Consider the following 57671-nt stretch of genomic DNA (forward strand, 5'->3'; position numbering starts at 1 on the left):
GTTCCTGTCTCTTGATTCATCGCCCATGGCTCATTTTCTTCCCGTAAACGTTGATGTGGACGTAATGGCTGCTTTTCCTCGCCAAGTGTATATTTACGTTGGTAGCCACGTGGCGTAATCATTTTATTATCATAGAAAAACGTAGATGAGTTTCCGATAATGACGGTTGTCAGCATACCGATATCATGTTCCAACATGTCTGCCAATGTGGTCATCGTCACTTCTTGACGTTCTCGATAGGCACTTTTCACAAGCCCTACTGGAGTGTCAGGTGAACGATATTCTAAAAGAATTCGCTGTGCTTCGACAATTTGTCTTGTACGGCGACCGCTTTTAGGATTGTATAGAGCAATGACAAAATCGGCCATTGCTGCAGCTTCCACACGCTTCGCAATTAAATTCCACGGAGTGAGGTGGTCACTTAAACTAATGGTACAAGCATCATGCATAATCGGTGCACCAAGTAAACTAGCACATGAATTGATAGCTGAAATACCCGGGACAATCTCGACTTCAATACCAGTTGCCTCTGTCCAGCCTAGCTCAATTAAAACTTCATACACTAATCCCGCCATACCATAAACGCCCGCATCTCCACTCGAAATGACCGAAACTATACTTCCTGCCTCTGCTTGACGAACTGCCTCCTGAGCACGGGACACTTCTTCTGTCATGCCTGTACTGACAATAGATTTTGCACTCACTAAATCTTGAATCAGCTCAACATAGGTTTTATAGCCTATGATCATATCACTTTGTTGTAAAGCCTCTACTGCACGTGTCGTAATATGCTTAAAGTCTCCAGGTCCAAAGCCTACTACGAAAATTTTCCCTTTTTGCGCCATGTTTTTACCCCTCTTTCACCTTTTCAATCCCTTTAATGGCTGTCGTTTGCGCTGTTCGCTGCAATGTCCCTTCCCGAAGTGTATAAACATGATCGTTATGTAAGGATTCATGATGCAAATCCTGTACAAGTGTTCTAGCATGCTCCGTTGATGGTACACGGTACCAATTCCCCTGGGGGTAAGCAATAACCACACAAGCATCCTTACATCGTCCATTACAGCGTGTTCTTGTCGTATGTATTTCTTTATCTAGTGCGTTTCGCTGTATTTCGTCCCGTATAGCTTGGGTAATTTCTTCTCCATCCTTGTTCATACAGCTACTGCCATTGCAAATAAAGAGATGTGTTTTCATCCCCTCTAAATTCCACGTTGTCATTTTATGTCTCCCCTCTTTTGCTTTTGGAAAAAGAAAAACCTTTACTCTCCCGAAGAGTAAAGGTTTGTAGAAGCCAAATAAAAACGAATAGACTGAAAGACAGATCCTCGCTTTTGCTTCAACTTCTCCCTCCGAAAAGTTTGCATGCACAATCTGATAAGCAGGTTTCCTGACTTAAGCTTCATTTTACTGTCGCACCTTCCCTAGTTTGCACAGGTGGCATTGCGATTTCATCAGCTATTACAGTAGCGGGGGCTGTATTGGACTTTCACCAATTTCCCTATTATCTCGAGTTTTTCGAGCACTTATCGACGTTTTATATGAAATTTTTAATTGTATATTTAATAGAAAACTGTCTTAATCATATCTTATTATTTTAAAATTTCAATATTTCTTTAAAAATTCATGACAAATTTATCAATTTTATCAGAGAGTTTTTGGTTATTTAAAATTGGTGTTGTTCCCTTTTATTCTCAAAATCCTTAGTAATCAGAATTTTCGACATTGATAGTCTATTTCAAAATTTTTATAAAAAAGTATAGCATATTTATGGAAATTCGTGGTACACTTTGTCGTGAAATCTCACAACTTACTATTTTTGGTGTAAAATGCTCGTCATTTTACTTAAAAGGGAAGCCGGTTCAAGTCCGGCGCGGTCCCGCCACTGTAATAGGGAGCTTTATAGAAAATGTCACTGTCCAATGGATGGGAAGACCTATAAAGTGTTGAACTAGAGCCAGGAGACCTGCCGAAAATATGTGATCGTTTCATCCTACGAGGATAGGTGTGCGGCTTAGCAGATGAGAATGTTATTTGCTTTTTTAGCTATGCACTTTTCCAACAACGGAAAAGTGCTTTTTTTATTACGCACGCTACATTCTAAAAATCTATTTATAGTTTGGAGGAAGAAAATTGAAGCTGTCTTGGTGGAAACTTAGTTATTTTGTATTGGCTTTTTTAATGGTGCCAAAACGTGCCTTCGCCATGCATATCATGGAAGGTTTTTTACCAATCGAATGGGCTATTTTTTGGTGGGTAATCTCCGTCCCATTTATTATTTTAGGATTGCGCTCTATTCGTAAAACAATCGAAGAAAACCCAGAAACAAAAATGATTCTGGGACTGTCTGGTGCGTTTGCCTTTGTTCTATCAGCCTTAAAAATCCCTTCAGTTACAGGGAGCTGTTCACATCCAACAGGGGTAGGTCTCGGAACAGTCTTATTTGGACCGTTAGCGATGAGTGTCATCGGGACAATTGTTTTATTATTTCAATCTTTACTTTTAGCACATGGTGGAATCACAACATTAGGGGCTAATGCATTTTCGATGGCTATCGTAGGTCCGTTTATCGTCTACTTTGTATTTAAAGGGGCGCAAAAAATGGGGTTATCGTTTTCATTAGCTATTTTCTTTGCGGCTATGCTTGGGGATTTAGGTACATATGTGGTGACTTCTATTCAATTAGCACTTGCTTTCCCATCTGAAGTCGGTGGCTTTATGGCTTCATTTACAAAGTTCGCAAGTATTTTTGCCTTAACACAAATCCCGTTAGCTGTGAGTGAAGGGATATTAACAGTTATTGTCATGAACTTCTTGAAAAAATATAATATTAGCGAATTAAAGTCTTTACGTGTTTTCTCTACAAAGGAGGCGCACTAATATGAAACGAAATTTATTACTATTAGCGATTGTAGTGCTATTGGCCATTATCCCGCTCTTCGTCCAAAAGGGAGCAGAATTTGGCGGAGCTGATGGTGAAGCCGAAGCTGCCATTGGAGAGATTAATGCAGAGTATGAGCCATGGTTTGATAGTTTATGGGAACCGCCTAGTGGTGAAATTGAAAGCTTATTATTCGTGCTACAAGCAGCTATTGGTGCTGGTTTTATCGGCTACTTTATCGGCTATATGCGTGGCAAGCATAAAGAAGGTTAAGAATGATGTTACTCATTGATAAGTATGCGTATCTCAATAAGCTAGCGTACGTTCATCCTCTAGAAAAAATGATATTTTCATTAGGACTACTTTTATTCACGCTTATTATGAGAGAGGAACGACTTTCACTCATTACATTTTTTGTAATGAGTGCTTTTATCATTTGGGGTGCGAAAATCCCACTAAAATACTATGCGAAGCTATTATTACTACCAGGATTTTTCTTATTCACAAGTCTCATCTCCATCCTAATTTCGATAGCGCCAGCAACGCATGTATTACCAGCCCATATGGGATCATTTACGTATACGAGCTGGACAATTTTTATTGGGAGAGCCAGTATCGCTACCGCACAGCAGCTATTCTTTATCGTACTCGGCAGTATAAGCTGCTTATATTTTTTAATTTTAACAACATCTGTACAAGAGATTTGTTATGTGCTTCGCCAATGGAGGCTCCCTCCTTTATTAGTTGAGTTAGTAGAACTCACCTATCGTTTTATTTTTATTTTTTTCGAAAGCATGCAAAAAATTCATTTAGCCCAGCAAGCCCGCCTTGGCCATCATTCACCCATGCAATGGTTACGTTCGATGTCTATGCTGATTGCAGCGTTGTTTATTGAAATGTTTCAGCGTAGTCGAGAGCTTAACAATGCCATGCAGGCACGTGGCGGTGAAACGGTTTATTGGCACGAAACGGCCGTCTATAATAAAAAAAACTGGCTCGGCATGATGGCTATTTTTTTATTCCTTATCGTATATGGAGGATACTTCTCATGACAGCATATTATTTTCAACTGACTAATTTGTCTTATGCCTATGCAGATGGAACAAAGGCTTTGACAGATATTTCACTAGACATTCCAAAAGGGAAAAAAATCGCTATACTCGGTCATAATGGAGCAGGAAAATCCACTTTATTTCAACATCTTAATGGCATTTTGAAACCGACAGCCGGAACCATTTCATTTAATGGGAACGAACTTCAATATAGTAGAAAAGCATTAAAAGCACTTCGCCAACAGGTGGGAATTGTCTTTCAAGATGCTGATAATCAGCTTTTTTCAGGAACCGTTAAGCAAGATATAGCCTATGGTCCATTGAATTTAGGATGGTCTACGGAAAAAATTGAAGAAAAAATAGCCTGGGCTGTGGCACAAACTGAAGTAACAGAGCTACTTGATAAACCGATTCACTTCTTAAGTGTAGGACAGAAAAAACGTGTGGCAATGGCAGGTGTATTAGCGATGGAACCGGCTGTCCTTTTATTAGATGAACCAACGGCTGGTCTTGATAGCTATTATGCTTCTCAGGTTTTTCAGTACTTAGCCAAATTAGAAGACTGTGAACGAACGATTATCGCAGCTACTCACGACATTTCCCTTGCCTATGAATGGGCGGATCACATCATCGTCATGGAGGCAGGAAACATTATTTATCATGGTGATCCTATCGCCCTGTTCTATGAAGAAGAATTGCTAAAACGGGCACATCTTGAGCGACCATGGGTCTTTGAAATGACCATGGCTCTACAAAAAAAGAAATTATGGCAAGAAAATATTTCAGTTCCTCGCTCTAAGCATGACTTATTACAATTGATCGAACAGCTACCCGTTCAGGTTTAATAAGCATTATTAATAATAAAATAACGGACAGCTCATCCCTTTACTGTTCGATTTTTCAAATTGCGAAGAAAAATTTTCCTCATTTACGAAACTTTTCTATCGCTTATCCGTATTAGTATAGTCGAGACCTATTATAGAACATCAAGGAGAGATACAATTGAAAAGTTGGTTTAAAAAATCAGTCGCTGTCGCAGCATCCGCTGCGCTAATGGTTCCTGTGGCTTCAGCTTTTGCAGAGGAGGCACCACATCAAACAGCGAAGAACGTATTAGCAAGCAATTCACAACATGCAGGTAAGAATCTTAAAACTGAAGACAAATGGATGAGTAAAGATACGATTATTATCAAGCATTCCGGCCTTGATAAAAGCGTACATAAAAAAATTGGCTCCAAGGTCATCCGCTCTATTCCTTCATTAGGCTATGATGTGATTCAACTTAACAAAGGTGTATCCATTGAAAAAGCCGTCTCTTACTATTTAAAGCAGCAAGGGATTACAAGTGTATCCCCTAGTTATGTCTATCATTCTTTCAACAAAGAGGCTGACCCAAAGATAAAAGATATGTATCATCTAAGCCTTTTGCAAATGGATCAGGCATTAGCATTAGCTGGGGAAAATGACGTAACAGTAGCTGTCATCGATTCGGGTGTTGATTTTAAACATCCCGACCTAAAATCTCAAGTACTCACACCTTATAATGCAGCTGCTCCGGCAAATACATCTTATCCAGGTGACCATGGGACACATGTTGCTGGGATTATTGCCGCAGCCAAAGACAATGGTATTGGTGGACATGGAATTAATCCACAAGCGAAGCTACTACCTATTGATGTCTTTAACGGAAAAGAAGGAGCAAATGATTTTATCATTGCACAAGGTATTCTGTACGCCATTGAGCAAGGTGTGGACGTCATTAATATGAGTCTTGGAGGCTATGGTGAATCCCCACTTATGCAGGATGCTGTTCAAAAAGCTATTGATAGTGGAATTACGATTGTTGCAGCCGCTGGAAATGAGTCGACGGATGACTATTCCTTCCCTGCTTCCTATGAAGGCGTTATAAGTGTTGGTTCCACGAATGATCGAAATAAACTATCCAGCTATTCCAATTACGGTCCTTCTGTTGATGTCGTGGCTCCTGGCGAAGACATCTACAGTACCGTACACGATGAGAAAAAAGGATCATCTTTTGTCAAGTTTAGTGGTACTTCCATGGCATCTCCTGTAGTGGCAGGCATCGTCTCCCTACTTAAATCAAAGCATCCGAATTTAAAGCCACATGAGATTGAAGCAATTCTTGAAATGACAGCACAAGATTTAGGTAAAAAAGGTTATGACCTTACTTATGGTCATGGGCTTGTCGATCCTGTGAAAGCCTTACAGTTCGATTTAAATAAATTACCTAAACATTATTCTGAATCCAAAGAAGAGCGTATCAAAAATGCCAAAGTTCTTGCCAAAAATACATTAAATATCGAACAAGGTGTTTTCGAGCAGCAAGATGAAAAAAAATGGTATAAGGTTGATTTAGAGGCAAATGAATATGCACAGCTAACTTTAAAAGGTGCTGAACAATACGACTATGCCTTTGATTTATACTTCTACCCTACTAACAAGCAGGGTGAAGTAGAGCCAATTAAAGTTAATGATGTTCGTGTAGGAAAAAAAGAAGGTCACCTCTTTAAAGCAGACCAAAAAGGAACATTGTTAATTGGTGTGAAAGATCATAATGGTAGTTATAGCTTAAAAGGCAAATCTACTTATATCTTTACAGCACAAACTACGAAAAACTCAGATTTACCAATCGATGCATTAAATAAGTCTTCAATGGAGTCTATTAAAAAGTTCCCATACAATACGGCAGGAAAAAACTATACCCTACTGTCTAAAGATCAACAAAAGGATCAAGATTATTTTACGTTTTCTGTAAAAAAACCGACAACATTGAAGTTTGATCTATCTGGTATACCAGGTGTTACTGCCTCTATGGATTTATACTTAAAAGAGGATTTCAATCTGATTCCACCAGAAGAGGTAAAGCAAGCTAAAAAAGAGGAAAGCGAAGAAGAAGAAGCCTTCCCAATTCAAAGCTCCTACGGTGCAGCTAAAGGTGAAGCAGTGAGCATGATCATCGATGCTGTACCCGATCAAGAGTACATTTTAAGTGTATCTAATGAGAGTAATAGCGAGTTTTCAATGGAGATGTTTTTCAGTGGTGGCATTGAAAAAGAGGAAACAGTCAGTGAGTCAATGATCCCATACACATTAAAAGGTGAGGTTGTTACGCTCCCACCAGATGAGGATGGACTACCATTAGAGGATGCCATGTATGACGAAAATGTCTCGGTCGACCAGTTACCAATAACACCAAGTACAACAAAAAAACGGAATGAAATTGAAGGCATGATGAATATGCTCATGAATTCCTTTACGACGGACAATTTAGAAAATGTTGATCCGATTATTAAGCAAGCTATTCGCTTCAACATTGGTGAGGATCAAAAAGCTTATTTCCAAACAGAATATGATGAGGACTACTTCTTATTTAAAACAAAAGAAGACGCTCTTTATAGCTTTAGCTTTAACAAAGATGCAAGCCAAATGCCTGCCGGTACTGTGTTTGAATATGATGAAAAAGCCAAGGAACTAATTCCTGTGTCGTCCTTAACCAATGACCTAGGCTTACTTTCGTTACTTCTTGGCTCTGCCGGTAATGAAAACGATGCAAAAGTAATGGCATTGAAGAAGGATAAAACCTATGTAGTAGCTGTTGTAAATGCTGGTGAACGTTCAACTGAGCCTTATACGTTGAAAACAAGTAAAATAGGTGATATTCCGAAAGATTATAATCCAGAGAATTATGAAGAAGCAAAGGCGTTAAAAATTCAACCTGGCACAACTTATAAGGATCATCTAATTTATCAAGACGATGAGGATTACTATTATTATAAGCAAGAGGGCAATGATGAAATTATGAGTTTATTGCTTTCCTCTGTTCCATTTACCAATGAACAATTAAATCAACTGCCAAAAGAGCTACAAAAGGACTTAAAATTTGCAGGTTCGATTATTGAGGATACAAACGGCAATATGAAAATTGATCCGAAGGAAATGGAAACAGCCATTCCATTTGGACTGAGCGATAATATTCTTGAGATACTCCTTGGCATGGTAGGAACGACAGACGTAAATACATCCTTTAAGGCTAAAAAGGATCGAGGTTACTTTATTCAAGTCAATAGCACGGGTCTTGGCCAAATGTCCATTCAGCCCTATACATTAACTTTGTTCGACCATAAACGAGCAGACGAAGATGCAGATTCCAAATTAGTGAATGGTGTACCAAGTAAAACGTCTGCCCTAACGAAAGAAGACGACAAATGGGTTGCCACACAATATTTAAATGCGGGTATTCCATTTGGAGATAAGGATTACTTTGAATTTAACAACGTCCAAAAACGTAATATCTTCTTCTCACTTCAAACAGAAAAAGCACTGGATGGTGTGATTCGAGTGATAGATGCCAACGGAAAAACAGTTAAAACTTTGGATCTTTACGGAGCTGGAGATGCTGAGGTAGGTACTGTGGAGCTGGACGCAGGCAAATACTATATTGAAGTTAGTGAATATTATGGCCAAGCAAGTACACAGCCATATACGTTAGAAATTAAATAATATCAATAAACTCCCCTAGATAACGAAATATCTAGGGGAGTTTTGTACAAAAAGCATATTCATCCTAAAATAAAATGCTGATTACATAAAATATTTGACATAATTACAGTATTCATCTTGCTTCATATGAAGCCTTTCATACAGCTTACGCGCATTCACATTATCAGCTGCTGTTTGCAGTGTCACATAGCGCGCATTCTGTTGCTCACAATAGTGAAAAACCTTTTCCATCAATGCCTTGCCCACCCCTAGGCCTCTAGCATCTTCCGTGACATAAATATCATTCAAAATATAGGCTCGCTGTAAAGCTATAGAAGAAAACGTTGGATATAATTGTGTAAATCCAACCATCTTGCCGTCTACTAACGCCATAAAAATGACTGACTCTTTGAGGGCCAATCGTAATTGTAAAAATGCTTTTGCGCTACTTTCGTCCGATTCTATACCATAAAACTGACGATATTCATCAAATAGCTTCGTTAACTCTTCTAGTTCGTTCATCGATGCTTGTAGTATTTCCATTCTTGTCTCCCCTTGTGTCTTCCCCTGATTGTTTCTAACATTATAAATCTAGTTTTATTATATAGGAAAAAATGGCACAAAGAAAAGAATACTCCTCTTCATCGAGAGAAGTTCTACTTAATTTCATTTAAATATGCTGCGACATCTTTCACGATATGCTGCCAGTTCAAATCCCTCCGCGCATCGGCTTGTAGCTGTAGACAAGTATTTGCCAACATTTCTTCCTGCTGAGTGACTTGCTGTAACGTCCGAGCTATACTTTCCCAATCATGTGTTGGATGAATACAGCCAAAACGTTGTTGCTGGGTAATATCTGCAGCCCCATCCACATCAGTTGTCACAATATAACAACCGTTTTTAGCCGCCTCTGCAAAAACATGTGCAAAGCATTCAACTGTGGATGTTAAGCAAAAGATTTTTGCCTTGCGATACTCCTCCTCTAGCTGCATCTTGTCTGAGATTGGCCCTACCATTGTGACTTGCGCAGGATAAGGATGACTGTCCAGTAATTGTTTTATTTCCTGCTGAAACGATTCAGACATAGGTCCTACCAAACGAAGCTCCCAGTCTGTCAGCTGTGCTGCTAGAAAGGCTTTTATTGTAAAAGTGGTCTGCTTCTCTGGTGCATCTAATCGGCCCACTGATAGAATTCTATTTTCTTTCTCATGAAATTGCACGGGCTCTGTGTGAAAATACTCATAAAAGCCATTTGGGATATGTTGAACATCTAATTGTGAAAACTCTCGAATGTCAGTTTGAATCGATACACATTCGGAGGTCAGAAGATCACAAAGCTGTAGCAATTCTAGAAAGTATGGATAGGTTTTTAATCGACTTAACCAAAATCGATTAACATCTAACTTCATATAAACTTTGCCATTAGGATTAAACTGCTTATACGTTTGAAGAATGGAAAGATAGGATGGGTAAGGTCCTATAGCAAAAACTAGATCAATGTCCTTGGCATGCTTGACTAAATAAGCATTCATATTGGCAACATAATCAATCCCTATTGGAATTCGCTCGAATTTAACAGTCGGAAAAGATTGTTGCAGCAGAGCTTCATTCATCTCTGCCGTCACTATACTAACTTCATAGCCTAAATACTCCCCTAGTAAAATAGGCACTAAACATAGATCTTTGAAGATGTGTGCATCGGAAAGTTTAGCTGATTCCACGCTACAAATAAATGCGATTCTTTTTGTCATTGAATCCCTCTTTCTTAAAAAGCGCTCTTTCCTAGTTTATGCCCACACCTGTCAAACGTGTATAACTTAGTAAAATGTCACCCCCTTCTCCATAGTTCTCTAGCAAAAATAAATGCAATCCATAAAATTACTCTCTTAAAAAACTTATGTTAACAAGCAATTGCCTACAATAGACCTCTATCCCCGCATATTGTAATAAAGAATCTGTTCAGTGAACCTGACAAACTAAACTACCTAATCAGGATGGAGGGATAAAATGAAAATAAGCTTTTTATCACCTGCGTTTAATAGTGAAGAATGGATCTTAACAATGCTTGACAGTATTCCTAAAGAATATGCCTATGAAATTATCGTTGTAGATGACGGCTCCACAGACAATACGTTAGCCATTTTACAGGACTATCAAAAAGTCTGCCCAGCTTTAAAAATCATCGTTCATCCAACGAATCTAGGTGCAAGTGTTGCCTATAACCGATGCATTGCTGAAGCAACAGGTGATTATATTGCCATCATCGATAGTGATGACCATTATTTGCCTGCCATCCGCAATGTATTAGCACAGGTGGATGGTGAATTTGATATTTACTACTACAACATGATTATTAAGAATGGCTATGCGTTTATTAAAGATGAATCAAATCGTTACTCATTGCCAGGACAATTTAAAATTATTCGAAGAAGCTTCATCGGGGATGCGAAGTTTACGATACGTAAGGATATTGCAGGAGATTGGGATTTTAATTGTGCGCTTATGGACAAAAATCCAACCAGCAAGTATACCCATGAATACGCTTATTGGTACAACTATCCACGAGAAAACTCAGAATGTGATTTGCATGAAAGAGGATTGAAATAATATCATGAACGGACGTAAGCATGTGGGAGGTGTCACAAACCATACAATGTTTAAAGATAAAACTTTACTGATTACTGGAGGAACAGGGTCTTTTGGTAATGCGGTATTAAATCGATTTTTAAATACGGATATTAAGGAAATACGCATTTTTTCAAGGGATGAGAAAAAGCAAGATGATATGCGAAAGCTTTATCAGAATTCTAAAATTAAATTCTATATCGGGGATGTACGTGATTTACAAAGCCTCCACCCTGCTATGTATAACGTAGATTATGTGTTTCATGCTGCTGCGCTTAAGCAAGTGCCCTCTTGTGAATTCTTCCCTTTAGAGGCAGTGAAAACAAATATTATAGGAACAGACAATGTTTTAACTGTGGCTATTCAAGCTGGCGTTAAAAAAATTATTTGTCTATCAACAGATAAGGCAGCATACCCTGTCAATGCAATGGGGATATCCAAGGCGATGATGGAGAAAACATTTATTGCTAAATCGCGGATGGTCGACCCTAAGCAAACATTGATTTGCGGCACTCGATACGGTAATGTGATGGCTTCAAGAGGTTCGGTCATTCCACTTTTCATCGAACAAATAAAAGCCGGCAAACCTTTAACCATTACCGATCCTCACATGACTCGTTTTATGATGAGCCTTGAGGAAGCAGTCGAATTAGTATTATATGCCTTCTTACATGCCCAAAATGGCGATATTATGGTGCAAAAATCACCCGCTGCTACGATCGAGAATTTAGCACAAGCTCTCCTTGAAATTTTCCAAGTGAACAATGCCATTCACATTATCGGCACAAGGCATGGGGAGAAACGATATGAGGTATTATGTACTAAGGAAGAAGCAGCAAAGGCCATAGATTTAGGTCATTTTTATCGAATTCCAGCAGATAATCGGGATTTGAATTATGGAAAATACCTGGATGAAGGCTCTCCTAAGATTACGTTATCGGATGAATATAATTCCAATAATACACAAATGTTAAACGTGGTGGCCATTAAAGAAAAGTTACTAACCTTATCTCTAATTCAGGAAGAGCTGCTCCATTGGACTGGAGGAACACCATGAAATTTTTAGTGCTAGGTGCTTCTGGCATGGCTGGTCATACCATTTCCATCTATTTGCGAGAGCAAGGACATGATGTGACCACGTATACGAGAACTGCTTTCCCATTTGGACAGAATATTACTGGTGATATTACGGACCTAAACTTTTTATGTTCACTTCTTCAAGACCATCATTATGATATCGTCGTTAATTGTATCGGTATATTAAATAAAGCCTGTGAGGAAAATTCTGAAAAGAGTATTTTCTTAAATAGCTATTTACCACATGCGATCGTATCTCTCTTTGAAAACCGCCAGACGAAGCTTATTCATATGAGTACAGATTGTGTATTTTCAGGAGAAAACGCACCCTATTATGAAAAAAGTGTACAGGACGGAACTACATTTTATGACCGCACAAAGGGTTTAGGCGAAATTAATCATAAGAAGCATTTAACTTTCCGTAATTCAATTATTGGTCCTGATTTGAAGAAGGATGGAATTGGGCTTTTCAATTGGTTTATGCATCAAAAAGGCCCTATTAACGGCTATACTGGTGCTATTTGGACCGGGGTTACAACGCTCACCTTAGCAAAAGCCATCGAGCAAGCGGCCCAAGAAGGAATATCTGGACTCTATCATCTTGTAAATACATTACCTATATCTAAATACGATCTTCTTCAGTTATTGAATAAGCACTTTATGGACCATACAATAAAGATTACTCCTCATCCGCTTGTTAATGTTAATAAAACATTAATAAATACTAGAAATGATTTTTCCTTTACAGTCCCTAGCTACGAAGAAATGATCATCGACATGAAAGAATGGATATTGCAGCACAAGGATTTATATCCTCACTATATTTCTTAAAAACTTCAACTCTATTATGAGTATCGTTATTCATAATGGAGTTTTACTATTGAATGACTGTGCCCACTGGCAATTGTCCTTCTTTTATCCAATTAGCTACAAAACAATTGAAAAATGCAGGCTGAGCAAATGTTACTCCATGTCCTATGTTGTTTAAAATGACCCCTTTCGCATTTGGATGGCTTTGTACAAGCGCTTGTGCGGACTTTTTCATTATTTTTTTCTCTTGATTGCCAACAGTAATTAAAATATTCCCCCGTGCATTGTGGAAATTGTGCGGGATTGAAAACGTCATGTTCTCTTGTAAAACCTGAATTAATGTATCGTATGTCATTTTAGAGCTATCATGATAATAGTCGTTAAAATAGCGATCATCGATGTATAACGTTTTCGCTTGAAGCTTTGCGAAGGCTTTATTTTTAATAAGCGGGAATGAGAATCGCAGAAGCGGCCGAATCATCCATGCTGTAGTAGGAGAAGGGATAACAAGAGCACTATTAATTATCGAAAAGTGGATTAAACTAGGCTTTATACTTAACATTTGTATGGCAATTTGAGCACCTAATGAAAAACCAATCACAATGATCTGCTTGCCATTCCCCTTTTCCTCTAAAAGCTGTACGAGATGTTGTGCACACTGCTCAATGGAAAATGGATGATTGGACATAAGCTCAGGTACCACACAGTGATAATTGAAGAAGTACTGAATTTGTTGTTCCCACATCCATCCCCCGACACCACCCCCATGAAGAAACATCATTACCGGACCGCTGATATCACCATACTCTTTATACTGCATAATGGAAGTACACACCTACTTTCGTTGATTTTCATCTGGTTAAAAAGCTATCTTGTATTTCCTGGGAAATTGTCATGCATGCCTGATTAGCTCTATCATCTCCATATAGCTCTCATCAACCGTTGCAGTATACCCCTAAATCCTTTAATCCCGTGAAAATTGACCATCTTTTAAATGTGATCATCCCAAAAGTCCTTACTAAAACTGGTGTTTGCCTGATGTTTCCCTCCTGGCTTTACAATATCGGACCCTCTCAAAATAACACCTTTTCCAAATTTCTGTTCAATTTGATCTACCAATTTAATAATCGGTTCATCTTTAATATGTTCTTCAAAATCAAAAAAAGTTAACTGCTGTGTCATCTCTTTAATGTCACTAACATTTGAAATAGTCACACCAAGTAATCGGACAGGTTCCTCATTCCAATTTTTATTAAATAGATTCCATGCCTGTTCAACTATATCCTCTTTTAAAAATATCGCGTTATTGACTGATTTACTCCGAGTATAGGTTTCCCAAGAAGCTGTACGAATTATAATACTCACAGTCACACCAGCAAGTTTTTTAGCTTTTAACCTCTCTGCTACCTTTTCAGAAAGTGTTGTCAATATTTTATATAATTCATCTCGGTCAGTCGTATCATGTGAGAGTGTTGTTGAATTTCCTACACTCTTCGTATCATATATTGCTTCTGGATCAACAGGTCGATCATCCTCGCCATTGGCCTTCTGTTTCAAACGAAGTCCGTTGATGCCAAATTTCTGTTTTAATGTGTATTCATCAGCCGCAGCTAACTCTCCAATTGTTTGTATACCTAATTCTTTTAATTTTTCTGCAGTGCTCTTCCCAATTCCATGCATTTCTTTAACATGCAATGGCCATAAAACTGATGGGACATCACGTTTACGTAATATTGTGATGCCCATCGGCTTTCTCATATCACTGGCCATTTTTGCTAAAAACTTATTGGGCGCAATGCCTATTGAACAAGGCAATTGTAGCTCGTTCCAAATTCGATTTTGTATACCATGTACATGCTCTAACACATTTTGTCCTTCGATTATAGGCAATTGTATATAACCTTCATCTATAGAAACTGGTTGAAGTATGTCACTATACTCTTTCAGTAATCCAAAAAAGGATTTTGAGGCAGCTCTATATCGATCAAAATTTGGAGGTAATACAATTAACTCTGGGCATTTTCTTCTTGCTTCACCGACATTCATGGTAGTATAAACACCACTTTTTCTAGCCTCATAGCTACATGTAATAACGATACCCCTACGTTCTTTTGGATTACCTGCAATGGCTATAGGTTTTCCTTTTAATGATGGATCATAAATTTGTTCTACTGAGGCATAAAAGCAATTAAGGTCAATATGTAAAATGATTCTTCCTTTATGCAATTTCTTTCACCTCATTTTAACTTTAATGTTAGCTATATTTTATCACATGCGAGTCCTTTTACACTTAATCTACTGACTTAGCAAAGCATGTTTTTTGTATACCTCTTTGTTATATTGGCATCTCATTCACATTAAAACATATATGAATCATAGCCAAAAAATTATATACATTCTGCGGGATTACATTGATACCTGCCATAGCTATAGGCTTGCTCATAAAATAAATAGGACGGTTAATCAACAAATGCATAGTCACCATTACTTTCGAGAATATCCTTTAAGATAATTAATGCTTGCTCCAGCTGATATTCGGGAGCTGCTATAGCCATACGCACAGCATTTACTGGCTTTGCATTGCCGACTGCAAATCGTTCTGCTGCATATACCTGTACACCGGCTTTCGAAGCCAGCAATTCAAATTGTACACCTGTGAATTTGTCTGGCAAGAGGAGCCATCTAAAAATACATTCCTCATCACCTAGAATGTGATACTCTGCTAAATAATGATTAACTAGTGCATTTTGCTGTTTTGCATATGCTCGATGTTTTTCCAATATCGTTTGTGCGACCCCCTCATGTATCAATCTTGCTGCAAGCTCTAGCATAATTGGAGAGACTGATATATTGATATTATAGAGAGTCTCCATTATTTTTTTACGAAGAGCAGGAGGTGTGACAATAAAGGAGAGTCGTAACCCTGGTGAGATGGTTTTCGATAGGCTTGCAATATAGATTACTTTATCAGGTGCATAGGAAGCAATCGGTGCATATGGTTTTTCCTTTAGAAAACTATAAATTGCATCCTCAATGACCACCAAATTTTTCTGTCTAGCTACTTCCGCAATCATTTTTCTTGTTTCCACCGACATCGTATGTGTTGTTGGATTATGAAAATCAGGGATGACATAGATACCTTTAATATGTTCATTTTTACAAGCATACAACAGTCCTTCTTTTGTCATTTCGCCCCGGCATTGTTGAATAGCAACAAGCTGTATGCCTAGCATATTCGCGGCCGTTTTCATCCCAGCGTAAGTAATGGGATCTGTCCCAATTCGATCCCCTGGCTGGAATAATGCCGCAAGTGTTCCGACAATGGCATTTTGTCCGCCCGCGCCAAGCAAAATGGGCTGATCTGTTTGAAAGTTCACCCATTCGAAGAGCTTTAGCACGGCCTCATTTTGCCATGCATTGCCCTCAGGTCGTCCATATTGAAATAGTTTATTGAAGCTAGGTTCACCTACCATTTTTTTCATATAGCGAGTAATATCCTCATTGACAAAGTTGTCTGGTAATACGGAGCCCATTTCAATCATGGGGGTCGTACGGTTTGTTGGTAATAAAATTTTATTGCTAGCTGCATCCGTTGAAACAAATGTACCACTACCAATCGAGGCATATATTAATCCCTTTTGTCCACAGAGCTTAAATGCACGTGTAATCGTGCTTAAATTCACATCTAAAAAATCGGCTAATTCGCGTTGTGGTGGTAATTTTGTTCCTGGCGTTAGCTTTCCTTCTTTAATGTCTTCCTCTAGCTGTTGTGCAATGGCTATATATAATGGAGCCGTGCTATTACTAATATCTGGCTTCCAACTCATAGGATACGCATCAAATGAATTAATAGGCATTCGCAAAGCGCCTTCTTTCTATTAATTTGCATACAATAGTTTAATTGTCTTGCATACAATGATAATATTGTATGCAATCGATGACAATGATATAATTTTTAAAAAATCAGAAAAAAAGGACCGATCATTATGCAATATTCTGAAAGAATCTTAAATACTCCATCCTCATTTATTCGAAATATTTTAAAAGTGACAGATGCAGAGGATGTCATTTCCTTTGCAGGCGGGCTTCCAAATCCTATCTCTTTCCCAATTGATGCGTTAAGAGCATCAGTAGATCACGCTATTACAAAAAACGGTAGCCGCCTATTTCAGTATTCTTCAACACAAGGTTATGCACCATTACGAGAGTACATTGCTGCTAAATATCAACGTGTTCACGGACTTGATATACATGCTGACGACGTCTTTATTACAACAGGTTCACAGCAAGCACTTGAATTAATTGGAAAGGTGCTTATTAATAAGGGCGATGGCATTATTATTGAAGAGCCTGGTTACTTAGGAGCTATTCAAGCCTTTACATTAGCTGAACCAACCTTCCATGGGGTAACACTAGAAAACGATGGTCTTAATCTAGAAGAATTAGAGCAAGCCCTACAACAACCAAATGTAAAATTTATTTACACCGTTCCAAACTTCCAAAATCCAACTGGTCTCACATACTCGAAAGAAAAGCGTGAGCAAATTTACGAATTGGTTGCCAAATACGATGTTGCTTTAATTGAGGATGATCCGTATGGGGAGCTTCGTTTCCAAGGCGAGCCACTTCCATATATCGGTGCTGGTAAATTAGAAAATAGTATTTTACTAGGTTCTTTCTCTAAAACAGTCACACCTGGCATGCGCCTTGGGTTTATCATTACAAAAAACAAAGAGCTTTTACAGCATATAGAAACTGCTAAGCAAGCCTCTGATCTTCATACTAATATTTTCTCGCAATATGTTATCTATGATTATTTAGCAAGTAATGATTACACGGAACATGTTAATAAAATAATTAGTTTGTATAAAAATCAATCAGAAGCGATGCTTGCTGCGATGCAAGAATTTTTCCCTCCTCATGTTGAATATACACGACCAGAGGGAGGCATGTTCATTTGGGCGACAATGAAGGATGGTACACCAGCTCTTGATGTATTCCATAAAGCGATGGAACAAAAGGTGGCCTTCGTGCCTGGGGATCCATTCTATACATCTAAAACGAACGTGAATACTATGCGATTAAACTATACAAATGCAACACCTGAAGTAATCCGCGAGGGTATCAAACGTTTAGCAAGTATACTGTAAAAAAATGAAACCGTATAAACGCTCTGAAAGGCGTTTATACGGTTCTATTAATGTGGATAGTATATGGTCATGCTGAGACGTGTTAAAGTCTTCCCTGGGTTGATATATGTGTGGGGACAATCAGCTTTAAAACGGATTGCATCACCGCTTGCTAATCGATAGTCCTTTTCCTGTATTCGAATCGTTAACTCACCATCAAAAACGGTTAAATATTCCACTGTTCCTTCTCTATGCGCCTCAGCGTGTAATGTTCCCTTCTCCTTTATCTCGATACTATAAATTTCAAAGCGACTATCCTTTTGAAAAGGAAAATGAGGGTAGACGACATATTTCCCATTATCTCCCTGTATTGCATGAATGTCCTTGCCTAAGATGAGCTCTGTCTCTGCCTGCGGTTGATGAATGAGCTCTGTAAATGAAACCTTTAACCCATTAGCTATTTTCCAAATGGTCGTTAATGTCGGGCTCGATTCCCCTCTTTCAATTTGCCCGATCATAGCTTTACTTACACCGCTAAGTTGTGATACTTTCTCTAAACTTAATTTCTCTCTCTCTCGAATAGTCTTTAAATTTCGAGCAAAAATCAGTTGAATATCCTCCATCATCTAACCTCCGTTTATATACAATATAACGTACGTTATGTATAATAAAACAAACAACATTATAATGTCCATTTCGGACATTATAACATACAACATAAATGAGGTGATGGTATTTGCCTGTATTTTCCTTTTTAGTATTTATTACGATTACAAGCTTCACCCCTGGTCCTAATAACTTTATGGCTATGGTATTTGCCAAACAGCACGGCTTATCAAAAACTTTGCCCTTCTGTTTAGGTGTAGGGATTGGTTTTTTTATGATTATTACTTTGAGTAGCTTTTTCAACATAATCATGCAGAATATTATACCGATTATTAAATTACCCTTAACCATTTTTGGTGTCGGCTATATGCTATACTTAGCCTTTAAAATTGTGACAAGCAAAGAGCAGGACGCAAACAACGAGGTCGAAGAAAAGCGGAACTTATTTTTTGTAGGAACCTTCTTACAATTTATCAATCCAAAAGGAATACTATTTGGGATTACCGTTGTTGCCACTTACATCCTTCCTTACTATTCTTCCTACATAAGCTATCTGCTTTTCTCACTCCTTTTAGGTTTCGTAGGAATTATTAGTACGTTCAGTTGGGCATTATGTGGGTCCGTTTTCCAAAAACTATTGCAACAGCATCGACAAATATTTAATATCATCATGGCTTTATTACTTGTGTATAGTGCCATTTCAATTGTTGTTCATTAAAAAAACAGCCCTCAACTGTCGAGGGCTGTAAGTAAAAAAGAACTGAACTTTTATTTTGTATATGTTAAAACTGCATTTTTTTTGAATTTCGCCAAAGCTTCCGTTGCCTCATTTTTATTTGCATACTCAAAAATACGAACATCCTTTTTATCAAATACTGTAATAACCCACATGTAAAAAGCTCCCTTCTCTTATTTTTTGTACTATAACAATCACCAAAATTTATGCGACTTCTCGTCAACTGTTTTACAACAATCCCTTACTTAATACTTATTTTACGCTGAATTTTAGAAAAAGAAAGCTTTATGTGAAGGTCTTCACAAACTGTTCAATTTCAAACCGCTTACATTGAACAATTTGTGAATTTCTTTATTTTTTAGGTATATAAAGGATATGGGATGTTAGGTTTATCCGTCACTTTTTGCTTTCTATCCTCTACATTTCGCTCTTTATCCATCGCCATTATAGCTCTATCCATCTCCTAAAAAAAAACCGTACAAGCGTACGGTTTTAACTGTAGTAGTAGATTTTATTTCTATAGCCCCTAGCAAAATGCTGCTTCTTGCTTTTGTGTTAATTCAATCTCAAAGCCTAAATCCTCCAACATACGATAATCACTATTTGCTTCCTGACCAGCAGTTGTTAAATAATCCCCAACAAATATACTATTCGCTGCATAGAGGCCCAGCGGCTGTAGACAGCCGAGATTGATTTCACGTCCACCCGAAATTCGGATTTCCTTTGTTGGATTGATGTAACGGAATAACGCTAAGACCTTTAAACAATAGCGTGGATTTAAGTCCTTAGTCCCTTCTAGCTTTGTCCCATCAATCGCATTTAAAAAATTAACAGGAATAGAATCGGCATCTAATTGATGGAGAGCACGCGCAATATTGACGACATCCTCCTTTGTTTCCTTCATCCCAATAATGGCACCCGAACAAGGAGAGATACCATGTTTTTTAACAATCTCTACTGTATTAACACGATCCTCATACGTATGTGAAGTTGTAATGAAGGAATGGTGACGCTCAGAGGTATTCAAATTATGGTTGTAACGATCCACCCCTGCCTCCTTTAATTGCTGTGCCTGTTCTTCTTTTAGCAAGCCAAGGCAGGCACAAACTTTCAAGCCATACTTTTCTTTAATTTCTACAACTGCCTCGCTTACGACATTGACATCCTTCCGTGTGGGCCCTCGACCACTTGCCACAATACAATACGTTCCAATCTTGTTGTCAAATGCTCTTTTTGCACCAGCCAAGATTTCCTCTTTCGTAATAAAAGGATATTTTTCAATAGGTGCAGTTGATTTAGAGGATTGAGAACAATAGCCACAATCCTCTGGGCAATAGCCGCTTTTAGCATTCATAATCATATTGAGCTTTACTTTTTTACCATAATAATGCCGACGAATAGCAAAGGCACCGTCCATGAGTTGTAATAGCTCATCATCCTTACTATTTAAAATAGCAAGTGCCTCCTCATTGCTAATGATTTTGCCATCAATTACTTCCTGTGCTACCTGTAAAAAATTCATATCATAGTTTCCCCTTCCCCTTGAGAAATACTTACTCTTCTAGCTGACTGAAATACTTTATACAATTTCTCAGCTAATAAGCCGGCTGAAATAGCTAAGCCAAAATCAGCAACGATACTGCTTAAGAAGCCAACAACTAAAACATGTGACCAGCTTGTTTTCATATCTAACCAGAAGTTTAAAGCTATATATAAATATGGAACAGCTACGGCATATACAATGAAAAGCCCTAAGATTGTCGCTCCAATAAAATGTTTCTTCGTTGGCTTCTCTATTCTTTCAACGATTATTCCAATTACATAAGCGGCAAGAGCAAAGCCAATAAGATAGCCAAATGTCGGCTGTAAAACATACGTGATGCCCCCGCCCTGCGTAAAAACAGGTAGCCCTACTAAGCCAACGCCGATATAAACAAGCTGACTATAAAACCCATTGCGGCTACCTAGTAAACAACCTGCTAAAAAGACGAAAACAATTTGTAAGGTAAACGGTACAATGGGTAAAGGGATTTTAATAAAAGCTCCTATAGCCGTTAAAGCAGCAAACATGGCAATCATGACTAATGCTAATGTGGAGTGCCGTCTAACCAACTTTATTCCCCCCTGTCTTTGAAAAATTGTTCAATCGTTTCTTTCGTTGTATTAATCATGAAAGTCATTTCTTCATTTGTAATGATGTAAGGTGGCATAAAATATAAAATATTGCCAAGAGGTCGTATGAGTAGACCTTTTTCTAATGCTTGCTGATAAATTTGGTAACCAATTCTCTCTTCACTTGCAAATGGCGTTTTCGTCTGACGGTCTGCAACAAGTTCAATAGCCCCCACTAAACCAACTTGTCGGTATTCACCCACATAAGGCATATGACCAAATGCTTCCATTGCTAGCTGACGCATTTGTTGCCCCTTGCGTTGAATCATGTCCATTATTTGTTCTTCTTCAAATATTGTTAATACTTCAAGCGCCACACGACATGCCAACGTATTGCCAGAGTAGCTATGAGAATGTAAAAATGCTTTCATCGTTCCATATTCATCATAAAATGCGTTGTAAACTTGATCACTTGTTAGAACAGCGGATAATGGTAAATAACCTCCTGTTATGCCTTTTGATAAGCACATAAAATCTGGTGTGATACTGGCCTGCTCACAGGCAAACATTGTCCCTGTACGGCCGAACCCAACAGCAATTTCATCTGCAATTAAATGAACATCATATTGTGAGCATAATGCTCGTAGCCGTTGTAAATAAATGGGTGGATACATTTTCATCCCCGCTGCTGCTTGAATAAGTGGTTCTATAATAACAGCCGTGATTTCCTCATGATGCATCTTAAGCTGTTCTTCTACAAAATGACTACATGGTGCATCACAGCTTTCTGGTAGTTTTTGGAACGGGCAACGAAAACAATCCGGCCCCTGGGCACGTACAGTATCCAATAAAAGTGGCTCAAATACTTCATTGTAAAGCCCTACCCCTCCTACAGATAAAGCACCAACGGTTTCACCATGATACGCATCTGTAAACGCTAGAAACCGAGTTTTTGTTTGTTTTCCAGTCTGCATATGGTATTGAAAGCTCATCTTCAATGCCACTTCGACGGCAGAAGAGCCGTTATCCGCAAAAAATACTTTATGTAAACCAGGTGGTGATAAAGCGACTAATTTTTCAGCTAATTGGATAGCCGGTTCATGTGTAAAATTAGCAAAAATCGTATGCTCCAATGTAAAGGCTTGATGACTTAAGGCCTGACTAATACGCGGATTGGCATGTCCAAATAAATTTACCCACCAGGAGGAAACAGCGTCCAAATAGCGTTTGTCATGCTCATCATAAAGCCACACACCTTGTCCCTTTTTTATAACGATAGGTGGAAATGCTTCATAATCTTTCATTTGTGAGCACGGATGCCAAATATGCCGTAAATCTCTAGCCTGTAAGTCAGTTATTTCTCGGATCATTTCCATAAAGCCTTTCAAATAAGGTTGTGTGTGTAATGTTGATATTCGCTAGTTCTGAAATATCCTGAAGACGTGGGATAATCGCATAGGGCAATGGATGGTACTGTAAAATCGTATGAATATTATCCTGTTCCATCATACTGCCCGTGTCACCGTTAAAAACAATACCAAGAACGTCAATCTGGCGTGATTGCAATGCCTCCATTGTTAACAAGGTATGATTGATTGTCCCTAAGGTTGTCCTTGTAACAAGCACTACTGGCAATTTGCTGCTCACAATGACATCAAGCAGTGTGATGCTTTGTTGAACATCTAAAGGCACAAACAATCCCCCTGCTCCCTCAGCTATAACAACATCATAGGATTCTTGTAAGAATTGAATACGCTGTAAAAGATTTTCTACATCAATTTGCTGTCCCTCCAGTTGAGCAGCAAAATGTGGCGATGCGGCCTCCTTAAACGAATAGCCATTCATATGCTCTTTATTTAACACTTGCAAGGAATACTTTTCATACATAGCTGTATCTGCATAATAGCTATGCAAATTGTCGTATATCTCGCCTGTTTGCACTGGCTTGAAAGGTATAATTTCCAACCCCAACCTTTGCAATTGACACATCAACAGTGTCGTGACAATCGTTTTACCAACATCTGTATCAGTACCGACTACCCAAAAATGTTGCATCGTTAACCTCCCCCTCTTCTTAAGTTAACCTAAGACACTTTAAAAGTTAACACATTTATTTTCTTTTTGTAAATGCCTATTCTTTAATTTCTCAGAAACTTGTACAAAAATAGCAAAATCTTGTCATAGCTTCTTGAAAATTTAACCCTTTCAAGGAATGCGCTAACTGAATTTGCTTTCTCATAAAATAAAGCAGGAGATACTTCTTAAATGAAAGGAATTTTATCTAGTTGTGTAGTATTACACTATATGGGGGTGGTTGTATGTTTGGGATTTTTAAAGACGCAGAAAAAAGCATTGATACATATGAACAAGTGCATTCAATTTTAAAATCATTGCTTACCTATGAACTAAAAGAATTACCAACTCGCTATGAATTTTGGTATCGTGTAGCTATTCGTCAGGAGGAGTGTCGTAGTCTTCAAGCGGAACATCGTGCAAAAATTTCGATGACCTCTGCAGTAGGACGCTTTCATCAAAAACAATATGAAGCGATGACAAAAAAACTAGCTAAACTTGAGCGCCTAGCTGATATTTATAAATTATTTTGTCTGGAGGAAGAACGAGCGAACCTAAATCATCGACTGTCCTTCCATCAAGAAGACATTGCCGCTCTATACGATCACATTCAGCATAAAGAGCTTTATACGTATTGTGACTCGGTTCAGCTGCAATTTTGGGAAGCCATCCGCGATGACATTTTACATGCAATCGCAGACCTTGATTAAATAAAAAAAGCCAACGTTTTTATTCAAAACGTTGGCTATCTATTTAGGCAAAATACTTTGACATTCTTAGTTGAAGCATTTGTTTAAACTCTTGTGACTGGTCAACTTTAATCGCTACTTGATTATAATGTTTTTTAATGCCTAACATAAAAGTCACTTCCACTGGCTCTTTCATTTTTAAAATGACGTGCGGATAAGCCTCACCAAAATCACGTGCCACGAAATCTATCGTATCCTTCGATAATTTTCCTTCTAACTGACCCTTATCCTCTATAACCTCTTCTATTTTATTAAAATCGATTTCTGTACGCTTCATTAAACCTAGCGAAATATATATTGTTTCGTCTGTTACGTATATAGGATTTAATCGAATCGCCTGCATATCTGCGATCAAAAAGATCACTGAATATATATTAAGAATGAGCAAAACAATGGAAAGAATCATGGACTTCTCATGTAACCACCAGTGAATGCCAATCGTTTCAATCGCAATACCGTGGATAATCATAAGTTGAAAGGCGATATAGCTTGAATTTTTATGCAAAGTAAAACCGAGGCGTTCTTGTCGCTTCCAGCTAGCAACCCCATAATAAAGGACAAGTAAATCCGAACAAATCATTTGAATGACAGGATGCTGCGGAAATTGTTTTTCTACAGCTTTTGAAAATGAAAATATATCTGGTAATGAACTGGCACGTACATCAGCAAGAACTCTTGGCAGATAGCGGACAAGTGTAGCAATGAGTAAAATTTCTAACACGATCATAATACCTTCAAGAGCAAAGCCTGCCCACGTGACTGCCACAAATGGCTGAAGATGCTCAATTGGAATGATAAAACGTGCGGCAATACAGCCAATTGCGACTAACAATATGGACTGCTTTAATGAGAACTTCCCTTTATAAAGCATCCATAATATAGGTATGACAACTACTAAATCAATGAGGGAACCTAAAACAACTCCATTTGTTTCGATAGGCAAGATGACCGAACCAAGACCCGAATTATAAAGCGTATAATTGCTGACTAGCACGATGAATAACAGAGCTAGCCATATATTTTGCTTTTTCCTTAAAACCATCATTCTAACGCCCCCTACACACTATTAATTACACTTTATTGTAAATGGTGAATTATGTATATATTACAGGCATAAATGATTATATTTTTTCCATTGATGTTCAATAATTTTTCACATTTTAAAACTTTACAGAAATTTCTTGCGATAAACATGTGGTGAATAGCCTGTATATTCTTTAAACTTCTCAATATAGTAACTGACAGTACTAAAGCCTGTATTGGCAGCAATAATAGTGACGTTTTGCTCGTCATCCCTCAATAATTCAATACTTTTGCGAAGTCGATATTGTAATAAATAAGTAAATGGAGTCAGTCCAATTACTTTCTTAAAATACCGACTGCATTCAGCCCTACTTAAATACACGTGCTTCGCTAAATCCTCTAGCGTTATTTTTTGCTGATAGTGTGTATGTAAAAAATTCAGCATCGCTTTAGCCCGTTCTTGTTGCACAATAATTGAGGGGTCCACAATTTCCTCCGTCAGCAAGGATTGGGTTAACATCACTTCCCAAATGTATAGTAGCTCTCTCCATACTTTAAGTTGATAAAAGGCCTCTTGCTTTTGTAATATATCAGCCATACATGCCACTTTTTGAGTTAACTCCTTCGTAAGTTTAAGGTAGGGCTGTCGATGAGTAGTTAAATAAGGTTGAACATAATTAGTCATAAAAATACTGCCATCATGCCCTCCAATGATTATTGGGTCCACGTTTATACAGTAAACAATCGCATGCTCCATTTGAAAGGGCTTCGCCTCATGTAATTCTGAGGTATTGATGAATAGCCCCTCCCCCTCCTCTAAGACTAAAACATTCGCTCCTACCCGATACTTAGCACATCCGCTTTTGAGATAAACAAATTGAATTTCTTTATGCCAATGGAGTGGTAGAAAATCCATACTATCCATGTTCATGGTCGTTTCATACAAGGCAACTGGAAATTCTTTTGATCCGTGCAATGTTAGCTCTTGCAAATCTTTCGCAATTTTTATATGGGTTAAAGGCAACCTCATCACCTCAATATTTTGATATTTTTAATGTGTTAACACGATATTTATTCTGTTCCGGACATCTTATAATCACCTTATATTGATAGTTTAGGAGATGTTCGTCAATGAATCAAATCATCAAAAAAAATCGTACCCTCGGTTTTTTACTAGTAATCCTTGGGGCAAGTTTTTGGGGAATCGGTGGAACCGTAGCCCAAAAACTATTTCAGGAGGAACAAATAGCTGTAGAATGGCTAGTTTCTAGTCGTCTACTTTTGTCTGGTCTATTACTCATAGGAATATATAAAATTACCCATCGACATGAGTCAATCTTTATCATGTGGCGGACAAAACAAAATGCCATGAGACAATTATTATTTAGTTTATTAGGCATGCTTGCTGTCCAATATACGTATATGATGTCTATTTCCATTGGAAATTCAGCGGTAGCCACGCTTCTACAGTATTTAGCACCTTTGTTCATCATGGCATATTACTTTTTATCTAAGCAAAGCCCTTTGACAAAACAGGATAGTATTGCCGTTACACTTACACTTGTTGGAACTTTTTTATTATTAACAAATGGGTCCTTTTCAACTTTGTCAGTACCTTTTATGGCCGTATTCTGGGGTGTAGTATCAGGACTTTCAGTTGCCTTTTATACACTATATGCTGTTCCCCTTTTACAGCAATTCCATTCCTTACTTGTTGTAGGGTGGTCCATGGTCATCGGTGGGATTGTTATGAGTTTCTTCCATCAACCATGGTCTATTGATGTATCGAACTGGACATTTTCTACGATTGCCTATTTTCTTTTTATTATTATATTCGGCACAATGCTAGCGTTTTGGTTTTATATTGCTAGCTTGCATTATTTATCCCCAAAGGAGTCAAGCTTATTAGGAAGCTTAGAACCACTAATGGCTGTCATCACAAGTGTATGGTGGTTAAAAATAAGCTTTGGAGGTTACCAATTTATTGGTACTTTACTAATTCTTCTAATGATTCTATATCTCACAGTGTTTATATCTGATTTTTCTGACTGTCAGTAGTCAATACCTCCTATATTAAATATTGGTTTATATGAATTAATACATAAAATTTACATATTTCATATATCTTTTCTCCTTGTTTGTCTACTATACTGAAAATAAATGACAAATAAAAAGGGAGGTATTAGTTATGAATAAAAAAGTTATTTTTTTTGAGGTTGAAGGTGGCACAGACAAAGGATCAGATGGCTATCGTCCAGATACAATGCCAATGGTGGAAGCTTTAAAGCAACGTGGGCAAGATGCAGAGGTGTTATTTTTTGATATTGCAAAAAAACAGCAAATTTTTGACTACGTAAAGAAACATGGTGCTGCCTATGTATCCCGTATAAACCCCGGCAACTTGCAGCATGAGGAAGAATATTTCGCGATGCTTCGAGAACTTTGCCAAGTAGGCGTCATCGGCATGCCACATCCCGATGCGATGATTAGCTATGGCTCTAAAGATGTATTATCAAAGCTTACTGCTACCAATTTAGTACCTGATGATACATTTGCCTACTATACAATCGAAACATTTAAAGCACAATTTCCTACTTCTCTAGCGTTAACAGAACGTGTTCTGAAGCAAAATCGTGGTTCTACGGGTGAAGGTATTTGGCGTGTAAAATTAGTAGAGCCTCTAGCCGAAGGAATTACCGAAGTTCCATTAGATGCACAAATTAAATGTACCGAAGCAAAAGATAATCATGTTGAATATTGGTCTCTCGGAGACTTCATGACATTTTGTGAGCCATATATTACTGGATTGAATGGTATGTTAATCGATATGCGATTTCTTCCACGTATTACAGAAGGTGAAGTTCGCTTATTGATGTTGCGCAATCACCCCGTTCACGTGGTACATAAAAAACCTGCTAATACTGAGGATGCCTTTAGTGCAACATTATTCTCAGGTGCACAATATCGCTATGATCAACCAGAGGATTGGCCTGAGCTTGTCGAAAGCTTTTTATCACAGCTACCTCAAGTAACGAACCTGTTAGGAGGATATGACTTACCTCTTATCTGGACAGCTGATTTTATGTTAGACACAGATGAAGCTGGCAAGGATTGCTATATTTTAGGTGAAATGAATTGTTCATGTGTGGGCTTTACTTCAGAGCTCTCCTTAGCACATCAAGTAGCAGAAGAAATTTTGGCTTGTCTCCAAGAGCAGACAATTGTAGTTACTCCATCATAAAAAAAAGTGCGATCTGAGAGATCGCACTTTTCATATATAAATTTTAATTGCTTGTATAAATTCATATATAAAATAACCAGCAAAGCCAAATAACAAGAATCCTGCGACAATCGTAAATGTTTTAATCATCTTCCGATTCATCGCTTTACGCGTAACTGAGACAATAGTTAGTAAACCGATATCGTGGAGTAAAATTCCACTCAGGACACCAGCAGCAATAATTAAAAAGCTTGTTTGCTCCCCTTGTCCGTAAGATTTAGCTAGAACAACGCCGAATACATTGACCCAAAAAACAAGGTTACCAGGGGATATAGCTACCAATAATCCATTCAAGTAAGAAGCAAAAAAGGACTTGGTTACTTTTTCTCCTGCCAATGTAATATCATGATCGGCATTCTTAATAGAGTCATACCCTAACAAGAATAAAAAGCCCGCTCCAATGATCCACATCGGAAGCTGTACCATAGGCATAGCCAAAATGGAGGCTAATCCCATATACAAGGCAAAAACTAATACGATGTCAATGGTCATGCCACCAAGCCCTACAGCCCAGCCGTGCAGAAAACCATTTTTAAGTCCTTGCTTTGTCATTTCGACTGTAATTGCACCTACAGGCATGGCAATGGCAAGTCCCACCAATACATACGCTACATATAAACTCAAAAAAACACTTCTTTCATGTCATCGATAAGCTTCATACGTCCGTTTATACTTCTACATTAGCATAAATATACTTAAAAGGAAATAATTATTAATAGTTTAACGTCTCTTTTCTAGATTTATAGCATTTGTTTTTTCCATTGTCTTAACACATCATTCGATTTCACAAGATCCATTTTCAAGGTGATTTGCTTTGTAGAACAGCGTTTTTCAGCTCTCTTCCAAGCCTCCTCTAAAGCAGGTAAATAGCTTAAATTTTTTGTAGTAGCTACAAGCTGTAAAAAAATATTACCTTGAATATAGTGCCAGCGAGGATTCATACCATCTAGCTTTATAGCCTCCTCAATTAGTCTAAGTGCTAAATAAGGGCTTCCCTCATGACGATTTAAAAATTGAGCAAAAGCACCCCAATACAGACCTTTGTTAGGCTGTAATTTAATAGCCTCTGCAAATTGAACCATCGCTTTGTCTTGTTCTTTAGTAAGGACGTAATATTCAGCCATCGTATAATAAGCGTTTGCCTGTGCTTCAATGGGTCCTGCTAATAATTCTTCTATTACTTTCCCAAACTGTTCATCATCTTGAGTACCGATATAGGCTGTAAGAACATCTCGCTCTGGGTACGAACCATCTGTACGTTCTTTACTTTGCATTATTTTTTCATCAGTCGTTTCAGGCATATCGGCATATCCATTTGCCTCTAGTAATGCAACATGTTGCTGAATAAGTTGATGGGTCTCGTCAGTTAAATTTATTTGGCTGGCAAGTATCTCCTTTGCTAGCTGGTAGCTCTCTTTTACTTGACCACTTAAAAATAAGTCATTTATTTGCTGTACTTGCTCATCCATTTGTTTTACCACCATTAAATCCTCACCTTCACTAAAAGAAAAATCTTATGGATAGTGTACCATCTTAGACAGGCAAGCAAAAGATAACTTATCCTAATTTTTCTACAATTCTTTTAATTTAAATGCTTTTACGTGTTGCTCTAGTGTATGTGCCATATGGGTCGTTTCATTCGAACTTTGTGCAACCTCATCAATACTTGCTGTTGTTTGCTGGGCTGCTAAGGTAATTCTATTCATGGCTTCCTCAATGTCTCTAATGGATTCTGTTAGTTGTTGTATCATCTGGACAATTTGAGCTGACTTTTCATTTTCAGCAGTCACTGCATGAGAAATACTTATGATTTCCTCAACTGTCTTCGCTACAGCGCTTGAAATATTTCCTAAGGATTGTGCTGTCAAACCAACTGTCTCTGTTCCTTTTTCAATATATTGCGTATTATCATTCGTTGATGACATCACTTGCTGAACATGTTTCAGCATATCCTGAATAAGCTGTTCAACCTGTAATACTTCTGCATTGGACTGCTCTGCTAGCTTTCGCACCTCCTCAGCAACAATCGCAAAGCCTTTTCCATGCTCTCCTGCCCTAGCCGCCTCGATAGAAGCATTCAGGGCTAGTAAATTCGTTTGTGATGCAATACTAGCAATCGATGTTGTAATTGCCTGTATTTTAGCAGCAGACGTAACTAAGTTTTCAACAGTATGCTTTACTTCATCTGAACCACTTTGAATCGATACCATATCATTGTTTATATCTTTGGCTAGCCTTTCTCCATCTGTTGCTAGTTTCATAGTTTCTCGTGCATTATGAGCACTATCAGTAGCATTGTTCTGGATTACCTGCAAGTCCTTAGCTAAGGAGGTTAACACTTCGGTAGCATTTTCAGCGTGATGCATACCTGCCGTCACAGTGCTTGTTACTTCTTCGATATTATGAGCGACCTCTTGAATTGTGTTCGTCATATCGTTTAAGGTGCAAGCGGTTTCATCTGCATTATTAGCAAGTGTATTAGAGGTAGAACGCATGGTCATGATCATACTTTGCAGGCTAGCTGCCATACGATTTAATGTCTTCGCTAAATCCTCAACCTCATCCTTGCTGTTTATTTTTGTTTCCGCTACCGCTAAATTGCCATTTGCAATTTCTTTGGCTTGTTGAATAAGGACACTAATTGGCTTCACTTTTCGCCGGATTAAAAACCCTGTAATAATTGAAGCAATTAGCATAGGGAAAATACTAATTAATATGCCGCTCCGAACAACATCCCATGTACGTTCCTTAACAATATTGGCATCAAAATCGATGACACTGATGGCAATAATCTCTTTACTCGAATCGTGGTCTTTGAAAATGGGGGCATAGCCTGATAAGCGATCCATGCCAGCAAATGTATAGGGCTGAGAATAAGTTGGATGCTTATCTTGTAACAGCCTATCAATCGCTTCTTTATCAAGATAGAAAGAATCCCCAGGTGCAAAACCTTTCTCGGCTAAATGGTCATCCAGCGCTAACAATGTTCCATCAAGGGACAGAATATATTGAGTTTGAAAAATATCTTTGTGTCCAGTTGTCCAGTTTAAATCATTCCCAATACGTTCCCGAGCAGCCTGGTCCCCACGCATGGCCTTGTCCATCTGCTCAGGAGATAATAAACCGGTTGTAATATTGGCACATCCATATGCCTCCACACCAGCAGCATCATACAGTTTATTGTAAGCAGTTATGTATGTAGCGAACGATGTAATCCCTAGCATGACCACTAAAATACCAGCAATAATCGTTCCAAGTTGAAAAGTTAATGAATTTCGTAATTTCACGATTCATCTTCTCCCCCTTTCTTGTAATAATCTAAAAATTTTCCCCTTATTTTTTCATCATACTATAAAAAGATGTATTTAAAAAGCATCTTTATTTTTCCTAAAGAAACAAAAACATTGGATAAAAGTTCTGAATTATGCAATAATTGGGGTTCACTAACTTAATTATGAGTCATTCAATAAATCATCTACTAGGGGGGCTTACAATGAATAAACGTTTTCATTTTGTATCGCTTATTACTGGAAATTTGCTAACAATAGGAGCTATCTTCATTTATGCTATGCAAAGCCAAGTACATGTAGCCCTCAGTACGTATGGACTAGTAATGGGATTTCTAAGTACTTTACTTGTGATTTTCTTTTATGTATGGGGAGATGAAAAGCAACAAATATCAAGTCGATTTTTAAAATAAAAAGAGTGATGCGCAGTTCTGATGTTTCAAGCAATGATGTCCCTTGCTACCTTTGTAGAACAGGGATTTTTCCATGTTTTCCAGGCTATTTCATTATGATTACGTCTAATTGATGTAGAAAAATTAAATTTTTTGTAGAAAATTTTAAAACAATGATTGAGTACTATATCAAATTTCTGTATAATCAGCTTGTTTGACAATACTTTTATGAACTTGGGGGTAGACAATTGGGTAAAGCATTGATTATCGGAGCTGGCGGAGTTGCCAGTGTTGTGGTACACAAGTGTGTTCAAAATTCGGACGTATTTGAGGAAATTTGTATCGCAAGTAGAACTGTTTCAAAATGTGACGCTCTAAAAGAAAAACTAGACGGCGGAAAAACAAAAATTCATACTGCACAGGTAGACGCAGATAATACAGAAGAGGTTATTGAGCTTATTAAAGCTTTTGGACCAGATGTAGTGATTAACGTTGCCCTACCTTATCAGGACTTAACGATTATGGATGCTTGCTTAGCGACAGGTGTGCACTATGTGGATACTGCAAACTACGAGCCACCTGAGGCGGCAAAATTTGAATATAAATGGCAATGGGCTTATAAAGAAAAGTTTGAAAAAGCTGGCTTAACTGCATTACTTGGTAGCGGTTTTGACCCAGGTGTAACAGGGGTTTTCACAGCTCATGCGCAAAAACATGAATTTGATGAAATCCACTATATTGATATTGTGGATGCAAATGCAGGAGATCATGGTTATCATTTCGCAACAAACTTCAACCCAGAAATTAACATTCGTGAAATTACTGCGAATGGTCGTTACTGGAAAGAAGGCGAGTGGGTTGAAACAGCACCACTTGAGAAAAAAGAAGTTTATAACTTACCAGAAATCGGACCAAAAGATATTTACCTTCTATACCATGAAGAGCTTGAATCACTTGCAAAAAATATTAAAGGTTTAAAACAAATCCGCTTCTGGATGACGTTCTCTGAAAAATACTTAACACACTTAAAAGTATTAGAAAACGTTGGTATGACATCTATCGAGCCAATCGAATTTGAAGGTCAAATGATTCAACCAATCCACTTCCTAAAAGCGGTGTTACCAGACCCAGCTTCTCTAGGACCTCGCACAAAAGGTAAAACAAATATCGGTTGTATCATTCGCGGTCTAAAAGACGGTCAAGAAAAAACGTATTATGTGTACAACGTATGTGACCACGAAGAATGCTATAACGAAGTGGGGTCACAAGCGATTTCTTACACAACTGGCGTACCTGCTATGATTGGTGCAATGCTTGTAATGAACGGGGAATGGCGTAAACCAGGTGTTTGGAATGTAGAAGATTTCAATCCAGATCCATTCATGGATGCATTAAATAAATGGGGTCTACCATGGCAAGAAAGCCATAACCCAGAGTTACTTGACCTTGATTTAGATGCAAAGGAATTAAGCCGATGAAACCAATTGATTTTTCAAAAGTTCCATCCCCTTCTTATGTAGTGGATGAGCGATTATTAACAAAAAATCTTGAGCTTTTAAAATCAATTCAAGATCGTACAGGCTGCCGTATATTACTAGCCCTGAAAGGATTCTCTATGCATTCAACATTCCCACTAGTAGGGGAATATTTAGCAGGCATTACAGCTAGCTCCCTGCATGAGGCCCGTCTAGGCTACGAAAAAATGGGCAAAGAAGTTCATGTTTATGCACCTGCTTATATTGAGCATGAAATGGACGAGCTTCTAGGCTATGTGGATCACATTGTATTTAACTCATTTAACCAATGGGCTCAGTTCAAGGATAAAGTGAAATCTGCTGGTAAAACAATTGAATGTGGTATTCGTGTGAATCCTGAGTACTCTGAAATTGAAACAGCTCTTTACGATCCTTGCTATACGAATTCCCGTCTTGGAACGACTTTGGCTAACTTCGATAAATCTCAACTTGACGGCATTGATGGCTTACACTTCCATGCAATGTGTGAACAAAACTCGGATACGTTAGAGCGTATTATTGAAGTAGTTGAAGAAAAATTTGGTGATGTCTTACATCAAATGAAATGGTTGAATTTCGGTGGTGGTCACCATATTACACGTGAAGATTATGATGTAGAGAAGCTTGTGAACATCATTAATTATATCCAAGAAAAATATAACCTGCTTGTGTATTTAGAGCCAGGTGAAGCAGTGGCCCTTAATACTGGCTATTTAGTAGCTACAGTGTTAGATATTCAAGAAAATGGGATGGATCTTGCTATTTTAGATACGTCGGCAACATGTCATATGCCTGATGTACTTGAAATGCCATACCGTCCAATGATTATTGGTTCTGGTCAAGCTAATGAATTTGCCCACACGTACCGCTTGGGTGGACTAACATGTCTTGCTGGTGATGTTATAGGCGACTATTCATTTGAACAGCCATTAAAACCAGGAGATCGTCTGGTATTTACGGATATGGCGCATTATTCCATGGTCAAAAACCATATGTTTAACGGTGTTAACCTACCTTCTATCGTTTCATACAATGATGAAGAAGGTATTAAAATTATTCGCGAATTCAAATTTGAAGACTACAGTGGTCGTCTTTCTTAAGAACATGAAAAAGCCCTTCCGTTTTTTTTGCAGGAAGGGCTTTTTTAGCTGTATAGTCTTCTAACTTTCAACGTTGTGATAGCCATATTGGGGTGTGTTCACAATTACATTTTAAAGGAAAACGTAGAAGCCTAAGCCTCTACGTTTTCCTTTTCATTCTCGAGCATTTTGTGTAAATAATTAATAATTTCACGTATTCCTTCTAATGAATTGACGAGTATTTTTGGGTCAACATACGTAATCATTCGGTTTTCAAGATTAGCCACAGCTGTAAAGTAGCGAGTTTTACTATAATTCACAAGTCCTAACTGTTGAAGTATTGACTCATCTAAATCAAGAATTTCACGAGCTTCCGTAACAAGTAACCCATAGTTAACAACATCAGTATTCAATACAATTACCCGAGCAGTTGCTGTATTGGAAGAGCGATTATATAATATTCGTTCAAAGTCTAGAACAGGCACAAGTTCCCCACGAATTCTTGTAAAACCTAAAAGATAGTTAGGTAAGTGAGGAATAGGTGTTACCTGCTCTAATTTTTCAATTGAAATCGCTTGCTCTACTGGCACTGCATATTCTTCTGTACCACAAGCAAAAACTACTGCTTTTACACTTTCCATATGGTCACACCCTTCAAATTCAACTCATTATTTTTTGGCAGATTCTTTAACAATCTCAACTAGTAAATCTGCTAATTTCTCTAATTCTTCAACGGGAATTTTTTCATTTGTCGTATGAATATCCTCATACCCTACAGATAGATTAACGGTTGGGATACCAAAGCCTGCAATTACATTTGCGTCGGACCCTCCACCTGAAATTCCTAATGTAGGTGTACGATCTATTTGACGTGCAGCAGCCATTGCCACTTGAACGACTTTGTCTGACTCGGTTACACGGAAACCTGGATACATAAGCTTCACTTCAACTTCAGCTCGTGCCCCTAATGATGCAGATACTTGTTCAAATGTTTCTTGCATATGCTTTGTTTGAGCATCTAATTTAGTTTTATCAATCGAACGCGCTTCAGCTAGAATCGTAACTTCATCGCAAACAATGTTTGTCGCCTGTCCACCCTCAAATCGTCCAATATTGGCTGTTGTTTCTTCATCTAATCGACCTAGCTTCATTTGTGCAATACATTTTGACGCGACTGTAATAGCTGAAATTCCTTTTTCTGGCGCAACCCCAGCATGCGCAGTTTTACCGATAATCTTTGCGAAAATTTTAGCTTGGAACGGAGCTGCTGTGACGATACCTCCAACTTTACCATCACTATCCACAGCAAAGCCATATTTTGCTTTAATCATAGATGGGTCTAATTCTTTGGCACCAACAAGACCGCTTTCTTCACCAGCTGTAATAATAAACTCAATATCCCCGTGCTCAATATTTTGCTCTTTTAAGCGTTTGACCATTTCTAGTAATGCTGCTAGTCCAGCCTTATCGTCCGCACCTAAAATCGTTGTACCATCAGATACAATATAACCATCTTCACGTAATGATGGCTTTATGCCTTTACCAGGAACAACCGTATCCATATGAGAGGTAAAATAGATTGGCTCAACATCTAATGTGCCTTTTAAAGTGGCAATAATATTGCCTGCACCATGTCCGTTACGTGTATGTGCGTCATCTTGGACTACTGTAAATCCAAGTGCTGATAACTTATCGACTAATATTGGTGCAATTTCTTGTTCATATTTTGTTTCTGAATCAATCTGAACGAGCTCAAAAAACTCTTCCACTAAACGACTTGTCATGTTGTAAAACTCCCTTAGTTTACGTGTTTTTCCACGTTATAGTATAGGTATTATTTTAGCACAACGTCAGAAGAGTTGAAATCATTCCACAACACTACCCACATAAAAAAGTCTGAGACATTCATCTCAGACTCAGCTTAAGCATTCAAAATCGCTCCTTGCTCTTGTTCAATTGTTTGTAGATAGTTCGATGCTTTATGATGTTTATCCTGTAAACGCCAAATTGTATTATGTACATCATCTTGGATACGTGACACCTGTTCTCTTGCGGTTGAAATTTTGGAATGGACCGACCAAGCTGAAAAAAGATCATCGAAGAAGTAATCAGCAAATTTAACAAAACCATCTGTTTCGATCTGTAGTGTCTTGGTAGACATCACATGAACATCTAATAACTCATTATGAAAACGCTGTAACGCTATTTGGGCACTATGTATATAATTTTCTGAGTGATTAAGCGCATCATGTTTTAAGTGTGTTGCAATAATTCCACCGCCAAAAAATGTATCCCACGTCGAATATCCGTTAGCCGAATGGAGGGAAGCAGCTGCTTGCCCCAACTTTGTCAGAGCCACCTCCCCCGCCTCCTCTGCTTCTTGAATTTCAGCAATCAGTTGCTTTGTGAGTAATTTTTCCTCAGCTAAATGCTCCAATCTCTGTGCTTGTATAGAATCATGCCTTTGTAAATAGCCCTTCTTTTTAGCGTGTATCTTCTGAAGCTCATCCTGTAATGCTATTTCATCAATCTGAGCTAATTTCTGGGTTACATGAAACTTATCTTCGCTTAAATCCATCTGCATTTTCTTCGCTTCTTTAATTTTTAATTCAAGCACGGCCGCTTTATCAATTTTCTCAGCCCGTAATTCATCTTGTTGCCCCGTCCAAGTCCGAATCATATTCATAAATGAGAAACCCTCTAATTTATGGAGCTTTGACCGAATTTGATCGAGTGCCCTAGAATGTTTATTGATTTCCTGTTGTGTATAGTCAATCTGCTTGTCAATTAACAGTCCTTGCTCGTTTAGCCTTGCCGATTTTCTTAGTTGTGTATGAATCTTTTCCTGCTCTTTTTGTAATTGCTTCCATTCCATTCATATCAACTCCTTATATATCAGTACGGTTGAAAAAGAAAAATGTTTCAACTTTCATTGATTATCTGGCATACCAATTTTTGAAAAGTAAAAGCCTAGTAACTATATAGCTACTAGGCTTGGACATTTTATAATGGAATATTACCATGTTTTTTCTCAGGACGCGTTTCCTGTTTAGTAGATAACATATCAAGTCCTTGAATCAGTTTGATACGTGTATCTCTTGGATCAATAACATCGTCTACCATACCGCGAGATGCTGCAACATATGGATTGGCAAATTTTTCTTTATATTCTTCAATTTTTGCGGCACGTGTTGCTTCTGGATCATCTGATTTCGCAATTTCACGGGCAAAAATGATGTTTGCAGCTCCGGCAGCTCCCATAACTGCAATTTCAGCATTTGGCCAAGCAAATACAAGGTCCGCACCGATTGATTTAGAATTCAGGGCCACGTAAGCGCCTCCATAAGCTTTACGTAAAATCACTGTAATCTTTGGTACAGTTGCTTCTGAATAAGCATAAAGAATTTTCGCACCATGACGAATGATTCCGCCATGTTCTTGTTTAACACCTGGGAAGAAACCAGATACGTCTTCAAATGTAATGATTGGAATATTGTAAGCATCGCAAGTACGGATAAAACGAGCCGCTTTATCGGAAGAATCAATATCTAATCCTCCAGCAAGTACTTTTGGTTGGTTACAAACAAGGCCAACTGACTCACCAGCAATACGTGCAAAGCCAACGACAACGTTTTTCGCAAATTCTGCATGAACTTCCATGAATGAACCTTCATCCACTACTTGCTCAACGACTTTACGTACATCGTAAGGACGTGTTGTTTCAATTGGCACTGTATCCACGATTTCTGGACGGTAGTCATCTCCCTCTGGTCGAGCTTGACGAGGTGCTTTTTCTTTATTGTTTTGTGGTAAATAGCTTAATAGTTTTTTTATTTCTTGAATTGCCTCTTCTTCAGATGGTGCACGGAAATGGGCATTTCCACTTACTGCATTATTTACTTTCGAACCACCTAAATCTTCAGCAGAGATTTTTTCGCCTGTCACTGTTTCTATTACTTTAGGTCCTGTTATAAACATTTGAGATGTTTTGTCTACCATTAAGATAAAGTCTGTAATTGCAGGAGAGTATACTGCTCCTCCAGCACATGGCCCCATAATCACTGAGATTTGCGGAATAACGCCTGAGTAAATCGCATTACGGTAGAAAATATGACCATAGCCATCTAGTGAAAGAACACCCTCTTGGATACGGGCGCCACCTGAATCGTTAATACCGATAAATGGTGTGCCATTTTTTGCAGCGAGATCCATAACTGTTGCCATTTTTTTTGCATGCATTTCACCTAGTGCTCCACCAAACACTGTAAAGTCTTGAGAGAATAAGTATACTGGACGCCCGTTAATTTTACCGAACCCAGTTACAACACCATCCCCAGGGCCTTCCATTTTCTCCATTCCGAAGTCTACTGTACGGTGAGTAATAAATGGGTTAATTTCAAAAAATGTACCTTCGTCTAGTAATAAATCAATACGTTCACGAGCTGTTAATTTCCCTTTTTCATGCTGTTTTTCGATGCGCTCATAGCCACCACCAAGTTCAATTACCGTCTTACGATCATACAAGTCATTGATTTTGTCGAACATATCCATATTAATCACTTATCCCCTTTTCCACTTTTATCACATAATTCATATAACACCCCGAAAGAAGATTTAGGATGCATGAACGCAACCTCTGCACCTCCAGCACCAGGTCCTGGCTCTTCCGATAAAAGACGTACACCTTTTTCACGAAGCTCAACCATACGCTCACGAATTCCTGTCACACCAAAAGCAATATGGTGAATACCTTCTCCACGTTTTTCAATAAATCCATGAATGGCACTTTTTTCACTCATTGGTTCTAATAGCTCCAATTTCACGTTGCCTGCGTCGATAAAGGCAACTCGAACTTGTTGTGAGTCTACTTCTTCCACTTTTAACAACTTTAAACCTAAAGTTTCTGTATAATATGTAATGCGTTCATCAAGATCGCGCACCGCAATCCCAATATGGTCTACTTTCTCCATGGTGACATCTCCTTCTGTTATGGTACATACTCTATTTTACAGACTTTTTTGTCAAAACTCTACTACTTGAGAAATTTTTCAGATTTGATAAACTATTTATAAGAAAAGAAGGAGCGAACGAGCATATGAGTAATAAAAAGTTTCAAAAAATCGTTGTTTATACTATGGTCGCAATCATGCTAATTTCATCTCTAGCATTTGGCTTATCGATGCTAGTTTAAGGCAAGACCATAGCGTCCACACTACTGTGGGCGCTCTTTTTTTACCTTTAAACCCTTAAATGATTGCTTTATTTCTAAATACCTGTCCATTTCCTCGATAAACTGATAGAGTGCGGCTTGTGCGATGAATTGCTCATGATTTTGCGGTAATGGTAGCTGCGAGAAATCATGTTTCACCTGCTCTAGCTTTTCACGATAGTGACTTGCTGTATTTCCAGAATGAATATGTCCTCCGAGGTCTTGTAAAAAATCTGCCACAATTTCAGCCTCTTGTACTATAACAGGTAATGTTGTAATTTTTGGCAACACTCTTTCGATTATTTCTAGTTGCCTTTCTCGCATATCGAAATACATATAGTAATCATTTTTACGTCTCGTAAAATGGTTTTCAACATCTTTAAATGCTAAGGACTTTGCATCATTTAAAGTTCGAATAGCTTCAATGATCTCATGCCCATCCCATAACGTATCCCCTTGCCGTAAATAGCTAGCAATTTCTAAAAATATCTTGCTGTATAGTTCCTCAATTTTAACTCTATAGTAATTTAATTCCTTTTGAATATCTGGCATATACATATTAATGGCTATACCGGTTCCATAGCCAATAGCCATTAACGCCAATTCATTATAAACAAGCGCCATCGAAAAACTTTTAGCGGCGTAAATGTGCATAATAATAACGACACTAGAAATAAATCCGTCTGCAACTCTCAAGGACACAATCGTTGGAATAAAAAGTAGTAACATACCCGCAAGTGTAAGTGGCTGATAGGAAAAAAGCTCAAAGCTCATAAAGGCAAACACCATGGCCACTATACTAGCAACCAATCGAGTGTAGGCTGCGTGAATGGATTTTTTCTTTGTTGGCTGTACACATAATATCGTTAGAATACCAGCAGAGGCATACGAGGCTAAATGAAAATATTGAGCAATGGCAATAGCAAGTGCTGCACCAATTGCTGTTTTTAAAGTTCGATAGCCGATTGAAAACTTCTTCAGGTCGACTGCCTCCTATCTTTTAGTACTCTTCAGTAAATACCACTAATTATTTAGCCAATATTACAAAAATTTTAATGGTAGTGCTGAACTATCTGTACATGATAATAAGTAGGAAGCCTACATAGATTAACTAACATTCTATGAGGCTTTTCTACTTAGTTATAAAGGATTGTTCTTATGCAAGAATTGTCTTAAAGCTCGTCACAATACTCTTCAAAGTTTGCTTGTAAGTTTGTTACAACTGACATCGGGTCATGTCCTTCAATTTCATAACGCCCGACTTCAGCCACTACTTGTCCATCTTTTAATAAAACAAATGATGGTGAAGAAGGTAGGTGATCTTCCCCAAAATGATAACGTGCCGCTGCAGTCGCTTCTTTATCTTGCCCTGCAAATACTGTTACTAAGTGATCCGGGCGTTTATCGTAATGTACACATTGCGCTGCCGCTGGACGAGCAATACCACCCGCACAACCGCACACTGAGTTCACCATAACTAATGTTGTACCTGGGCGAGCAAATGCCTCTTCAACAGCCTCTGGTGTTTTTAGCTGTTCGTAACCAGCCGTTTCAATTTCAGCACGAGCTGTTTTTAAAATTTCCTGCATAAATAAATCGTAATCCATATTCATATAGCGATAGCTCCTTTCAAATCGCGTCAATTCAGCTTTTATAGTAGGTATTTGACGCACATACATCTCTTATCATAGCAGTTTGCAACGAATTTGTGCACCCACTTGCTCATACAAGTCAGTTGAATTTTCTAAGCTTTTAAAGAAACTAGTTTACTTCTCTACCTATTCCTCGCTAAATAAACGATCTACACCTTGTGTAACCGTTAGTTGGCCACTTAAGATTTGACGTTCCAGTAGCTGTACCTGTGCTTTACGTTGTGGATTCCCATAAAACATATCTATTAAATGATCAGTAATCATGGATTGGAACCACTCTTTTGTTTGTTTTTGACGTCGAGTAGCCCAATAATGATTTGTTTCAACAATTTGTTTGAATTCCTTTATGGTTCCCCAAACCTTATCGAGACCCCGTTTTTCCAGTGAACTAACGGGCATTGCAGTAGACATCCAGCCTGGTGTTGCCGGCTGTAAAAAATGTAGAATCTGTTTATATTCTGCGACAGTTTTTTTGGCAAGTCGCACATTATCACCATCTGCCTTATGCACAACAATGGCATCTGCTAATTCCATAATGCCCTTTTTCATGCCCTGCAATTCATCCCCGGCCCCAGTTAAAACTAAAAGCAAGAAGAAATCTACCATGCCTCGGACATAGGTTTCGCTTTGTCCCACACCAACTGTTTCAATGAGAATGACATCATAGCCAGCCGCTTCACAAACTAACATCGTTTCACGTGTTTTTTTGTGAACACCCCCAAGGGTACCAGCCGATGGTGAAGGGCGTACAAAAGCAGTCGGCTTCTTGACGAGCTCTTCCATACGCGTTTTATCTCCTAAAATACTGCCTCCGGATAAAGAGGAGCTTGGATCAATCGCAAGAACTGCTACTCGTTTTCCCATGTCACAAAGCATTGTTCCGAAAGCCTCAATGAACGAGCTCTTCCCTGCTCCTGGAACACCCGTAATGCCGATTCGAATACTCTTTCCTGTATGTGGTAGAAGTTCCTGCAAAAGCTCTTGAGCTTGAACTTTATGAGTGGCATTCGAGCTTTCAATGAGGGTAATTGCTTTTGACAAATGTGTGCGAGAGCCTGCACGTACTTGTTGTGCAAGCTCTCGAATATTAACAGTGTCGGCTTTTTTCTTTCGGAATTTTTTAGGTGTACCATATTGCATACCGTCGTGAGTCGCCTCGACTCCGTCCATCACAAACAGCGCACTTTCTTCCATTCCTTTGTTGTTGTCCATTATTCAGACACTTCCTCATAGCCTAAACGTTTGTAAATTTCCTCAATGATTTTCTGTGCGGATACAGGAATCACGGTACCCGGTCCAAAGATAGCTACTGCTCCAGCATTGTAAAGGAAATCATAGTCTTGTGCAGGTATAACACCACCCACAATGATGATAATATCTTCACGCCCTAACTTTTCTAACTCCGTAATCAATTCGGGCACTAATGTTTTATGACCTGCTGCTAACGAAGAGACACCGATGACATGTACATCATTTTCAACGGCCATTTGCGCTGCCTCAGCAGGCGTCATAAATAACGGAGAAATATCTACATCAAAGCCTAAATCGGCATAGCCTGTTGCGACGACCTTGGCTCCACGGTCATGTCCATCTTGTCCCATTTTAGCGACTAAAATACGCGGACGGCGGCCTTCGTTTTCAAGGAATTCTTCTGTCATTTGTTTCACTTCTGAAATTTGCTCCTCATCAGAGAAGTTGGCAGAGTATACACCCGAAATAGAACGAATTACGGCTTTGTGTCGTCCAGAAACCGCTTCAATTGCATCTGAGATTTCACCTAAAGAGGCACGTGCACGAGCCGCATCAACCGCTACAGCTAGTAAGTTTTCCTCGCCATCTTGTGCGGCTTTTGTCAAACGAGCTAAATGTTTTTGAACCTCAGCTTCATCACGTGCTGCTTTCATCGCTTCTAAACGTTCAATTTGCTTTTGTCGAACAATGGTATTATCAATATCTAGAATGTCAATTGGCTCTTCCTTCGTCAGGCGATATTTATTTACACCGACAATCGTCTCTGTCTTGGAGTCAATTTTCGCTTGACGTTTAGCAGCAGCTTCTTCGACTTTCATTTTAGGAAGACCTGTTTCAATTGCTTTCGCCATCCCTCCAAGTGCCTCAATCTCTTCGATTAATGCCCATGCAGATTTGGTAATTTCTTCTGTCAATTTCTCCACGTAGTATGATCCACCCCATGGATCAATTACTTTTGTCATTGCTGTTTCCTCTTGTAAAAATAACTGCGTATTACGTGCAATACGTGCGGAGAAATCCGTTGGAAGTGCAATGGCTTCATCCAATGCATTCGTATGCAGTGATTGTGTATGTCCCATTGATGATGCATTTGCTTCAATTAACGTACGTGCTACATTATTAAACGGATCTTGCTCTGTTAATGACCACCCAGATGTTTGCGAATGGGTACGTAAAGCTAAAGTTTTCGGATTTTTTGGATTAAACGTTGACATCATCTGTGCCCAAATACGGCGTGCCGCGCGCATTTTAGCAACTTCCATATAATAGTTCATGCCAATAGCCCAGAAGAACGATAGACGTGGTGCAAATGCATCGATATCAATGCCTGCTTTCAGTCCTGTACGAACATATTCCAAACCATCTGCTAACGTGTAGGCAAGTTCTATGTCATTCGTTGCCCCCGCTTCTTGAATATGATAACCAGAAATCGAAATAGAGTTAAATTTCGGCATATACTTCGCTGTATATTCAAAAATATCTGCAATGATTTTCATCGACATAGCTGGTGGGTAAATGTATGTATTACGCACCATATATTCTTTTAAAATATCGTTTTGAATCGTCCCTGCTAATTTTTCTGGCGTTACTCCTTGTTCCTCTGCTGCCACTATATAAAATGCAAGAACTGGTAGCACTGCGCCATTCATCGTCATAGAAACAGACATTTGATCTAAAGGGATTTGATCGAATAGAATTTTCATATCCTCGACAGAGTCAATAGCAACACCCGCTTTCCCCACATCTCCTGTAACACGTGGATGATCAGAGTCATAGCCTCTATGAGTTGCTAGGTCAAACGCTACAGATAAACCCTTTTGTCCCATTGCCAGATTTCGCTTGTAAAAGGCATTGGACTCTTCAGCTGTTGAGAAGCCAGCATATTGACGAACTGTCCATGGGCGAGCCACATACATGGTAGGGTATGGTCCACGTGTATTTGGTGCGATACCTGCTACATCATTTAAATGTTTAGCATCCTTGATATCTTCTTTTGTATAAATATCTTTAATTTCAATTCCTTCATTTGTCATAAACTTATCATCAGACGCTTGAGGCGCATTAGCTGATAAAACTTTTTCTATTTCAATTGCATTAAAATTTGGCTTACTCATCGTTGGACCTCCTTCATGCTCGCAAACACTGACTGTAATTTTTCAATGATGTTCTGTCCTGCGAAAATAAAACCGTTTAAGCCATTTGCTAACCAAGCTTCTTCTTCGTCTTTAAATTTCCCAGCTACATCCACAAGTACATCCGCTGGCTTGTCTGCTAAAATGGCATGGACAAATTCTTTTGTATCTTCGTCATTACCTGCAATGACAACATATTTAGCCTCTGTTGCCTTTAACCAAGCAATTGCCTCTTCAACAGTCGTCGCTGGTTCACTTTTTTCAGGAACAAGACCAACCGTATTTAAGAATCCAGCAATAAAATCTGCTCTTGGCTTGGAGCTTTTTAAAGTACCTAATGTTAAAATGCCTGTTTTCACATCGGCTGCCGTCATTTCAGCACGCAGCTTTTCGAATGGAATAGCACTTCGTTTAATGCTAGCAAATAACGGATTTGTTTCACATTCAAATGCGTCTGCTGGATTAGCATAAATATTTGTTCCAATTAATGATTGCTTACGTGTTTGTGCAGCGTGAATACGAGATTGATACGATTTCTCTACTTCTTCAGCGAGCTTGCCAGATGCTGTGTATTCATCAATGCCTCCAGCTGCCTCGATTTCTAAGAATAATGCCCATGCTTCTTTGACAAAATCTGCCGTTAACGACTCGATAAAGTAAGAGCCACCTGCAGGATCTATAACTTTTAAGACATTTGTTTCTTCTTTTAAAATCAATGACACGTTACGAGCAATACGTACTGACTGTTCTGTAGGCTTTGTTAATACATCATGTGGATGAACTGTAAAGAGATCAGCACCGCCTATTAAGCCAGAAAGCGCTTCATTGGAGGATCGTAATAAATTCACGTAGACATCCAATTTAGAGAAGCTTCTTAATGATGTTTCAGCAACTGTTGGTATTTTTACATTTTGTGTAACTCCATAGGCAGATGAGAACGCTTTCCAAAGTACTTTAAAAGCACGGAGTTTTGCAATCTCTGTAAAGAATTGTGTATCAACTGCAAAGGATACAAAAAATTTCTTGGAGAATGCCTCGAAGCTTTCTTCCTGTTCTACCCATTTTGCTGCTAATGCAAGTGCATAGGCTAATTCTTGAATGGCGTTGGCACCTTCATTATGATAAATAACTGTGTTAGCGCCGACTGAGCGCACGCTCGGAAATGCATGTAAAGAGATGGGTTGGGTCGAAACGATGAATCCTTTCACAGCTTCTCGTTGATCCAAAGCAATTTTGTCAAACACTGTTAATAATGGGTCTTTTGTATCTTTAATAGTAATTTTAAATGAATATTCTGAGAAATATGATGCTAATTTGACCAATACGTCTTCTGTCCAATCAAAATTAACACGACTGTCAATTGTAATAATTTCATTACCCCTAGCTAAACTGTCATCAAGCTGTGCAAAAAATGCTTCACTCGTATCTGCATGAACTTGCTGAGCTACTTGGAATGCTTGACTATTTTGTAGAGAACGGATTGTGGCAACTTGTCGATCGAGCTCATCACCAAGCTTAGCTACTAAACTTTCTTGTGTGTAAATGGGCTGTAGTGTAACACCCTCATTTGTTTTCGTGAATAGAGACTCAAATGGTTTCCCCTTTAAAGCTTTGATTGCTGCATCTTGCCAGTCAGAATAGGCCGGCTTTTCAAATTCAATATTTTTCATGTTGTTTGACATGCGGACGCTTAATCAGCTTCCCCCCTTAGTAGTTTCTATTTGTTATTCTACATGACAAATTGCGACTCGGAAAGCATAAAAAAAATCGGAAACCCTTATACAGCAGGTTTCCGACAAGTCATCAGTAGACTGACGTCGAAGATTTATTTGTATTTTCGAGTATTTCTTTTACTCTATTTAGGAATTTACCACATACTAGTCCATCCAACACACGATGATCTAATGATAAACATAAATTCACAATATCACGAGCGGCGAACATTCCACCTGGTAAAATGACCGGTTTTTTTACAATACTTTCCACTTGGAGAATGGCAGCTTGTGGATAATTAATGATACCCATTGATTGAATAGAGCCAAATGCTCCCGTATTATTAACGGTAAATGTACCACCTTTAATATCATCCATGGCTAATTTTCCAGTTCGAACTTTGTTAGCAAGCTCATGAATTTCTTTAGCAATTCCTTTAATGGATTTTTCATCCGCGTGTTTTATAACAGGTACGAATAGTGCATCATCCGTCGCTACTGCAATCGAAATATTGATGTCATGCTTTTGAATAATTTTATCCTCAGCCCACATAGAATTCATCATTGGGAATTCCTTCAAGGCCTGAGCCACTGCTTTTACAAAGAAGGCGAAATATGTAAGATTAAAGCCTTCCTTTTGCTTAAATTCACCTTTTAGGCTATCTCGATAAGCAACTAAATCTGTTACATCCACTTCCATCATCATCCAAGCATGTGGAGCTTCATGGACGCTTCTTACCATGTTATTAGCAATGGCACGACGGACCTTTGTCACTGGGATTTCAATGTCCCCAGGCTGTATAGGTGGTACTGGTGCTGCAGGCTTTTCTGCAAGCTGTGCTGGTGCAGGAGCTGGTTGTTCAGTTGTTGTTTGAATCGCTGCTGGCGTTGGTGCCGCAGTAGTTGCTGTTGGAATATTGCCCGTTTCTATAAGTTTTAACAAATCTTTTCTTGTAATGCGACCACCCTCGCCCGTTCCTGTAACTTGATCAAGGGCAATATCATGCTCCTGTGCAAGTCGTAGAACAGCAGGTGAATAGCGTACTTTGTCCTTACGCGCTTCTTTTGGAGCGACTGAAGAAGGAGTAGAAACGGGTTGTGATGCTTCTTGTTTCTTTTGAACACCTGCATTTAAAATGGCTGTGCTTACTGCCGATTTTTTTTCAGGTGGTGGTGGTGGTAACTCACTATCCCCTGCAATTTCAATCGAGCATACGACTGCGCCCACTGGTAATGTTTGACCTTCTTGTGCAATTAACTCCGTAATAACCCCTTCAAACGACGATGGAATTTCTGCATTTACTTTATCTGTCACAACTTCTGCTAAAGAATCATATTTCTTTACTGTATCGCCAGGCTTTACAAGCCATTTTTCAATTGTACCTTCTGTTACACTTTCGCCGAGCTGTGGCATAGTAATATTTTGAACCGCCATCATTTATTCCTCCCATCAATTAAGCCTAGGCGTCATTGTACCTGATGCAGCGCTATATTAGTAAACGTAGATAGGCAAATAGACAGATTTTGACTTTCAAACGGCTAAGTCAAAATCTGTTCTTCCGTCTGAGGCTTTCATTTTTTCAATCAGCCTTGCTTGGTATGTTAAAATGCCGCAAGTTCTCGCATCGCACGTTCCACTTTATCAGGATTAATCATAAAATATTTCTCCATGGTTGGTGCATATGGCATTGCTGGCACATCGGGTCCTGCTAGACGTTGAATCGGTGCATCAAGCTCAAATAAACAATGCTCCGCAATAATGGCAGCAACTTCACTCATGATACTGCCTTCTTTATTATCCTCCGTAACAAGTAATACTTTCCCTGTTTTAGTCGCCGCCTCGATAATTGCTTCCTTATCAAGGGGATAGACTGTGCGTAGGTCAAGTATATGCGCAGAAATACCATCTGCAGCAAGACGTTCTGCAGCTTGTAGCGCAAAGTGGACAGCTAACCCATAGGTAATAACCGTCACATCATCCCCTTCACGCTTCACATCTGCCTTGCCGATTGGTAATGTATAATCGTCTAGAGGCACCTCACCCTTAATTAATCGATAAGCACGCTTATGTTCAAAGAATAATACAGGATCTTCATCACGAATAGCTGCTTTTAGCAATCCTTTAGCATCATATGGTGTTGATGGGATAACTATTTTCAACCCAGGTGTACCCGCAAAAAGGGCTTCAACAGATTGAGAATGGTAAAGAGCCCCGTGAATTCCTCCACCAAAAGGTGCACGGATTACCATTGGACAAGTCCAATCATTGTTAGAACGGTAACGGATTTTGGCTGCCTCAGAGACGATTTGGTTGACAGCTGGCATAATGAAATCAGCAAATTGCATTTCTGCGATTGGACGCATACCATACATTGCTGCCCCAATACCGACCCCTGCAATAGCACTTTCTGCAAGTGGCGTATCTAGTACACGGTATTCGCCGAATTGATCATACAGACCAGTAGTTGCTTTAAATACACCACCCTTACGGCCAACGTCTTCCCCTAAAATGAAAACTCGTTCATCACGTTCCATTTCTTCTTTCATTGCTAATGTAATCGCATCAATATAAGACATAACTGCCATTACACGTCACCTCCGTCCACTGGTGCATAAACATATTTCATGGCATCCTCTGGTTGTGCATATGGAGCCGCTTCTGCATAATCAGTAGCTTCATTTACTTCTGCCATAACACGTTCTTCGATTTCTGTACGTACTTTTTCAGTCATGACGCCTGCATCAGTCAGATACTTTTCAAATAACACAATCGGATCTTTTGCCTTTCCTTCTGCAATATCTTCAGCCGTACGGTATTGACGATCATCGTCGTCCGAGGAATGGGCTGTTAAACGATATGTGACTGTTTCGATTAAGCTTGGGCCCTCTCCATTACGTGCACGATCGGCTGCTTCTTTCACCACTTTGTAAACTTGTAATGGGCATTTTCCATCAACTGTCACACCTGGCATACCATACCCAATCCCACGATCAGAAACCTTCGCACAGCCTAACTGACGTTCTACTGGTACAGAGATGGCATATTGATTGTTTTCCACCATAATAATAACTGGCAATTTATGAACACCTGCGAAGTTGGCCCCTTCATGGAAATCCCCTTGGTTAGAGGAACCTTCACCAAGTGTCACAAAAGAAACAAAATCCTCATTTTGTAGTCGTCCAGCAAGTGCAACGCCAACTGCATGTGGCACCTGCGTAGTAACAGGTGAAGATCCTGTTAAAATACGGTTTTTCTTTTGACCGAAATGGCCAGGCATTTGACGTCCACCAGAGTTTGGATCTTCCGCTTTTGCAAATGCAGATAGCATCAACTCTCTTGGTGTCATACCAAAGTGTAAAACAACCCCCATATCACGATAATATGGCGCAATATAATCTTTATCTTTATTTAACGCAAAGGCCGCCCCTACTTGTGCTGCCTCCTGACCTTGACAAGAAATTACAAACGGAATTTTACCAGAACGGTTTAATAACCACATACGCTCATCTAATCTTCTGGCCATTAACATTGTTTCGAACATAGCAAGTACATCTTCATTTGACAAACCTAAATCTTCATGTTTGATTTGAACATCTTGCATACGAACACCCCTTTCGTATTATAGAGAAATAACTATCTTATCCTATATCCCCACATTTGGATATGTTAGTTATGAAATTCAGAAAATTTAAAAATGGATAGCACGACCATCAACTGCTAAAGCAGATTCCACTAATACCTCGTTTAATGAAGGATGTGGATGAATTGCCTGACTAATTTCCCATGGTGTTGCATCCAACAATTTAGCTAAAGATGCCTCTCCAATTAAATCTGTCACGTGCGGCCCTACCATATGAATACCCAAAATATCATCTGTTTCTTCATCAGCAATTATTTTTACAAAACCTTCTGCTTCCCCATTTACCAATGCCTTACCAATTGCCTTGAAAGGGAATTTACCGATTTTTAATGAAAAGCCTCGCTCTTTGGCAGCACTTTCGGTTAAGCCAATGCTAGCAACCTCTGGATATGAATAAACACATTTCGGTACCTTCAGATCATCGATATGCTCTGCTTTACCTGTCGCTATATGCTCGATTGCTGACAGTCCTTCATGAGAAGCCACATGCGCTAACTGTAAGCCACCAATCACATCACCTATGGCATACATATGTGATTCCTTCGTTTGATAAGAATCATTCACTTTAATGAAGCCATTTTCCACTTCGATTTCTGTATTTTCCAAGCCAATGTCTTGCGTGTTGGCTTCACGACCAACACAAAGTAAAAGTTTATCTGCCTCAAAGATTTCTTCCTGCTCATTCACTTTCGCAGAAATGAAAACGTTATCATTTTCTATTTTGAATGTATCTGCATCTAAACGGGCATTTGTGACAATGCGAACTCCCCTCTTTTCAAGCTGCTTTGTTACTTCTTTGACGATATCAGCATCCTCTGCAGGTAAGATAGTTGGTCCGTATTCTAGAACTGTTACATATACGCCAAAATCGCAAAGCATAGATGCCCACTCAATTCCAATGACACCACCGCCAACGATTAACAATGATTTTGGTAAATTGTCAAGCTCCAACGCATGATCTGAATTCATCACATATTGGCCATCAACTGTTAATCCTGCCATACCTCTTGGCTTTGAGCCAGTTGCAATGACAACATTCGTCGGTACAAGCATTTCATTTTCTTGCCCATTGGACATTTCTACGGAAATAGTTCCTGGCATAGGAGAGAAAATAGAGGGACCTAAAATTCGTCCTGTACCATGATAAACATCTATTTTGCCTTTTTTCATCAGTGTATTCACACCTTGGCTTAATTGCTCAACGATCGCTTGCTTCCTAGCTTGCACTTTGTCAAATTGCAGTGTCACACCTTCAATGTCAACACCATACTCACTAGCCGTTTTATTAGCCATTCGATATACTTCTGCACTTCGAAGTAAAGCTTTACTTGGGATACAGCCTTTGTGCAAGCATGTTCCACCTAAACGATCCCGCTCTACAATAGCTGTTTTCAAGCCTAGTTGCGCAGCGCGGATGGCCGCCACATAACCGCCTGTACCTCCACCTAAAATGACAACATCATAATTTTGAGCCATGTTTATTCCCCCTTTTGAGAAAAGTGCTAAAGTATTCTATCTATTAAACCATTACCCTACCAATTAGCTTGCGGTCTATTTTTGCTTAAGAAGAACAGAACTTTAGCTTTACTGCAACGGTGCTCTTATTTGTTGGTAAAATTAGAAGAAGTCGACAATGCGACTTCTCCAAATTTTCAAACCTTGTATATTAGCGACCGTGTAAAATATTTTTTTCATTTTTTAAGAATTGGCTGCGAGATTTCGCCACACGCGCAATGCGTTCTTCAGCTAAACGATTCGCTGCCACATATGTTGGAATGCCATCTCGTTTTGAAATAGCAAAGATCTTTTCAATACTATCATATATACCGTCAACGCGTTTCAGAGCACGTTCACGATTATAACCATATAATTCATCCGCAACGTTAATAACGCCACCAGCATTAATGACATAGTCTGGTGCATAGACAATACCTAATTCATGTAGGAAATCACCATGACGTGAATCTTTTAACTGATTATTAGCAGACCCAGCAATTACTTTTGCTTTTAATTGTGGAATTGTTTCATCATTTAATATAGCACCTAAAGCACAAGGAGAGAAAATATCAACTTCTTGCGCGTAGATTTCATCTGGAGCTACTGCAATTGCGTCAAAGTCATTCACAACTCTATCAATTGCTGCCTGATTGATATCTGTTACAACAAGTTTTGCCCCTTCATTATGTAAATACTCGCAAAGCTTGTAGGCTACATTTCCTAGACCTTGTACAGAAATTTTTAATCCCTCTAATGATTCTGAACCGAATGCTTCTTTTGCAGCCGCTTTCATACCGCGGTAAACACCATACGCCGTTACTGGAGATGGGTTCCCTGATGAACCGAATGCAGGTGAGATTCCTGTTACATAATCTGTTTCCTCATGGATTAAATCCATATCTGTAACTGTTGTACCTACGTCTTCTGCCGTGATATAACGACCATTTAAGCCTTGGATGAAACGACCTAATGCACGGAACATTTCTTCGTTTTTATCTTTAAATGGGTCACCGATAATGACCGTTTTTCCACCGCCAAGGTTTAAACCAGCTGCCGCATTTTTGTAGGTCATACCTCGTGCTAAACGCAATGCGTCTTCAACTGCATTTTCCTCTGATGCATATGTCCACATACGTGCCCCGCCTAATGCTGGTCCAAGTGTTGTATCATGGATAGCGATAACCGCTTTTAACCCTGATGCTTCATCTTGGCAAAATACCAATTGTTCATAATCATACTTTTCCATATACTTGAAGATTTCCATGAAACTCGCCCCTTTGCTTTGGAAAGTGCATCCCCAAATGCCCGTCCCAATCAAGTTTTATCTAACAATCTTACCACTTGTTGTCCTCGCCTCAGCTATAATACTGAGCCCCATTTTTCAGTAGGTGTTTAGACCCTAGGATAAAAATTGTTTAGTAATGGATAATATTGCTCCACTTATTTTTACAATACTGACAAATTCACAATTTCGCAACTATTATTACATATTCTTGTTTAAGTAAGAATTTTCTAAACATTCAGTAACAAAAACTACTATATGCTCCGTCTAGTTTTGACGAACAATTATTATATTGATTACTAGCCTTTCTTGACATTCCCCCATCCACAGGTACAATTAATCATAGGAATAAGGAGGGGTATATATGGCCCGTTTAGCTGCATTTATTGTAATGCTTATTCCAGGTCTTATGGCTGCAGGCGGCATTAAATTTATGCGTGATACATTATTTGGGAAGCTTCTTTCGCCTTTCCCATTTTTATGGCTACAATTTGTAGTAGGTGTTATATTCTTTGTTATAGGCTTTGGCTTTTTCGCAGGATTTTTACTACATCGTGACCGCAAAAATGGAAAAGTAGCACCTCGCTTCCAAAAAAAATAAAAATAGCTATCCAAATAAGTCACATGGACTTACTGGATAGCTATTTTTATACACGCTGCTGTGTAGTGATGACTTTATCAGGGTAATCTGTTATCCAACCTATTACAGCATGGTGAGGATTGGTTAAGAATGGTTCATTACCATCAATTGCATAAAAACGACAGGCTTTGCCGCTTGTTACGCATGCCTCTAAATATCTTGGCTTGTAGTACCTTTTATGCATATGGACAGTATCAGCAGCTTTGTAATCAGCTAACAGATCCCATTTTAATTTTTTCGTGGCTATTAGAGCCGTTTCATATTCAGGTCTTTGCTTTTTCACATATTCCAGTATTTCGTAATGGAACGACGAGAAGTGGCTCCCTGCTGGTAACGATAGCCCTTGAAGAAAGTCATTCAGCCCACTTTGATTGTCTAAAATGGTTGATTTTAATTCAATATTTAAAGGGAGCTTATGTGTTTTAGCCCATGCTAAAACTGCATCAAATGCTGGTATTTTAGCCGATGAAAAAAGACGCCTCCAAGGCTTGCCGAGTTTAAAACGTAATAACTCTTCCATCGTACAATCACTCACCAGTTTATTGATACCTACTAATCTTGACAATTGTGGATCATGGTAGACGATTGGACAACCATCTTTTGAAAATTGGATGTCTAACTCAATGCCATCAGCCCCAAGCTCCAATGCCTTTTCAAAAGCTTTAAAGGTATTTTCTAGCGCATAGGCCGATGCTCCTCGATGTGCAAACACCGGAATATAGGACGAATTAGACATTTAACTCACCAAACTCTAGCAGAAATTTACCATTGGTCATTTTGCTTAATAAAGATGATTTTTTACCAATTTGAATATACGTCCCCGGATGCGCTTCCTTTGTCACAACAATCTCTTCTTTACCAATATGACGCATTTCGTCCATTATTAGCTTTATTTCACGATCTAATGTAACCGCTTCTGCCTTTAACTTTGTTAAAGCTTGCTTTGTCTCTTCAAAGGATGCTGTTTGTTCTTTAGACATTTGGTTGAGAAATGGCAATAAACTTTTCATTTTGGATTCATGGGCTGCAATTTCTGATTGTAACTCTTTAAGCTGGACAGCTTTTTCCTGCATGATCGAATTATTCTCTTGTTTATTGACACTTTCAATAATCAAATCCGTTCGCCGTTCCAATCGATTACCAGATATGGCCGTGACAATCGTATTTTTAGCTACAGCACGCCCTCCAATAATTTTACCTTTTCGTTCATCCACTAAAATGGAATGGGCTGAAAGCTGTGAACCTAATGCATAGAAACCAATATGGATACTATCTGCTGCCATTAAATTTGCTTCATTGACATGTTTGACAAAAATATTGCCACCCGCTTCCACAACTGTTGACCCAAGACCAAATATGCCACCGCGAATATAAACATCTCCTTCGATGGATTTAATCAGTTTGGCACCGCTTACACCTTCAGCGCCATCAATAGAAATATCACCAGTTGCAATAACTGTATAGCCATTTGTTACTGTTCCTTTAATACTAAGAGAACCATTAAATTCTAGATTACCTGTTTCAACGCCTACATCACCGTTAATAGGTAGGTGTCTGTTTACACCAATCATACCTTTCACATCATCTAGAACACCAGCAATTTTCGAGCGGATCACAATTTTCCCGTCCTCTTCCACTTCATATGCTGATTTTGTATCGTATCGGATTGGAAAATCCCGTCCTGGTGCGGCAGCCACTACCTCACCTAGCACATTTTTCCCTGGTTTACCTAATGTAGCAGGAATCTTTTCACCTAGCCATGAGCCTTCCGAAATTTCTGAGATAAAATTCATATCAAAGTAATCCGCTTTTCCATCATCACGAATGACCGGTTTTCTCTCCGGCTTAGGTAAGTATGTAATTTGTGCATCCGTGCCTGCTATCGGTGGTTGCCCCTGAGCAATTAAAAATGCTTTTCCTGGTTCAGCCTTCGAAATATCAAAATCTAAAATTCCATGCACAATTTCATTTTCAGCAAGTATTTCTTGAATTTGCTGTGTCAGCTTTTCTTTATGATTGGCAATATATTCGTTTGTTTCATAGATAAAAATAGAGGCTGACATTTTATCACGGGCAATTTCAGCTTCAATATTTGGAAGCCAGCGGCCAATTTCTACTGGACTTGTATTTTGAGTAGACAGCACGTTTTTTAAAATTGAAAAATTAGATAATTTAAGTCGTGGATGACTACGTAAAATGCTATCAAATTCTTTTAATGGGAATCCGGCACTAAAAGTAAGCATAAATACCTTGCCATTTTCTTCAGAAATTTCGAAGTTTTCATTTCGAACTAGAATCAAGCTACCTCCTCCTTCCCTCTATATGTAAGTATATACAATCCACTTACATTTGTTTAGAGACCATTGTCACTAACGAGAAAGAAAATAGTACTACTTAATCATTAAAACATCGAACTATTTTTTATTTCCGTTAAATATAAATAGGTTTATAATACTAAAAAAATGTTTATTATTTTATTTTTTTAATAAAATTACCCTTAATTACATGGATATTCTATTAGGATCATTTGAACAAATAGTATTCCCTAGATATATATTATAGGATGGGATCGTCATAAAAAATAAATAATAAAAGGTCTTTAGAACTATAAAATTTTCAGATATTAAGGCTCTTTATTCAAGATAACTCTTTATATTTCCAATTTGGAAGGTCGAACCAAGTTGTTCTAATTCTTCCTTAGTCATATATCGCATATTTATTTTACCGTCTACTACGAGACGGACTTCAAATAATTGTTCATCTATTTGTATAATTTCTATTGAATTCATTCCATCTAATTGAAAATTGACACTTTTCATTTGAATCACCTGCTTCTAGTTATTTCATCTAACCGTATGTAATAAAAAACTACCCCAAAAAAACAGGGTAGAAAAGGAAGTATTACCAAGCAGTATAACCAAAGTCATTACTAAAATCTACTGTTGTATTATTCGTAATTTCTATGTTTTTAATTTGATGTTTATAAAGGAACATTGTGTTATCTTCAAAAACTTTATAATTATAATTACCAAATATAGATTTAAGCTGACTATGCGAATTTAAAGGTTCAGAAATATTCCGTTTTGCATTTTTCGATGAGATTACTGCGATATAATTTCCAGAGGGAATACTATTAATACTATAATTCCCATTCTTATCTACTAAAGTTCTATATACATTTTTCAACTCAGTTTTATTATCAAGCCAATCGAATAATTCTTGTTTAGTGTAACTTGGATATGTTGCAGTTGTTGAAAATAGATAAACTGTAGCACCTGTATCTCCTAAAGTACCAATGAAGTCGTTATACTTCCAAACAACCGTACCCTTTATAGCACCGTTTCCTCTGCTGGTGTTGGATGTATTTGGATTACTAGAAACTTTACCAGATTTTATATATTGCTCTGTTCTATTTATAAAAGCTTTTAGGTGCGTTTGAGTCAATTTATTATTAGGCTTAAATGTACCATCAGAATAACCAGCTGTTATACCAGCAGCTACTAATTGTTGAATCGCATTATATGCACTATTTTCTCGAGGGACATCTTTAAACGTAGCATTCCCTGTAGGTAATTTTGAACCAAAAGCTCTTGAAATAAAAATCGCAATATGTGCTCTAGTTAATTCTTGCGAGGGCTTGAATGTACCATCAGAATATCCACTTACAATTCCTTTATCAACTGCTGATTGGATATAACCACTTGCGTAGTGACTTTTCGGAACATCTTTA

At 38.5% G+C, this 57671-nt stretch carries 55 protein-coding genes and 2 riboswitches (2 of these 57 cut by a window edge); of the genes, 18 read left to right on the forward strand and 37 right to left on the reverse strand.

Annotation, left to right across the window (positions count from 1 at the left end):
• A protein-coding gene (gene cobJ, locus AC3CH7_RS10210; RefSeq protein WP_198694964.1) for a precorrin-3B C(17)-methyltransferase crosses the window boundary here: on the reverse strand, positions 1-845 show its 5' portion. 823 nt of this gene lie to the left of the window's left edge; the window shows 845 of its 1668 coding nt (coding positions 1-845); it begins with the start codon at positions 843-845; its stop codon lies beyond the left edge, outside the window.
• Between the two features lie 4 nt (positions 846-849).
• Complete coding sequence (locus AC3CH7_RS10215; protein WP_031417481.1) at positions 850-1221, reverse strand: (2Fe-2S) ferredoxin domain-containing protein; 372 nt, start codon at positions 1219-1221, stop codon at positions 850-852.
• A gap of 142 nt (positions 1222-1363) precedes the next feature.
• Positions 1364-1545: riboswitch (cobalamin riboswitch) on the reverse strand.
• A 258-nt stretch (positions 1546-1803) separates the two neighbouring features.
• Positions 1804-1988: riboswitch (cobalamin riboswitch) on the forward strand.
• 145 nt (positions 1989-2133) lie between these two features.
• On the opposite strand from AC3CH7_RS10215, the gene AC3CH7_RS10220 reads away from it, so the two are divergent.
• The 5 genes from AC3CH7_RS10220 to AC3CH7_RS10240 all read left to right on the forward strand — a co-directional run bounded on the left by AC3CH7_RS10220 (position 2134) and on the right by AC3CH7_RS10240 (position 8454).
• Positions 2134-2880: an energy-coupling factor ABC transporter permease gene (locus tag AC3CH7_RS10220; RefSeq protein WP_031417479.1), complete on the forward strand. Its 747-nt coding sequence runs from the start codon at positions 2134-2136 to the stop codon at positions 2878-2880.
• 1 nt (position 2881) lies between these two features.
• Entirely contained in the window at positions 2882-3154 is a 273-nt protein-coding gene (locus AC3CH7_RS10225; protein ID WP_008178258.1) for an energy-coupling factor ABC transporter substrate-binding protein, read from the forward strand.
• A 2-nt stretch (positions 3155-3156) separates the two neighbouring features.
• The gene (gene cbiQ / locus AC3CH7_RS10230; protein WP_488381726.1) at positions 3157-3933 is read left to right on the forward strand and encodes a cobalt ECF transporter T component CbiQ; all 777 of its coding nucleotides are present in this window, start codon (positions 3157-3159) and stop codon (positions 3931-3933) included.
• Complete coding sequence (locus AC3CH7_RS10235) at positions 3930-4778, forward strand: energy-coupling factor ABC transporter ATP-binding protein (protein ID WP_012295004.1); 849 nt, start codon at positions 3930-3932, stop codon at positions 4776-4778. The genes cbiQ and AC3CH7_RS10235 overlap by 4 nt, the downstream gene beginning before the upstream one ends.
• Before the next feature lie 157 nt (positions 4779-4935).
• Positions 4936-8454, forward strand: a complete 3519-nt coding sequence (locus tag AC3CH7_RS10240) for a S8 family serine peptidase (RefSeq protein WP_036162045.1) — start codon at positions 4936-4938, stop codon at positions 8452-8454.
• A gap of 81 nt (positions 8455-8535) precedes the next feature.
• Here the strand turns inward: AC3CH7_RS10240 and AC3CH7_RS10245 are convergent, their stop codons facing one another.
• Positions 8536-8976, reverse strand: coding sequence for a GNAT family N-acetyltransferase (locus AC3CH7_RS10245; protein WP_012295006.1), 441 nt, complete (start codon positions 8974-8976; stop codon positions 8536-8538).
• A 113-nt stretch (positions 8977-9089) separates the two neighbouring features.
• Positions 9090-10184, reverse strand: coding sequence for a glycosyltransferase (locus tag AC3CH7_RS10250; RefSeq protein WP_036162046.1), 1095 nt, complete (start codon positions 10182-10184; stop codon positions 9090-9092).
• A gap of 256 nt (positions 10185-10440) precedes the next feature.
• Between AC3CH7_RS10250 and AC3CH7_RS10255 the strand changes: the two genes are divergently transcribed.
• From AC3CH7_RS10255 to AC3CH7_RS10265, 3 genes are read left to right on the forward strand one after another with little or no spacing between them, the layout of a single operon-like run.
• Entirely contained in the window at positions 10441-11040 is a 600-nt protein-coding gene (locus tag AC3CH7_RS10255) for a glycosyltransferase family 2 protein (protein WP_012295008.1), read from the forward strand.
• A 46-nt stretch (positions 11041-11086) separates the two neighbouring features.
• The gene (locus tag AC3CH7_RS10260) at positions 11087-12115 is read left to right on the forward strand and encodes a polysaccharide biosynthesis protein (protein WP_488381793.1); all 1029 of its coding nucleotides are present in this window, start codon (positions 11087-11089) and stop codon (positions 12113-12115) included.
• Positions 12112-12966, forward strand: coding sequence for an SDR family oxidoreductase (locus AC3CH7_RS10265; protein ID WP_488381727.1), 855 nt, complete (start codon positions 12112-12114; stop codon positions 12964-12966). Before AC3CH7_RS10260 ends, AC3CH7_RS10265 begins: the two co-directional genes overlap by 4 nt.
• A 46-nt stretch (positions 12967-13012) precedes the next feature.
• On the opposite strand, the gene AC3CH7_RS10270 is transcribed toward AC3CH7_RS10265, so the two are convergent.
• The 3 genes from AC3CH7_RS10270 to AC3CH7_RS10280 form a co-directional block, all read right to left on the reverse strand.
• Positions 13013-13765, reverse strand: coding sequence for an alpha/beta fold hydrolase (locus tag AC3CH7_RS10270; protein ID WP_488381728.1), 753 nt, complete (start codon positions 13763-13765; stop codon positions 13013-13015).
• A gap of 170 nt (positions 13766-13935) precedes the next feature.
• Positions 13936-15171 (reverse strand): DNA polymerase IV, encoded by a 1236-nt coding sequence (locus tag AC3CH7_RS10275; RefSeq protein ID WP_012295012.1) that lies wholly within the window; start codon positions 15169-15171, stop codon positions 13936-13938.
• 233 nt (positions 15172-15404) lie between these two features.
• Complete coding sequence (locus AC3CH7_RS10280; protein ID WP_012295013.1) at positions 15405-16802, reverse strand: aminotransferase-like domain-containing protein; 1398 nt, start codon at positions 16800-16802, stop codon at positions 15405-15407.
• Positions 16803-16931: 129 nt separating this feature from the next.
• Here AC3CH7_RS10280 and AC3CH7_RS10285 point away from each other — a divergent pair, with 129 nt between their 5' ends.
• On the forward strand, positions 16932-18095 hold the full coding sequence (locus AC3CH7_RS10285; RefSeq protein WP_012295014.1) for an aminotransferase-like domain-containing protein: 1164 nt from the start codon (positions 16932-16934) through the stop codon (positions 18093-18095).
• A 47-nt stretch (positions 18096-18142) separates the two neighbouring features.
• Here the strand turns inward: AC3CH7_RS10285 and AC3CH7_RS10290 are convergent, their stop codons facing one another.
• The gene (locus AC3CH7_RS10290) at positions 18143-18697 is read right to left on the reverse strand and encodes a helix-turn-helix domain-containing protein (protein ID WP_031417460.1); all 555 of its coding nucleotides are present in this window, start codon (positions 18695-18697) and stop codon (positions 18143-18145) included.
• A gap of 113 nt (positions 18698-18810) precedes the next feature.
• Here AC3CH7_RS10290 and AC3CH7_RS10295 point away from each other — a divergent pair, with 113 nt between their 5' ends.
• Positions 18811-19398, forward strand: coding sequence for a LysE family transporter (locus AC3CH7_RS10295; protein WP_012295016.1), 588 nt, complete (start codon positions 18811-18813; stop codon positions 19396-19398).
• Between the two features lie 50 nt (positions 19399-19448).
• Here the strand turns inward: AC3CH7_RS10295 and AC3CH7_RS10300 are convergent, their stop codons facing one another.
• From AC3CH7_RS10300 to bioD, 5 genes are all read right to left on the reverse strand, one after another.
• Positions 19449-19571: a hypothetical protein gene (locus AC3CH7_RS10300; RefSeq protein WP_008178200.1), complete on the reverse strand. Its 123-nt coding sequence runs from the start codon at positions 19569-19571 to the stop codon at positions 19449-19451.
• 371 nt (positions 19572-19942) lie between these two features.
• On the reverse strand, positions 19943-20938 hold the full coding sequence (gene bioB, locus AC3CH7_RS10305) for a biotin synthase BioB (protein ID WP_012295017.1): 996 nt from the start codon (positions 20936-20938) through the stop codon (positions 19943-19945).
• Positions 20935-21528, reverse strand: coding sequence for a biotin transporter BioY (locus AC3CH7_RS10310; RefSeq protein ID WP_031417456.1), 594 nt, complete (start codon positions 21526-21528; stop codon positions 20935-20937). The genes bioB and AC3CH7_RS10310 overlap by 4 nt, the downstream gene beginning before the upstream one ends.
• Before the next feature lie 2 nt (positions 21529-21530).
• Positions 21531-22898 carry an adenosylmethionine--8-amino-7-oxononanoate transaminase gene (gene bioA, locus AC3CH7_RS10315; RefSeq protein ID WP_031417454.1) on the reverse strand — a complete coding sequence of 456 codons (1368 nt, stop codon included), beginning with the start codon at positions 22896-22898 and terminating at the stop codon, positions 21531-21533.
• On the reverse strand, positions 22879-23583 hold the full coding sequence (gene bioD / locus AC3CH7_RS10320) for a dethiobiotin synthase (protein WP_012295019.1): 705 nt from the start codon (positions 23581-23583) through the stop codon (positions 22879-22881). The genes bioA and bioD overlap by 20 nt, the downstream gene beginning before the upstream one ends.
• A gap of 263 nt (positions 23584-23846) precedes the next feature.
• Between bioD and AC3CH7_RS10325 the strand changes: the two genes are divergently transcribed.
• Positions 23847-24311, forward strand: a complete 465-nt coding sequence (locus AC3CH7_RS10325) for a hypothetical protein (RefSeq protein WP_012295020.1) — start codon at positions 23847-23849, stop codon at positions 24309-24311.
• Between the two features lie 43 nt (positions 24312-24354).
• On the opposite strand, the gene AC3CH7_RS10330 is transcribed toward AC3CH7_RS10325, so the two are convergent.
• Positions 24355-25395 carry a beta-carotene 15,15'-monooxygenase gene (locus AC3CH7_RS10330; RefSeq protein WP_198694951.1) on the reverse strand — a complete coding sequence of 347 codons (1041 nt, stop codon included), beginning with the start codon at positions 25393-25395 and terminating at the stop codon, positions 24355-24357.
• A 123-nt stretch (positions 25396-25518) separates the two neighbouring features.
• The gene (locus AC3CH7_RS10335; RefSeq protein ID WP_012295022.1) at positions 25519-26403 is read right to left on the reverse strand and encodes an AraC family transcriptional regulator; all 885 of its coding nucleotides are present in this window, start codon (positions 26401-26403) and stop codon (positions 25519-25521) included.
• Between the two features lie 101 nt (positions 26404-26504).
• On the opposite strand from AC3CH7_RS10335, the gene AC3CH7_RS10340 reads away from it, so the two are divergent.
• Both AC3CH7_RS10340 and AC3CH7_RS10345 read left to right on the forward strand, forming a co-directional pair.
• Positions 26505-27431, forward strand: coding sequence for a DMT family transporter (locus AC3CH7_RS10340; protein WP_488381729.1), 927 nt, complete (start codon positions 26505-26507; stop codon positions 27429-27431).
• Positions 27432-27561: 130 nt separating this feature from the next.
• Positions 27562-28614: a Cj0069 family protein gene (locus AC3CH7_RS10345; RefSeq protein ID WP_488381730.1), complete on the forward strand. Its 1053-nt coding sequence runs from the start codon at positions 27562-27564 to the stop codon at positions 28612-28614.
• Positions 28615-28644: 30 nt separating this feature from the next.
• Here the strand turns inward: AC3CH7_RS10345 and AC3CH7_RS10350 are convergent, their stop codons facing one another.
• The 3 genes from AC3CH7_RS10350 to AC3CH7_RS10360 form a co-directional block, all read right to left on the reverse strand.
• Complete coding sequence (locus tag AC3CH7_RS10350) at positions 28645-29277, reverse strand: LysE family transporter (RefSeq protein ID WP_031417445.1); 633 nt, start codon at positions 29275-29277, stop codon at positions 28645-28647.
• Between the two features lie 116 nt (positions 29278-29393).
• Positions 29394-30137, reverse strand: a complete 744-nt coding sequence (locus AC3CH7_RS10355) for a tetratricopeptide repeat protein (RefSeq protein WP_036216791.1) — start codon at positions 30135-30137, stop codon at positions 29394-29396.
• 87 nt (positions 30138-30224) lie between these two features.
• The gene (locus AC3CH7_RS10360) at positions 30225-31940 is read right to left on the reverse strand and encodes a methyl-accepting chemotaxis protein (RefSeq protein WP_488381731.1); all 1716 of its coding nucleotides are present in this window, start codon (positions 31938-31940) and stop codon (positions 30225-30227) included.
• 206 nt (positions 31941-32146) lie between these two features.
• Here AC3CH7_RS10360 and AC3CH7_RS10365 point away from each other — a divergent pair, with 206 nt between their 5' ends.
• The 3 genes from AC3CH7_RS10365 (at position 32147) to nspC (ending at position 34946) form a co-directional block, all read left to right on the forward strand.
• Positions 32147-32353 carry a hypothetical protein gene (locus AC3CH7_RS10365; RefSeq protein ID WP_012295028.1) on the forward strand — a complete coding sequence of 69 codons (207 nt, stop codon included), beginning with the start codon at positions 32147-32149 and terminating at the stop codon, positions 32351-32353.
• A 227-nt stretch (positions 32354-32580) separates the two neighbouring features.
• Positions 32581-33810, forward strand: a complete 1230-nt coding sequence (locus tag AC3CH7_RS10370) for a saccharopine dehydrogenase family protein (RefSeq protein WP_488381732.1) — start codon at positions 32581-32583, stop codon at positions 33808-33810.
• Positions 33807-34946, forward strand: a complete 1140-nt coding sequence (gene nspC, locus AC3CH7_RS10375; protein WP_031417437.1) for a carboxynorspermidine decarboxylase — start codon at positions 33807-33809, stop codon at positions 34944-34946. Before AC3CH7_RS10370 ends, nspC begins: the two co-directional genes overlap by 4 nt.
• Before the next feature lie 131 nt (positions 34947-35077).
• Here nspC and AC3CH7_RS10380 read toward each other — a convergent pair whose 3' ends face one another.
• From AC3CH7_RS10380 to mce, 5 genes are all read right to left on the reverse strand, one after another.
• Positions 35078-35566 carry a chemotaxis protein CheW gene (locus AC3CH7_RS10380; protein ID WP_008181662.1) on the reverse strand — a complete coding sequence of 163 codons (489 nt, stop codon included), beginning with the start codon at positions 35564-35566 and terminating at the stop codon, positions 35078-35080.
• 27 nt (positions 35567-35593) lie between these two features.
• On the reverse strand, positions 35594-36709 hold the full coding sequence (locus AC3CH7_RS10385; RefSeq protein WP_012295032.1) for a M20/M25/M40 family metallo-hydrolase: 1116 nt from the start codon (positions 36707-36709) through the stop codon (positions 35594-35596).
• Positions 36710-36846: 137 nt separating this feature from the next.
• Positions 36847-37800 carry a hypothetical protein gene (locus AC3CH7_RS10390; RefSeq protein ID WP_012295033.1) on the reverse strand — a complete coding sequence of 318 codons (954 nt, stop codon included), beginning with the start codon at positions 37798-37800 and terminating at the stop codon, positions 36847-36849.
• 128 nt (positions 37801-37928) lie between these two features.
• Complete coding sequence (locus AC3CH7_RS10395; RefSeq protein WP_012295034.1) at positions 37929-39476, reverse strand: acyl-CoA carboxylase subunit beta; 1548 nt, start codon at positions 39474-39476, stop codon at positions 37929-37931.
• 5 nt (positions 39477-39481) lie between these two features.
• Positions 39482-39895 (reverse strand): methylmalonyl-CoA epimerase, encoded by a 414-nt coding sequence (gene mce / locus AC3CH7_RS10400; RefSeq protein WP_012295035.1) that lies wholly within the window; start codon positions 39893-39895, stop codon positions 39482-39484.
• Positions 39896-40020: 125 nt separating this feature from the next.
• On the opposite strand from mce, the gene prli42 reads away from it, so the two are divergent.
• Positions 40021-40116 carry a stressosome-associated protein Prli42 gene (gene prli42, locus AC3CH7_RS10405; protein WP_150907189.1) on the forward strand — a complete coding sequence of 32 codons (96 nt, stop codon included), beginning with the start codon at positions 40021-40023 and terminating at the stop codon, positions 40114-40116.
• A gap of 21 nt (positions 40117-40137) precedes the next feature.
• Here the strand turns inward: prli42 and AC3CH7_RS10410 are convergent, their stop codons facing one another.
• The 10 genes from AC3CH7_RS10410 to AC3CH7_RS10455 all read right to left on the reverse strand — a co-directional run bounded on the left by AC3CH7_RS10410 (position 40138) and on the right by AC3CH7_RS10455 (position 53283).
• Positions 40138-41115: an aromatic acid exporter family protein gene (locus AC3CH7_RS10410; RefSeq protein ID WP_036162052.1), complete on the reverse strand. Its 978-nt coding sequence runs from the start codon at positions 41113-41115 to the stop codon at positions 40138-40140.
• A 191-nt stretch (positions 41116-41306) separates the two neighbouring features.
• Complete coding sequence (locus tag AC3CH7_RS10415) at positions 41307-41747, reverse strand: BrxA/BrxB family bacilliredoxin (protein ID WP_031417430.1); 441 nt, start codon at positions 41745-41747, stop codon at positions 41307-41309.
• Between the two features lie 165 nt (positions 41748-41912).
• Positions 41913-42998, reverse strand: coding sequence for a methylmalonyl Co-A mutase-associated GTPase MeaB (gene meaB / locus AC3CH7_RS10420; protein ID WP_012295038.1), 1086 nt, complete (start codon positions 42996-42998; stop codon positions 41913-41915).
• Positions 42998-45151 (reverse strand): methylmalonyl-CoA mutase, encoded by a 2154-nt coding sequence (gene scpA / locus AC3CH7_RS10425; RefSeq protein WP_012295039.1) that lies wholly within the window; start codon positions 45149-45151, stop codon positions 42998-43000. The genes meaB and scpA overlap by 1 nt, the downstream gene beginning before the upstream one ends.
• On the reverse strand, positions 45148-46851 hold the full coding sequence (locus tag AC3CH7_RS10430) for a methylmalonyl-CoA mutase family protein (protein ID WP_012295040.1): 1704 nt from the start codon (positions 46849-46851) through the stop codon (positions 45148-45150). Before AC3CH7_RS10430 ends, scpA begins: the two co-directional genes overlap by 4 nt.
• A 121-nt stretch (positions 46852-46972) precedes the next feature.
• Positions 46973-48316, reverse strand: coding sequence for a dihydrolipoamide acetyltransferase family protein (locus AC3CH7_RS10435; RefSeq protein ID WP_036164099.1), 1344 nt, complete (start codon positions 48314-48316; stop codon positions 46973-46975).
• 167 nt (positions 48317-48483) lie between these two features.
• Positions 48484-49467: an alpha-ketoacid dehydrogenase subunit beta gene (locus AC3CH7_RS10440; RefSeq protein WP_012295042.1), complete on the reverse strand. Its 984-nt coding sequence runs from the start codon at positions 49465-49467 to the stop codon at positions 48484-48486.
• On the reverse strand, positions 49467-50483 hold the full coding sequence (locus AC3CH7_RS10445) for a thiamine pyrophosphate-dependent dehydrogenase E1 component subunit alpha (RefSeq protein WP_012295043.1): 1017 nt from the start codon (positions 50481-50483) through the stop codon (positions 49467-49469). The genes AC3CH7_RS10440 and AC3CH7_RS10445 overlap by 1 nt, the downstream gene beginning before the upstream one ends.
• Positions 50484-50570: 87 nt before the next feature.
• Positions 50571-51998: a dihydrolipoyl dehydrogenase gene (lpdA, locus tag AC3CH7_RS10450; protein ID WP_012295044.1), complete on the reverse strand. Its 1428-nt coding sequence runs from the start codon at positions 51996-51998 to the stop codon at positions 50571-50573.
• A 190-nt stretch (positions 51999-52188) separates the two neighbouring features.
• Positions 52189-53283 carry a Leu/Phe/Val dehydrogenase gene (locus AC3CH7_RS10455; protein WP_031417423.1) on the reverse strand — a complete coding sequence of 365 codons (1095 nt, stop codon included), beginning with the start codon at positions 53281-53283 and terminating at the stop codon, positions 52189-52191.
• 382 nt (positions 53284-53665) lie between these two features.
• Here AC3CH7_RS10455 and AC3CH7_RS10460 point away from each other — a divergent pair, with 382 nt between their 5' ends.
• Positions 53666-53902 (forward strand): DUF2627 family protein, encoded by a 237-nt coding sequence (locus AC3CH7_RS10460; protein ID WP_008179922.1) that lies wholly within the window; start codon positions 53666-53668, stop codon positions 53900-53902.
• 46 nt (positions 53903-53948) lie between these two features.
• Here AC3CH7_RS10460 and AC3CH7_RS10465 read toward each other — a convergent pair whose 3' ends face one another.
• The 4 genes from AC3CH7_RS10465 to AC3CH7_RS10480 all read right to left on the reverse strand — a co-directional run.
• Positions 53949-54677: a glycerophosphodiester phosphodiesterase gene (locus AC3CH7_RS10465; protein ID WP_031417420.1), complete on the reverse strand. Its 729-nt coding sequence runs from the start codon at positions 54675-54677 to the stop codon at positions 53949-53951.
• A complete protein-coding gene (locus AC3CH7_RS10470; protein ID WP_012295048.1) occupies positions 54670-56241 on the reverse strand; it encodes a flagellar assembly protein A in 1572 nt (523 codons plus the stop codon). Before AC3CH7_RS10470 ends, AC3CH7_RS10465 begins: the two co-directional genes overlap by 8 nt.
• Before the next feature lie 333 nt (positions 56242-56574).
• On the reverse strand, positions 56575-56760 hold the full coding sequence (locus AC3CH7_RS10475) for a hypothetical protein (protein ID WP_031417418.1): 186 nt from the start codon (positions 56758-56760) through the stop codon (positions 56575-56577).
• A gap of 82 nt (positions 56761-56842) precedes the next feature.
• On the reverse strand, positions 56843-57671 hold the 3' portion of the coding sequence (locus AC3CH7_RS10480) for an S-layer homology domain-containing protein (RefSeq protein WP_031417416.1). It continues 164 nt past the right edge of the window; only the last 829 of its 993 coding nucleotides appear in the window; the start codon falls outside the window, past its right edge; the stop codon is at positions 56843-56845.

Source organism: Lysinibacillus sp. F12 (genome assembly GCF_057773605.1).

Bases quoted from the DNA above. Each gene is read 5' to 3' on its own strand.
- AC3CH7_RS10215 (WP_031417481.1), bottom strand. From the start codon at position 1,221: ATGACAACGTGGAATTTAGAGGGGATGAAAACACATCTCTTTATTTGC.
- AC3CH7_RS10225 (WP_008178258.1), top strand. From the start codon at position 2,882: ATGAAACGAAATTTATTACTATTAGCGATTGTAGTGCTATTGGCCATT.
- cbiQ (WP_488381726.1), top strand. From the start codon at position 3,157: ATGATGTTACTCATTGATAAGTATGCGTATCTCAATAAGCTAGCGTAC.
- AC3CH7_RS10235 (WP_012295004.1), top strand. From the start codon at position 3,930: ATGACAGCATATTATTTTCAACTGACTAATTTGTCTTATGCCTATGCA.
- AC3CH7_RS10245 (WP_012295006.1), bottom strand. From the start codon at position 8,976: ATGGAAATACTACAAGCATCGATGAACGAACTAGAAGAGTTAACGAAG.
- AC3CH7_RS10250 (WP_036162046.1), bottom strand. From the start codon at position 10,184: ATGACAAAAAGAATCGCATTTATTTGTAGCGTGGAATCAGCTAAACTT.
- AC3CH7_RS10255 (WP_012295008.1), top strand. From the start codon at position 10,441: ATGAAAATAAGCTTTTTATCACCTGCGTTTAATAGTGAAGAATGGATC.
- AC3CH7_RS10260 (WP_488381793.1), top strand. From the start codon at position 11,087: ATGTTTAAAGATAAAACTTTACTGATTACTGGAGGAACAGGGTCTTTT.
- AC3CH7_RS10265 (WP_488381727.1), top strand. From the start codon at position 12,112: ATGAAATTTTTAGTGCTAGGTGCTTCTGGCATGGCTGGTCATACCATT.
- AC3CH7_RS10270 (WP_488381728.1), bottom strand. From the start codon at position 13,765: ATGCAGTATAAAGAGTATGGTGATATCAGCGGTCCGGTAATGATGTTT.
- AC3CH7_RS10280 (WP_012295013.1), bottom strand. From the start codon at position 16,802: ATGCCTATTAATTCATTTGATGCGTATCCTATGAGTTGGAAGCCAGAT.
- AC3CH7_RS10285 (WP_012295014.1), top strand. From the start codon at position 16,932: ATGCAATATTCTGAAAGAATCTTAAATACTCCATCCTCATTTATTCGA.
- AC3CH7_RS10290 (WP_031417460.1), bottom strand. From the start codon at position 18,697: ATGGAGGATATTCAACTGATTTTTGCTCGAAATTTAAAGACTATTCGA.
- AC3CH7_RS10300 (WP_008178200.1), bottom strand. From the start codon at position 19,571: ATGTGGGTTATTACAGTATTTGATAAAAAGGATGTTCGTATTTTTGAG.
- bioB (WP_012295017.1), bottom strand. From the start codon at position 20,938: ATGAATTTTTTACAGGTAGCACAGGAAGTAATTGATGGCAAAATCATT.
- bioA (WP_031417454.1), bottom strand. From the start codon at position 22,898: ATGATCCGAGAAATAACTGACTTACAGGCTAGAGATTTACGGCATATT.
- bioD (WP_012295019.1), bottom strand. From the start codon at position 23,583: ATGCAACATTTTTGGGTAGTCGGTACTGATACAGATGTTGGTAAAACG.
- AC3CH7_RS10325 (WP_012295020.1), top strand. From the start codon at position 23,847: ATGTTTGGGATTTTTAAAGACGCAGAAAAAAGCATTGATACATATGAA.
- AC3CH7_RS10330 (WP_198694951.1), bottom strand. From the start codon at position 25,395: ATGATGGTTTTAAGGAAAAAGCAAAATATATGGCTAGCTCTGTTATTC.
- AC3CH7_RS10335 (WP_012295022.1), bottom strand. From the start codon at position 26,403: ATGAGGTTGCCTTTAACCCATATAAAAATTGCGAAAGATTTGCAAGAG.
- AC3CH7_RS10340 (WP_488381729.1), top strand. From the start codon at position 26,505: ATGAATCAAATCATCAAAAAAAATCGTACCCTCGGTTTTTTACTAGTA.
- AC3CH7_RS10345 (WP_488381730.1), top strand. From the start codon at position 27,562: ATGAATAAAAAAGTTATTTTTTTTGAGGTTGAAGGTGGCACAGACAAA.
- AC3CH7_RS10355 (WP_036216791.1), bottom strand. From the start codon at position 30,137: ATGGTGGTAAAACAAATGGATGAGCAAGTACAGCAAATAAATGACTTA.
- AC3CH7_RS10365 (WP_012295028.1), top strand. From the start codon at position 32,147: ATGAATAAACGTTTTCATTTTGTATCGCTTATTACTGGAAATTTGCTA.
- nspC (WP_031417437.1), top strand. From the start codon at position 33,807: ATGAAACCAATTGATTTTTCAAAAGTTCCATCCCCTTCTTATGTAGTG.
- AC3CH7_RS10380 (WP_008181662.1), bottom strand. From the start codon at position 35,566: ATGGAAAGTGTAAAAGCAGTAGTTTTTGCTTGTGGTACAGAAGAATAT.
- AC3CH7_RS10385 (WP_012295032.1), bottom strand. From the start codon at position 36,709: ATGACAAGTCGTTTAGTGGAAGAGTTTTTTGAGCTCGTTCAGATTGAT.
- AC3CH7_RS10390 (WP_012295033.1), bottom strand. From the start codon at position 37,800: ATGGAATGGAAGCAATTACAAAAAGAGCAGGAAAAGATTCATACACAA.
- AC3CH7_RS10395 (WP_012295034.1), bottom strand. From the start codon at position 39,476: ATGGATATGTTCGACAAAATCAATGACTTGTATGATCGTAAGACGGTA.
- mce (WP_012295035.1), bottom strand. From the start codon at position 39,895: ATGGAGAAAGTAGACCATATTGGGATTGCGGTGCGCGATCTTGATGAA.
- prli42 (WP_150907189.1), top strand. From the start codon at position 40,021: ATGAGTAATAAAAAGTTTCAAAAAATCGTTGTTTATACTATGGTCGCA.
- AC3CH7_RS10415 (WP_031417430.1), bottom strand. From the start codon at position 41,747: ATGAATATGGATTACGATTTATTTATGCAGGAAATTTTAAAAACAGCT.
- meaB (WP_012295038.1), bottom strand. From the start codon at position 42,998: ATGGACAACAACAAAGGAATGGAAGAAAGTGCGCTGTTTGTGATGGAC.
- scpA (WP_012295039.1), bottom strand. From the start codon at position 45,151: ATGAGTAAGCCAAATTTTAATGCAATTGAAATAGAAAAAGTTTTATCA.
- AC3CH7_RS10430 (WP_012295040.1), bottom strand. From the start codon at position 46,851: ATGTCAAACAACATGAAAAATATTGAATTTGAAAAGCCGGCCTATTCT.
- AC3CH7_RS10435 (WP_036164099.1), bottom strand. From the start codon at position 48,316: ATGGCGGTTCAAAATATTACTATGCCACAGCTCGGCGAAAGTGTAACA.
- AC3CH7_RS10440 (WP_012295042.1), bottom strand. From the start codon at position 49,467: ATGGCAGTTATGTCTTATATTGATGCGATTACATTAGCAATGAAAGAA.
- AC3CH7_RS10445 (WP_012295043.1), bottom strand. From the start codon at position 50,483: ATGCAAGATGTTCAAATCAAACATGAAGATTTAGGTTTGTCAAATGAA.
- lpdA (WP_012295044.1), bottom strand. From the start codon at position 51,998: ATGGCTCAAAATTATGATGTTGTCATTTTAGGTGGAGGTACAGGCGGT.
- AC3CH7_RS10455 (WP_031417423.1), bottom strand. From the start codon at position 53,283: ATGGAAATCTTCAAGTATATGGAAAAGTATGATTATGAACAATTGGTA.
- AC3CH7_RS10460 (WP_008179922.1), top strand. From the start codon at position 53,666: ATGGCCCGTTTAGCTGCATTTATTGTAATGCTTATTCCAGGTCTTATG.
- AC3CH7_RS10465 (WP_031417420.1), bottom strand. From the start codon at position 54,677: ATGTCTAATTCGTCCTATATTCCGGTGTTTGCACATCGAGGAGCATCG.
- AC3CH7_RS10475 (WP_031417418.1), bottom strand. From the start codon at position 56,760: ATGAAAAGTGTCAATTTTCAATTAGATGGAATGAATTCAATAGAAATT.